General features: G+C 70.1%; 65 protein-coding genes (1 of these 65 only partly in view). 11 read left to right on the plus strand and 54 right to left on the minus strand.

The features are described from left to right. Positions 1 to 215: 215 nt before the first annotated feature. The 11 genes from guaA to JUB10_RS03185 all read right to left on the minus strand — a co-directional run bounded on the left by guaA (position 216) and on the right by JUB10_RS03185 (position 12,006). Entirely contained in the window at positions 216 to 1,808 is a 1,593-nt protein-coding gene (gene guaA, locus JUB10_RS03135) for a glutamine-hydrolyzing GMP synthase (RefSeq protein WP_207454399.1), read from the minus strand. Beyond that, entirely contained in the window at positions 1,804 to 2,238 is a 435-nt protein-coding gene (locus JUB10_RS03140) for a DUF3817 domain-containing protein (RefSeq protein ID WP_207454174.1), read from the minus strand. Before JUB10_RS03140 ends, guaA begins: the two co-directional genes overlap by 5 nt. A gap of 4 nt (positions 2,239 to 2,242) precedes the next feature. Then, the gene (locus JUB10_RS03145; protein ID WP_207454175.1) at positions 2,243 to 3,016 is read right to left on the minus strand and encodes an SURF1 family protein; all 774 of its coding nucleotides are present in this window, start codon (positions 3,014 to 3,016) and stop codon (positions 2,243 to 2,245) included. Further along, entirely contained in the window at positions 3,000 to 4,409 is a 1,410-nt protein-coding gene (locus JUB10_RS03150) for a cation:proton antiporter (protein WP_207454177.1), read from the minus strand. Before JUB10_RS03150 ends, JUB10_RS03145 begins: the two co-directional genes overlap by 17 nt. Before the next feature lie 2 nt (positions 4,410 to 4,411). After that, positions 4,412 to 4,942, minus strand: a complete 531-nt coding sequence (locus tag JUB10_RS03155; protein ID WP_207454186.1) for a cation:proton antiporter regulatory subunit — start codon at positions 4,940 to 4,942, stop codon at positions 4,412 to 4,414. 2 nt (positions 4,943 to 4,944) lie between these two features. After that, complete coding sequence (locus tag JUB10_RS03160; protein ID WP_207454188.1) at positions 4,945 to 6,681, minus strand: glycerol-3-phosphate dehydrogenase/oxidase; 1,737 nt, start codon at positions 6,679 to 6,681, stop codon at positions 4,945 to 4,947. Between the two features lie 26 nt (positions 6,682 to 6,707). Then, the gene (locus JUB10_RS03165; protein ID WP_207454190.1) at positions 6,708 to 7,829 is read right to left on the minus strand and encodes a GuaB3 family IMP dehydrogenase-related protein; all 1,122 of its coding nucleotides are present in this window, start codon (positions 7,827 to 7,829) and stop codon (positions 6,708 to 6,710) included. 114 nt (positions 7,830 to 7,943) lie between these two features. Further along, a complete protein-coding gene (locus JUB10_RS03170) occupies positions 7,944 to 8,735 on the minus strand; it encodes an ABC transporter ATP-binding protein (protein ID WP_207454192.1) in 792 nt (263 codons plus the stop codon). Beyond that, complete coding sequence (locus JUB10_RS03175; RefSeq protein WP_207454194.1) at positions 8,735 to 9,664, minus strand: ABC transporter ATP-binding protein; 930 nt, start codon at positions 9,662 to 9,664, stop codon at positions 8,735 to 8,737. Before JUB10_RS03175 ends, JUB10_RS03170 begins: the two co-directional genes overlap by 1 nt. After that, positions 9,657 to 10,637: a branched-chain amino acid ABC transporter permease gene (locus tag JUB10_RS03180; protein ID WP_207454196.1), complete on the minus strand. Its 981-nt coding sequence runs from the start codon at positions 10,635 to 10,637 to the stop codon at positions 9,657 to 9,659. Before JUB10_RS03180 ends, JUB10_RS03175 begins: the two co-directional genes overlap by 8 nt. A gap of 10 nt (positions 10,638 to 10,647) precedes the next feature. Beyond that, complete coding sequence (locus JUB10_RS03185) at positions 10,648 to 12,006, minus strand: branched-chain amino acid ABC transporter permease (RefSeq protein WP_307859064.1); 1,359 nt, start codon at positions 12,004 to 12,006, stop codon at positions 10,648 to 10,650. A gap of 199 nt (positions 12,007 to 12,205) precedes the next feature. Between JUB10_RS03185 and guaB the strand changes: the two genes are divergently transcribed. Further along, on the plus strand, positions 12,206 to 13,708 hold the full coding sequence (gene guaB, locus JUB10_RS03190; RefSeq protein ID WP_207454197.1) for an IMP dehydrogenase: 1,503 nt from the start codon (positions 12,206 to 12,208) through the stop codon (positions 13,706 to 13,708). Positions 13,709 to 13,963: 255 nt separating this feature from the next. Further along, a complete protein-coding gene (locus JUB10_RS03195; RefSeq protein ID WP_207454198.1) occupies positions 13,964 to 14,953 on the plus strand; it encodes a hypothetical protein in 990 nt (329 codons plus the stop codon). Positions 14,954 to 15,044: 91 nt separating this feature from the next. On the opposite strand, the gene JUB10_RS03200 is transcribed toward JUB10_RS03195, so the two are convergent. The 3 genes from JUB10_RS03200 to groES all read right to left on the minus strand — a co-directional run bounded on the left by JUB10_RS03200 (position 15,045) and on the right by groES (position 18,397). Further along, positions 15,045 to 16,352 (minus strand): ABC transporter substrate-binding protein, encoded by a 1,308-nt coding sequence (locus tag JUB10_RS03200; RefSeq protein ID WP_207454199.1) that lies wholly within the window; start codon positions 16,350 to 16,352, stop codon positions 15,045 to 15,047. A 464-nt stretch (positions 16,353 to 16,816) separates the two neighbouring features. Continuing rightward, a complete protein-coding gene (rarD, locus tag JUB10_RS03205; RefSeq protein WP_207454200.1) occupies positions 16,817 to 17,758 on the minus strand; it encodes an EamA family transporter RarD in 942 nt (313 codons plus the stop codon). Positions 17,759 to 18,100: 342 nt separating this feature from the next. Further along, positions 18,101 to 18,397 (minus strand): co-chaperone GroES, encoded by a 297-nt coding sequence (groES, locus tag JUB10_RS03210; protein ID WP_207454201.1) that lies wholly within the window; start codon positions 18,395 to 18,397, stop codon positions 18,101 to 18,103. A gap of 125 nt (positions 18,398 to 18,522) precedes the next feature. On the opposite strand from groES, the gene JUB10_RS03215 reads away from it, so the two are divergent. Continuing rightward, positions 18,523 to 19,722 carry a class I SAM-dependent methyltransferase gene (locus tag JUB10_RS03215; protein ID WP_207454202.1) on the plus strand — a complete coding sequence of 400 codons (1,200 nt, stop codon included), beginning with the start codon at positions 18,523 to 18,525 and terminating at the stop codon, positions 19,720 to 19,722. On the opposite strand, the gene JUB10_RS03220 is transcribed toward JUB10_RS03215, so the two are convergent. The 10 genes from JUB10_RS03220 to glmS form a co-directional block, all read right to left on the minus strand. Continuing rightward, positions 19,715 to 20,170: a DUF4190 domain-containing protein gene (locus JUB10_RS03220; protein WP_207454203.1), complete on the minus strand. Its 456-nt coding sequence runs from the start codon at positions 20,168 to 20,170 to the stop codon at positions 19,715 to 19,717. The two genes, JUB10_RS03215 and JUB10_RS03220, sit on opposite strands and share 8 nt — an antisense overlap. Before the next feature lie 97 nt (positions 20,171 to 20,267). After that, complete coding sequence (locus tag JUB10_RS03225) at positions 20,268 to 20,597, minus strand: hypothetical protein (protein WP_207454204.1); 330 nt, start codon at positions 20,595 to 20,597, stop codon at positions 20,268 to 20,270. A 76-nt stretch (positions 20,598 to 20,673) separates the two neighbouring features. Next, entirely contained in the window at positions 20,674 to 21,717 is a 1,044-nt protein-coding gene (gene tsaD, locus JUB10_RS03230) for a tRNA (adenosine(37)-N6)-threonylcarbamoyltransferase complex transferase subunit TsaD (protein WP_207454205.1), read from the minus strand. Then, a complete protein-coding gene (gene rimI, locus JUB10_RS03235; RefSeq protein WP_307859065.1) occupies positions 21,714 to 22,187 on the minus strand; it encodes a ribosomal protein S18-alanine N-acetyltransferase in 474 nt (157 codons plus the stop codon). The genes tsaD and rimI overlap by 4 nt, the downstream gene beginning before the upstream one ends. Continuing rightward, positions 22,184 to 22,795: a tRNA (adenosine(37)-N6)-threonylcarbamoyltransferase complex dimerization subunit type 1 TsaB gene (tsaB, locus tag JUB10_RS03240; protein WP_207454206.1), complete on the minus strand. Its 612-nt coding sequence runs from the start codon at positions 22,793 to 22,795 to the stop codon at positions 22,184 to 22,186. The genes rimI and tsaB overlap by 4 nt, the downstream gene beginning before the upstream one ends. 76 nt (positions 22,796 to 22,871) lie before the next feature. Next, positions 22,872 to 23,312 carry a tRNA (adenosine(37)-N6)-threonylcarbamoyltransferase complex ATPase subunit type 1 TsaE gene (gene tsaE, locus JUB10_RS03245; protein WP_207454402.1) on the minus strand — a complete coding sequence of 147 codons (441 nt, stop codon included), beginning with the start codon at positions 23,310 to 23,312 and terminating at the stop codon, positions 22,872 to 22,874. A 32-nt stretch (positions 23,313 to 23,344) separates the two neighbouring features. Beyond that, positions 23,345 to 24,475 carry an alanine racemase gene (gene alr, locus JUB10_RS03250; RefSeq protein WP_207454207.1) on the minus strand — a complete coding sequence of 377 codons (1,131 nt, stop codon included), beginning with the start codon at positions 24,473 to 24,475 and terminating at the stop codon, positions 23,345 to 23,347. Continuing rightward, a complete protein-coding gene (gene alr, locus JUB10_RS03255) occupies positions 24,472 to 25,563 on the minus strand; it encodes an alanine racemase (RefSeq protein ID WP_207454208.1) in 1,092 nt (363 codons plus the stop codon). The genes alr (JUB10_RS03250) and alr (JUB10_RS03255) overlap by 4 nt, the downstream gene beginning before the upstream one ends. Continuing rightward, entirely contained in the window at positions 25,560 to 25,919 is a 360-nt protein-coding gene (locus tag JUB10_RS03260; protein ID WP_207454209.1) for a holo-ACP synthase, read from the minus strand. The genes alr (JUB10_RS03255) and JUB10_RS03260 overlap by 4 nt, the downstream gene beginning before the upstream one ends. Beyond that, positions 25,916 to 27,766 carry a glutamine--fructose-6-phosphate transaminase (isomerizing) gene (glmS, locus tag JUB10_RS03265; RefSeq protein WP_207454210.1) on the minus strand — a complete coding sequence of 617 codons (1,851 nt, stop codon included), beginning with the start codon at positions 27,764 to 27,766 and terminating at the stop codon, positions 25,916 to 25,918. The genes JUB10_RS03260 and glmS overlap by 4 nt, the downstream gene beginning before the upstream one ends. 28 nt (positions 27,767 to 27,794) lie before the next feature. Here glmS and coaA point away from each other — a divergent pair, with 28 nt between their 5' ends. Further along, complete coding sequence (gene coaA, locus JUB10_RS03270; RefSeq protein ID WP_207454211.1) at positions 27,795 to 28,754, plus strand: type I pantothenate kinase; 960 nt, start codon at positions 27,795 to 27,797, stop codon at positions 28,752 to 28,754. 95 nt (positions 28,755 to 28,849) lie between these two features. Continuing rightward, positions 28,850 to 29,656 carry a hypothetical protein gene (locus tag JUB10_RS03275; RefSeq protein WP_207454212.1) on the plus strand — a complete coding sequence of 269 codons (807 nt, stop codon included), beginning with the start codon at positions 28,850 to 28,852 and terminating at the stop codon, positions 29,654 to 29,656. A gap of 54 nt (positions 29,657 to 29,710) precedes the next feature. On the opposite strand, the gene JUB10_RS03280 is transcribed toward JUB10_RS03275, so the two are convergent. The 7 genes from JUB10_RS03280 to JUB10_RS03310 form a co-directional block, all read right to left on the minus strand. Continuing rightward, complete coding sequence (locus JUB10_RS03280) at positions 29,711 to 30,169, minus strand: hypothetical protein (RefSeq protein WP_207454213.1); 459 nt, start codon at positions 30,167 to 30,169, stop codon at positions 29,711 to 29,713. A gap of 183 nt (positions 30,170 to 30,352) precedes the next feature. Then, entirely contained in the window at positions 30,353 to 30,814 is a 462-nt protein-coding gene (locus JUB10_RS03285; protein ID WP_207454214.1) for a hypothetical protein, read from the minus strand. 126 nt (positions 30,815 to 30,940) lie between these two features. Then, positions 30,941 to 32,302 (minus strand): phosphoglucosamine mutase, encoded by a 1,362-nt coding sequence (glmM, locus tag JUB10_RS03290; RefSeq protein WP_207454215.1) that lies wholly within the window; start codon positions 32,300 to 32,302, stop codon positions 30,941 to 30,943. A gap of 23 nt (positions 32,303 to 32,325) precedes the next feature. Continuing rightward, positions 32,326 to 32,808, minus strand: coding sequence for a 30S ribosomal protein S9 (rpsI, locus tag JUB10_RS03295; protein ID WP_207454216.1), 483 nt, complete (start codon positions 32,806 to 32,808; stop codon positions 32,326 to 32,328). 29 nt (positions 32,809 to 32,837) lie between these two features. After that, on the minus strand, positions 32,838 to 33,284 hold the full coding sequence (gene rplM, locus JUB10_RS03300) for a 50S ribosomal protein L13 (protein WP_207454217.1): 447 nt from the start codon (positions 33,282 to 33,284) through the stop codon (positions 32,838 to 32,840). Between the two features lie 117 nt (positions 33,285 to 33,401). Beyond that, the gene (gene truA, locus JUB10_RS03305; protein ID WP_207454218.1) at positions 33,402 to 34,310 is read right to left on the minus strand and encodes a tRNA pseudouridine(38-40) synthase TruA; all 909 of its coding nucleotides are present in this window, start codon (positions 34,308 to 34,310) and stop codon (positions 33,402 to 33,404) included. 2 nt (positions 34,311 to 34,312) lie between these two features. Continuing rightward, on the minus strand, positions 34,313 to 35,329 hold the full coding sequence (locus JUB10_RS03310; RefSeq protein WP_207454219.1) for a GNAT family N-acetyltransferase: 1,017 nt from the start codon (positions 35,327 to 35,329) through the stop codon (positions 34,313 to 34,315). Between the two features lie 72 nt (positions 35,330 to 35,401). On the opposite strand from JUB10_RS03310, the gene JUB10_RS03315 reads away from it, so the two are divergent. From JUB10_RS03315 to JUB10_RS03325, 3 genes are all read left to right on the plus strand, one after another. Next, positions 35,402 to 36,439 carry an ATP-dependent DNA ligase gene (locus JUB10_RS03315; protein ID WP_207454220.1) on the plus strand — a complete coding sequence of 346 codons (1,038 nt, stop codon included), beginning with the start codon at positions 35,402 to 35,404 and terminating at the stop codon, positions 36,437 to 36,439. Beyond that, positions 36,439 to 37,146, plus strand: coding sequence for a Mut7-C RNAse domain-containing protein (locus tag JUB10_RS03320; protein WP_207454221.1), 708 nt, complete (start codon positions 36,439 to 36,441; stop codon positions 37,144 to 37,146). The genes JUB10_RS03315 and JUB10_RS03320 overlap by 1 nt, the downstream gene beginning before the upstream one ends. Positions 37,147 to 37,241: 95 nt before the next feature. After that, positions 37,242 to 37,568: a hypothetical protein gene (locus tag JUB10_RS03325; protein ID WP_207454222.1), complete on the plus strand. Its 327-nt coding sequence runs from the start codon at positions 37,242 to 37,244 to the stop codon at positions 37,566 to 37,568. A 1-nt stretch (position 37,569) separates the two neighbouring features. Here JUB10_RS03325 and JUB10_RS03330 read toward each other — a convergent pair whose 3' ends face one another. Continuing rightward, entirely contained in the window at positions 37,570 to 37,995 is a 426-nt protein-coding gene (locus tag JUB10_RS03330; RefSeq protein ID WP_207454223.1) for a hypothetical protein, read from the minus strand. Positions 37,996 to 38,137: 142 nt separating this feature from the next. Beyond that, entirely contained in the window at positions 38,138 to 39,157 is a 1,020-nt protein-coding gene (gene ligD / locus JUB10_RS03335; protein ID WP_207454224.1) for a non-homologous end-joining DNA ligase, read from the minus strand. A gap of 169 nt (positions 39,158 to 39,326) precedes the next feature. Between ligD and JUB10_RS03340 the strand changes: the two genes are divergently transcribed. Beyond that, positions 39,327 to 39,686, plus strand: a complete 360-nt coding sequence (locus JUB10_RS03340; protein ID WP_207454225.1) for a DUF485 domain-containing protein — start codon at positions 39,327 to 39,329, stop codon at positions 39,684 to 39,686. Further along, on the plus strand, positions 39,683 to 41,293 hold the full coding sequence (locus JUB10_RS03345) for a solute symporter family protein (RefSeq protein WP_207454226.1): 1,611 nt from the start codon (positions 39,683 to 39,685) through the stop codon (positions 41,291 to 41,293). The genes JUB10_RS03340 and JUB10_RS03345 overlap by 4 nt, the downstream gene beginning before the upstream one ends. A gap of 491 nt (positions 41,294 to 41,784) precedes the next feature. On the opposite strand, the gene rplQ is transcribed toward JUB10_RS03345, so the two are convergent. The 6 genes from rplQ to infA form a co-directional block, all read right to left on the minus strand. Then, complete coding sequence (gene rplQ, locus JUB10_RS03350) at positions 41,785 to 42,381, minus strand: 50S ribosomal protein L17 (protein WP_207454227.1); 597 nt, start codon at positions 42,379 to 42,381, stop codon at positions 41,785 to 41,787. A 51-nt stretch (positions 42,382 to 42,432) separates the two neighbouring features. Continuing rightward, entirely contained in the window at positions 42,433 to 43,425 is a 993-nt protein-coding gene (locus JUB10_RS03355; protein WP_207454228.1) for a DNA-directed RNA polymerase subunit alpha, read from the minus strand. Between the two features lie 149 nt (positions 43,426 to 43,574). Next, entirely contained in the window at positions 43,575 to 43,976 is a 402-nt protein-coding gene (rpsK, locus tag JUB10_RS03360; RefSeq protein ID WP_207454229.1) for a 30S ribosomal protein S11, read from the minus strand. Between the two features lie 45 nt (positions 43,977 to 44,021). Beyond that, the gene (rpsM, locus tag JUB10_RS03365; protein ID WP_207454230.1) at positions 44,022 to 44,402 is read right to left on the minus strand and encodes a 30S ribosomal protein S13; all 381 of its coding nucleotides are present in this window, start codon (positions 44,400 to 44,402) and stop codon (positions 44,022 to 44,024) included. Positions 44,403 to 44,560: 158 nt separating this feature from the next. After that, the gene (gene rpmJ / locus JUB10_RS03370) at positions 44,561 to 44,677 is read right to left on the minus strand and encodes a 50S ribosomal protein L36 (protein ID WP_207454231.1); all 117 of its coding nucleotides are present in this window, start codon (positions 44,675 to 44,677) and stop codon (positions 44,561 to 44,563) included. Positions 44,678 to 44,745: 68 nt separating this feature from the next. After that, positions 44,746 to 44,967: a translation initiation factor IF-1 gene (gene infA, locus JUB10_RS03375; RefSeq protein WP_017885509.1), complete on the minus strand. Its 222-nt coding sequence runs from the start codon at positions 44,965 to 44,967 to the stop codon at positions 44,746 to 44,748. A 217-nt stretch (positions 44,968 to 45,184) separates the two neighbouring features. Between infA and yccX the strand changes: the two genes are divergently transcribed. Continuing rightward, on the plus strand, positions 45,185 to 45,460 hold the full coding sequence (gene yccX / locus JUB10_RS03380) for an acylphosphatase (protein ID WP_307859066.1): 276 nt from the start codon (positions 45,185 to 45,187) through the stop codon (positions 45,458 to 45,460). Between the two features lie 5 nt (positions 45,461 to 45,465). Here the strand turns inward: yccX and map are convergent, their stop codons facing one another. The 15 genes from map to rplP form a co-directional block, all read right to left on the minus strand. Beyond that, positions 45,466 to 46,293, minus strand: a complete 828-nt coding sequence (map, locus tag JUB10_RS03385) for a type I methionyl aminopeptidase (protein ID WP_207454232.1) — start codon at positions 46,291 to 46,293, stop codon at positions 45,466 to 45,468. A gap of 10 nt (positions 46,294 to 46,303) precedes the next feature. Next, entirely contained in the window at positions 46,304 to 46,921 is a 618-nt protein-coding gene (locus tag JUB10_RS03390) for an adenylate kinase (protein ID WP_207454233.1), read from the minus strand. Continuing rightward, positions 46,918 to 48,246: a preprotein translocase subunit SecY gene (gene secY / locus JUB10_RS03395; RefSeq protein ID WP_207454234.1), complete on the minus strand. Its 1,329-nt coding sequence runs from the start codon at positions 48,244 to 48,246 to the stop codon at positions 46,918 to 46,920. The genes JUB10_RS03390 and secY overlap by 4 nt, the downstream gene beginning before the upstream one ends. Positions 48,247 to 48,353: 107 nt before the next feature. Next, the gene (gene rplO / locus JUB10_RS03400; RefSeq protein WP_207454235.1) at positions 48,354 to 48,926 is read right to left on the minus strand and encodes a 50S ribosomal protein L15; all 573 of its coding nucleotides are present in this window, start codon (positions 48,924 to 48,926) and stop codon (positions 48,354 to 48,356) included. Further along, entirely contained in the window at positions 48,926 to 49,111 is a 186-nt protein-coding gene (gene rpmD, locus JUB10_RS03405; protein ID WP_207454236.1) for a 50S ribosomal protein L30, read from the minus strand. Before rpmD ends, rplO begins: the two co-directional genes overlap by 1 nt. Further along, positions 49,111 to 49,803, minus strand: a complete 693-nt coding sequence (gene rpsE, locus JUB10_RS03410; protein ID WP_207454237.1) for a 30S ribosomal protein S5 — start codon at positions 49,801 to 49,803, stop codon at positions 49,111 to 49,113. Before rpsE ends, rpmD begins: the two co-directional genes overlap by 1 nt. Then, the gene (rplR, locus tag JUB10_RS03415) at positions 49,800 to 50,171 is read right to left on the minus strand and encodes a 50S ribosomal protein L18 (RefSeq protein WP_207454238.1); all 372 of its coding nucleotides are present in this window, start codon (positions 50,169 to 50,171) and stop codon (positions 49,800 to 49,802) included. The genes rpsE and rplR overlap by 4 nt, the downstream gene beginning before the upstream one ends. 2 nt (positions 50,172 to 50,173) lie before the next feature. After that, positions 50,174 to 50,710, minus strand: a complete 537-nt coding sequence (rplF, locus tag JUB10_RS03420; protein ID WP_207454239.1) for a 50S ribosomal protein L6 — start codon at positions 50,708 to 50,710, stop codon at positions 50,174 to 50,176. A 6-nt stretch (positions 50,711 to 50,716) separates the two neighbouring features. Beyond that, positions 50,717 to 51,115, minus strand: coding sequence for a 30S ribosomal protein S8 (rpsH, locus tag JUB10_RS03425; RefSeq protein ID WP_207454240.1), 399 nt, complete (start codon positions 51,113 to 51,115; stop codon positions 50,717 to 50,719). A gap of 76 nt (positions 51,116 to 51,191) precedes the next feature. Beyond that, the gene (gene rplE / locus JUB10_RS03430; protein WP_207454241.1) at positions 51,192 to 51,776 is read right to left on the minus strand and encodes a 50S ribosomal protein L5; all 585 of its coding nucleotides are present in this window, start codon (positions 51,774 to 51,776) and stop codon (positions 51,192 to 51,194) included. After that, positions 51,776 to 52,183 (minus strand): 50S ribosomal protein L24, encoded by a 408-nt coding sequence (gene rplX, locus JUB10_RS03435; RefSeq protein WP_207454242.1) that lies wholly within the window; start codon positions 52,181 to 52,183, stop codon positions 51,776 to 51,778. The genes rplE and rplX overlap by 1 nt, the downstream gene beginning before the upstream one ends. A 2-nt stretch (positions 52,184 to 52,185) precedes the next feature. Next, positions 52,186 to 52,554, minus strand: coding sequence for a 50S ribosomal protein L14 (rplN, locus tag JUB10_RS03440; RefSeq protein WP_207454243.1), 369 nt, complete (start codon positions 52,552 to 52,554; stop codon positions 52,186 to 52,188). 3 nt (positions 52,555 to 52,557) lie between these two features. Continuing rightward, a complete protein-coding gene (gene rpsQ, locus JUB10_RS03445) occupies positions 52,558 to 52,848 on the minus strand; it encodes a 30S ribosomal protein S17 (RefSeq protein WP_207454244.1) in 291 nt (96 codons plus the stop codon). After that, positions 52,848 to 53,177 (minus strand): 50S ribosomal protein L29, encoded by a 330-nt coding sequence (gene rpmC, locus JUB10_RS14825; RefSeq protein WP_207454245.1) that lies wholly within the window; start codon positions 53,175 to 53,177, stop codon positions 52,848 to 52,850. Before rpmC ends, rpsQ begins: the two co-directional genes overlap by 1 nt. Then, positions 53,177 to 53,250: the final stretch of a 50S ribosomal protein L16 gene (rplP, locus tag JUB10_RS03455; protein WP_207454246.1), read on the minus strand. 346 nt of this gene lie beyond the right edge of the window; the window shows 74 of its 420 coding nt (coding positions 347-420); its start codon lies off the right edge, out of view; the stop codon is at positions 53,177 to 53,179. The genes rpmC and rplP overlap by 1 nt, the downstream gene beginning before the upstream one ends.

Below are 53,250 nucleotides of genomic sequence, written 5' to 3' on the forward strand. Positions count from 1 at the left end.
CGCGCGGCGAGCTCGGAGTCCGGCGGGTAGCCGACCGCGACGAGGGTGAGGCCCTTGGCCGCGGCGACGGGGTAGGCGCGCGCGGGGGGGGGGGGGGGGGGGCGTGGCGACCGACTGGCGAGTTCAAAGAGGAGGGGCCGGATGCCATCGGCATCCGGCCCCTCGTCTTGATGTCTGAGCTGGAGGGCGCTACGCCCCGAACCAGCGGCAGACACTCACTCCCACTCGATCGTCCCCGGCGGCTTCGAGGTCACGTCGAGCACGACGCGGTTGACGTCGGCGACCTCGTTGGTGATCCGGTTGGAGATGCGCGCGAGCAGGTCGTAGGGCAGGCGCGTCCAGTCGGCGGTCATCGCGTCCTCGGAGCTGACGGGGCGCAGCACGATCGGGTGACCGTAGGTGCGGCCGTCGCCCTGCACGCCGACGCTGCGGACGTCGGCGAGGAGCACGACCGGGCACTGCCAGATCTCCTCGTCGAGGCCGGCGGCGGTGAGCTCGGTGCGCACGATCTTGTCGGCGGCGCGGAGCGTCTCGAGCCGGTCGGCCGTGACCTCGCCGACGATGCGGATGCCGAGACCCGGCCCGGGGAAGGGCTGGCGCCCGACGATGACCTCGGGCAGACCGAGCTCGCGGCCGATGGCGCGCACCTCGTCCTTGAACAGGGTGCGCAGCGGCTCGACGAGCTCGAACGTGAGGTCCTCGGGGAGCCCGCCGACGTTGTGGTGGCTCTTGATGTTGGCCGTGCCGGTGCCGCCGCCGGACTCGACGACGTCGGGGTAGAGCGTGCCCTGCACGAGGAACTTGACGGGCTCGCCGCCCTCGGCCTTGGCCTCGAGCACGAGCGCCTCGGCGGCGGCCTCGAAGGTGCGGATAAACTCGCGGCCGATGATCTTGCGCTTCTGCTCCGGGTCGGTCACGCCGGCGAGCGCGTCGAGGAACTGCTCGCGCGCGTCGACGGTGATGAGCCGCACGCCGGTGGAGGCGACGTAGTCCTCCTCCACCTGCTTGCGCTCGTCGGCACGCAGGAGACCGTGGTCGACGAAGACGCAGGTGAGCTGGTCGCCGACGGCCTTGTGCACGAGCGCCGCCGCGACGGCGGAGTCGACGCCGCCGGAGAGGCCGCAGATGACGCGGGCGTCGCCGATCTGCTGGCGGATGCGCTCCACCTGCTCCGCGATGACGTTGCCGCTGTTCCACTCCGCGGGGATGCCGGCGGCGCGGTGCAGGAAGTTCTCGAGCACGGCCTGGCCGTACGCGGAGTGCTTGACCTCGGGGTGCCACTGCACGCCGTAGAGCTTGCGCTCGTCGCTCGCGAACGCGGCGACCGGGGTCGAGCCGGAGGAGGCGAGCACCTCGAAGCCCTGGGGGGCGGATGCCACGGAGTCGCCGTGGCTCATCCACACCGTCTGCTCGGCGGGCTGCTCGCCGAGCAGCGAGCCGCCGTCGCCGGCGAGGGTGACGGCGGTCGAGCCGTACTCGCGGAGGCCGGTGTTGGCGACCTCGCCGCCGAGGGCCTTCGCCATCGCCTGGAAGCCGTAGCAGATCCCGAGCACGGGCACGCCGAGCTCGAAGATGCGGGGGTCGACCGCGGGGGCGCCGGGTTCGTACACCGACGAGGGTCCGCCGCTCAGCACGATGCCGGCGGGCTTACGGGCGGCGATCTCGTCGACGCTGATCGTGTGGGGCACGATCTCGCTGTAGACGTTGGCCTCGCGCACGCGCCGGGCGATCAGCTGGGCGTACTGGGCACCGAAGTCGACGACGAGTACCGAGCTCTGGTCGGGGGCGTCGGCCGGGGTTGCGCTAATGGGTGACCTCCGCGGTCTCGGGGGTGGTGAGCGCGGCGAGTTCCGCGCGGACGCGGTTCGCGGTGGGGCGCTCGAGGAGGAAGGAGAGCAGCGGGATGACACCGCCGAGCGCGATCACCAGGAATCGCGTGAAGGGCCAGCGCAGCAGCGACCAGAGCCGGAAATCGGCGAAGAGGTACGCGACGTAGAGCCAGCCGTGCACGATGAGGATGATCGTCGACAGGTTGACGCCGGTGATCATCTCCTTCGGCGTCAGCGCGAGCAGTCCCTCGGGACCGCCGAGCTCGATGTCGGCGCCCATGCCGTAGCGGAAGACCATCATCAGGCAGAGCAGCAGCAGGAACGTGCCGGTGACGACGGACGTGACCTGGTACAGCCGCAGCGCCGTGCGGATCTTCGGGGCGTCGGACGGGGATGGGCCGAGAGGCATGCGGTCAGTTTAGTTGCGCACGCGCCGCGGCATCGGCCTCGGCCTTCTCGTACTCCTCGCGCTCCCAGGCGTCCTTGACGAGGCGGTACCAGAGGTAGATCGCGAAGCCCGCGAAGAGCACCCACTCGACCGCGTAGAAGATGTTGAGCCAGTTGAGCGACGTGTCCTGCACCGGCGGCGAGGACTCGATCGGGTCGAGCCCGCCGACGGGGTCGTCGGCGATGAGGTAGCCGGCGTAGATCGCCTCGACGCCCCACGCGTTGATGAAGTCCGCGGGCGCCATCGCCCGCCTGCCCGCCTGGAAGTCGGCCTCCTGCGGCGACTCGGCCGGCTGGTAGCGCCCGACGAGGGTGACGGATGACTCGGGCACGGCGCCCCGCGCGGCATCCGCCTCGTCGTACGTCTCCGCCCAGCCGAGCGCCACGGGCAGCGACGCGCCGGTCTCGTCGACGACGAGGTGACCGACGAGCCAGTCGCCCTCGGCGCCGGCGTTGATCCGTCCCTCAAGCACCGTGGTGTCGGCGGGGACGAAGGTCCCCGTCACCTCGACGCGCTGGCCCGCGGCCACGCTGCGGAGCGGTGATTGCGGCTCCGCGACCTCGGTGAGGGGCGTGACGACCTCGGTGGGGCGTTCGTCGGGCGCGGCCGCGATCACGGCGCGTTCGAGCTGCCAGCGGCCGAGCGCGGCGAAGACCCCCGAGACGACGATCGCGAGCAGCAGCAGGGCGATCCAGCGGGGACGTCTGGCGACGGACCACATGTCAGTACTCCGGGTCACGGCGAGGGGTGTGCTCGTCGGACTGGTTCATGGCCTGCTCGACGAGCCTGTCGAGCTCGGCGCGGTCGGGTCCGTGGTGCTCGTCGTCGCCGTAGTCGTCGTCGGCACGCTCCTCCTCGTCCTCGCCGGTGTCATCATCGCCCGCGCCGGCTGGGCGCTGCCCGGATGTCGCGGCCTCGACGAGGGCGAACGCCTGCTCGTCCTGCACGGGCGCCGCGGCGGGCGTGCGCGTGCGCCGGAACACGCGCCTGCCGATGCGCTCGGAGTTCGTGGCGAGCACGGGACCGAGGATCGCGAGCACGAGCACGTAGAGCCCGGCGAACGGGGTGATCCGCTCGTCGAGTCCGGCGGCGGCGGCGAGCGTGGCGAGGATCAGGGCGAACTCGCCGCGGTTGTGGAGGATGAACGCGGTGTTGAGCCCCGCCTGCCAGTCGAAGCCGTTGAGCCGCGCGACCACCTGCCCGGCGAGGAGGTTGAGCACGATCGTCATGACGACGGCCCCGAGCACGGGCAGCGCGACGCCCGGGAACTGAGCGGGATCGAGGGTCAGCCCGAAGTTCACGAAGAACACGGCGCCGAAGACGTCGCGCATGGGCAGGGCGAGCTGTTCGACGCGATCGCGGAACGTCGTGGCGCCGAGCACGAGTCCGATGAGGAACGCGCCGATGGCATCCGTCACGCCGAGCAGGTCTCCGACGCCGCCGAAGAAGATCGCGAGCCCGAAGAACATCACGGTGAAGAGCTCGCTGTCGCGGGTGCGGAAGATGCGTCCGACGAGGCGTCCGCCCCAGCGCGCGATCGAGAACATCGCGAGGAGGAACAGGAACGCGATCGCGAGCTTGCCGACGACGGGCCAGACCTCGGTCTCGCCGCTCAGCACGACGGACACGATGGCGAGGTAGACCGCGATGAAGACGTCCTCGACGACGGTGACGCCGAGGATCATCGGCGTCTCGGGGTTCGCGAGCCGCCGCAGCTCGATGAGCAGCTTCGTGACGATCGCGCTCGACGACGTCGCCGTCATGCCGGCGACGATGAGCGCCTCGCGGGTGCCCCAGCCGAGCAGGAAGCCGAACCCGAAGCCGACGCCCATGTTGATGAGCACGTAGGTGCCGCCGCTCAGCAGCAGCTTGCCGGCGTTGTTGACGAACTCGTCCTGGTCGAACTCGAGCCCGAGATTGAACAGCAGCAGGATGAGGCCGAACACGGCGACGAGCTCGACGGTGTGGGAGTCGAGGCTCAGCGGGAACAGCCCGAAGTGCGGGCTCGCGAGCAGCCCGACGACCATGTAGATCGGGATCGCGGGTAGACCGATGCGGCGGCCCAACCTGCCCAGCGCGTAGGCGATCAGGAGGAGCGCGCCGATGATGACGAGCTCTTCCCCCAGATGCACCCCTAGCCTCCCGGTGCCGCGTCGGCCGCGGCCTTCTGGCGGATCTCGCCGGTGCGCCAGAACGCGAACGCCTTCGCGACCTTCTCCGGGGTGCCCGCGACGACGAGCGTGTCGCCAGGGAACACCTTGAAGTCGGGCGACGGCGCGGGGTTCGCGGCGTCGCCGCGCACGACCGCGACGACCGTCAGGCCGACGACCCCGCGTGCGCCGAGGTCGCCGAGCGGCTGACCGGCGATGTGATCGTCGTAGTCGACGGTGAACCAGTCGATCGAGAGGCCCGGGATCTGCTCGAGGCTCGACAGCGACTCGGTGATGCGGGTGCCGCCGAGCAGCTCGGCGAGCGTGTGCGCCTCGTCCTCGTCGAGGCGCAGGCTCACCTTGGTGGCATCCGCCCCGTCGCCCGCCTCCGAGAAGGTGATGAGGTCGCTCTGGCCGGAGCGGTGCGTGATGACACCGCACTTGCCGCCGTCGTGCGTGACGAAGGTGTGCAGCACCCCGACGCCGGGGAGCTTGACGCGTTTGACGTCGACCACGGCTACTTCACCGCCACGTCGGGTGCGGCGAGGCGCACCCGGTCGGCGGACTCGTCGTCGGGCTGCTGCTGGCTCGCCCGTTCTGCCTCGACGCGGAGCAGGTAGAAGTCGACCTCCTGCTGCTCGCGGGCGGCGTCCCAGCCGAGCGCCTCGGCCATGAGCCGGGCGACCACGGGGGCAGCGCTGACGCCCCGGTCCCACGCCTCGATCGAGATGCGGGTGCGGCGGGCGAGCACGTCGTCGACGTGCAGGGCCCCCTCGTGGCTCGCGGCGTAGACGACCTCGGCCTGGATGTAGTCATCGGCTCCGGGCAGCGACTCCCCGAGCTCCGGCCGCTCGCGCAGCAGGTCGAGGATCTCGTCGGTCAGCACGCCGTAGCGGTTGAGCAGGTGCTCGATGCGCACCTTGTGCACGCCGAACGCCCGGGCGAGCTTCGCGCGCTTGTTCCACGCGGCCTGGTAGCCCTCGGCGCCGAGCAAAGCGATGTCCTGCGTGACGCTCTCGGAGATCTTGCCGTCGAGTGCGGCGACGGCCTCGTCGATCGCGTCCTTCGCCATCACGCGGTAGGTGGTCCACTTGCCGCCGGCGACGACGACGAGACCCGGCACCGTGTGCGCGACGATGTGCTCGCGCGACAGCTTCGAGGTCTGGTCGCTCTCGCCCGCGAGCAGGGGCCGCAGTCCCGCGTAGACGCCCTCGACGTCCTCGCGGGTGAGCGGCACGGTCAGCACCTGGTTGACGTGCTCGAGGATGTAGTCGATGTCCGCCGCGGTCGCCGCGGGGTGAGCCTTGTCGAGGTTCCAGTCGGTGTCGGTCGTGCCGACGAGCCAGTGCCGGCCCCACGGGATGACGAATAGCACGCTCTTCTCGGTGCGCAGCAGCAGGCCGACCTTCGACTGGAAGCGGTCGCGCGGCACGACGAGGTGCACGCCCTTCGACGCGCGCACCTTGAACTGCCCGCGCTCGCCGACCATGGCCTGCGTGTCATCCGTCCAGACGCCGGTCGCGTTGACGACCTGACGGGCGCGGATGTCGAAGTGCTCGCCGGTCTCGAGGTCGTGCGCCTTCACGCCGACGACGCGCTCGCCGACCTTGAGGAAGCCCTCGACCCGCACTCGGCTCGCGACGTGCGCGCCGTAGGCGGATGCCGTGCGCGCGAGCATCGCGACGTAGCGGGCGTCGTCGACCTGGCCGTCGTAGTAGGTGATGCCGCCGATGAGGGCGTCGTTGGCGATGCTGGGGGCCAGCCGCTGCACCTGGCGCTTGGTCAGGTGGCGGTGGTGCGGCACTCCGGGGGAACGGCCGCCGGTGTAGCTGAAGAGGTCGTAGAGCAGCATGCCCGCGCCGATGTAGGCGCGCTCCCACACCCGCCTGGTGAGCGGGTAGAGGAACCGCACGGGCTTCACGAGGTGCGGCGCGATGCGCTGCAGCAGCAGGCCGCGCTCGATGAGCGCTTCGCGCACGAGCCGGAAGTCGAGCTGCTCGAGGTAGCGGATGCCGCCGTGCACGAGCTTCGACGAGCGGCTCGACGTGCCGGAGCCCCAGTCGCGGGCCTCGACCATGCCGACGCGGAGGCCGCGGGTGACGGCGTCGAGCGCGCTGCCCGTGCCGACGATGCCGCCGCCGACCACCAGGATGTCGAGCTCTTTCGTCTTCAGCGCCTGGATCGCGGCGCTGCGTTCCTCGGGCCCCAGCTTCGTTGAGCGGGCGACCGAATTCGGCTTCGACGTGGTGGCCATTGCTGCCTCCTAGTTATCCATGTGCCTCAACGCGCTGTGTACGGGGCGACGACGACCTCGACGCGCTGGAACTCCTTGATGTCCGAGTACCCCGTTGTGGCCATCGAGCGACGCAGTGCACCGACGAGATTCGCGGTGCCGTCGGCGACGGTGGCCGGTCCGTAGAGCAGCTGCTCGAGCGGGGCGATCGAGCCGACGCGCACGCGGTTGCCGCGGGGCAACTCGGAGTGGTGGGCCTCGAGGCCCCAGTGCCAGCCGCCGCCCGGGGCATCCGTCGCCCTGGCGAGCGTCGTGCCGAGCATGACGGCGTCGGCGCCCACCGAGATCGCCTTGACGATGTCGCCGGAGCTGCCGAGGCCGCCGTCGGCGATGACGTGCACGTAGCGTCCGCCCGACTCGTCCATGTAGTCGCGGCGTGCGCCCGCGACGTCGGCGAGGGCGGTGGCCATCGGCGCGTGGATGCCGAGGGTCGCGCGCGTCGTCGACGCCGCTCCCCCGCCGAAGCCCACGAGCACGCCCGCGGCGCCGGTGCGCATGAGGTGCAGCGCCGCGGTGTAGGTCGCGGCGCCGCCGACGATGACGGGCACGTCGAGCTCGTAGATGAACTTCTTCAGGTTCAGCGGCTGCTGGTTCTTCGACACGTGCTCGGCGCTGACGGTCGTGCCGCGGATGACGAAGACGTCGACCCCCGCCTCGACGACGGTCTTGTAGTGCTCCTGCGTGCGCTGCGGGCTGAGCGCCCCGGCGACCGTGACGCCGGCCTCGCGGATCTCGGCGAGGCGCTGCGTGATGAGCTCGGGCTTGATCGGTTCCGAGTACAGCTCCTGCATCCGGCGCGTCGCGTCCGCGGCGTCGAGGGAGCGGATCTCGCCGAGCACGGGCTCCGGGTCCTCGTAGCGGGTCCACAGGCCCTCGAGGTTCAGCACACCGAGGCCGCCGAGCTGACCCATGCGGATCGCGGTCGCGGGCGACATGACGGAGTCCATCGGCGCGGCGACGAAGGGGATGTCGAAGGAGTAGGCGTCGATCGTCCACGACGTCGAGACGTCCTGCGGGTCGCGGGTGCGCCGGGAGGGCACGACCGCGATGTCGTCGAAGGCGTACACGCGGCGGGCTCGCTTGGCCCGGCCGATCTCAACGTCACTCACGGGGAGATTCTAGTTGCCGGGGACCGACGGGCGCTTTTCACTGTTCGCAGACTGCCATCGAACGCGGAAAGGGGCGGCCCCGGCATCCGGAACCGCCCCTCCTCGCTCGTGCGACTAGTGCTTGTCGCGCGCCGCGTCGACGTCCTTCGCGAGGGTGCCGAGGTAGAGCTCGGTCACCTTCGGGTCGTTGAGCAGCTCGCGGCCGGTGCCCGTGTAGGCGTCGCGGCCCTGGTCGAGCACGTACGCGCGGTCGCAGATCTGCAGGCAGCGGCGGGCGTTCTGCTCGACCATGATCACCGAGACGCCGGCCTTGTTGATCTGGCGCACCCGGATGAAGGTCTCGTCCTGGCGCACAGGCGAGAGACCCGCGCTCGGCTCGTCGAGCAGCAGCACCGACGGGTCGATCATGAGCGCGCGGCCCATGGCGACCATCTGGCGCTCACCGCCGGAGAGCGAGCCGGCGCGCTGCTTGCGGCGCTTGCCGAGCTCCGGGAACAGGGTTGCGATGAACTCGAACCGCTCCTCGAACATCTTCGGCTTCTGGAAGAGGCCCATCTCGAGGTTCTCCTCGATCGACAGGCTCGGGAAGACGTTGTTGTTCTGCGGCACCATGCCGACGCCCTTGGCGACGAGCTTGTCGGCCTTGAGTCCGGTGATGTCCTCGCCCTTGAGCGTGATCGATCCGCCGCGGATCTTCACCTGGCCGAAGATCGCCTTGAGCAGGGTCGACTTGCCGGCGCCGTTCGGGCCGATGATGCCGATGAGCTCGCCCGGGAACGCCTCGACGGTGCATCCGTTGAGGATGTTCACGCCGGGCAGGTAACCGGCGACGAGCGCGTCGGTCTTGAGCACCGGGTCGGCAATGCCCACGGGGGTGGATGCCTCGCTGCTGACGCTCTGGGCCATCAGTGGTTCCCCTCCTGCTGTTCGTGCTTCTTCTCGGCGGCCGCCTCGGCCTCCTCGACGGTCGGCAGGTCGAGCTCGACCTCCATCTCGCCGAGGTCCTCGTCGTGGTGGGCGCCGAGGTAGGCGTCGATCACGGCCTGGTCGGTCATGACCGTCTCGGGCGGGCCCTCGGCGACGATGCGCCCCTCGGCCATGACGATGACCCAGTCGGAGATGTGGCGCACCATGTGCATGTCGTGCTCGACGAAGAGCACGCTCATGCCCTCCTCCTTGAGCCCGCGGATGTGGCCGAGCAGCGACTGGGTGAGGGCCGGGTTCACGCCCGCCATCGGCTCGTCGAGCATGACGAGGGTCGGCTCGCTCATGAGGGCGCGGGCCATCTCGAGCAGCTTGCGCTGACCGCCGGAGAGCGAGGCCGCGTAGTCGTCCTTCTTCGCGTCGAGCTTGAAGCGGGTGAGGAGGTCCTCGGCGCGCTTCGTGATCTCGTCCTCGCGCTTGGCCCACAGGGGCTTCACGATCGCGGTGAAGAAGTTCTCGCCGCCCTGCTTGGTCGCGCCGAGAAGCATGTTCTGCAGCACGGTGAGGCGACCGAGCGACTTCGTCAGCTGGAAGGTGCGCACCATGCCTGCGCGCGCCACCTTGAACGCGGGCACGCGGGCGAGGCTCCTGCCCTCGAAGCTCCACGAGCCGGTGTTCGGCTTGTCGAAGCCCGTGAGCAGGTTGAAGAACGTCGTCTTGCCGGCGCCGTTCGGGCCGATGAGGGCCGTGATCTGGCCGCGCGGGATCTCGACGTGCTCGACGTCGACGGCCTTGAGTCCGCCGAACTGCCGGGTGACGCCGTCCGCGACGACGATGGGGTCGACCTTCTTGCAGCCTGGGCCGACGGCTCCGTCGACCAGGGGGTGCGAGGCCACTGCTGTGTCAGACACTGAACGACAGCTCCTTCTTGTTACCGAAGATTCCTTGCGGTCTGAAGATCACGAGGAGCATCAGCGCCACACCGACGATGATGAACCGGATCTGGCCCGCCTGGTCGGGAGTGAGGAACGAGACGATCCCCGACTCGACGAGCCCGACGATGATGCCGTTCGACAGCGACAGGACGACCCAGAAGATCATCGCGCCCACGATCGGGCCGAAGACCGTCGCGGCGCCGCCGAGCAGCAGCAGTGTGTAGATGAAGAACGTGAGCGCGGTGCCGTAGTTACCGGGCTGCACGGCGCGGGGCAGGATGAACACGAACCCGGCGAGACCACCGAGCACACCACCCAGCACGAGCGACTGCATCTTGTAGGAGTACACGTTCTTGCCGAGGCTGCGCACGGCGTCCTCGTCCTCGCGGATGCCCTTGACGACACGGCCCCACGGGCTGCGCATGAGCAGCCACACGAGCACGGTCGCGATCGCCACGAGCGTCCAGCCCACGATGCGCACCCACCAGCCGTCGGCCGTGTAGGTGAAGGGGCCGAACCCGTAGGTGCCCTCGGGGATTGGGTTCAGGGCGTAGAACCCGCCGGAGAACCCGCTGAGGCCCGAGGCGCCACCCGTCACCGGGGTGAGGCCCGTGGTGCTGACGACGTAGCGCACGATCTCGGCCGCGGCGATCGTCACGATCGCGAGGTAGTCGGCGCGCAGTCGCAGGGTCGGCAGACCCAGGATGAACGCGAACACGACGGACGCGAGGATCACCATGAGCAGCGCGGCCCACACCGGCCAGCCGAATCCGAGCGTCGCGATGGCGAAGGCGTACGCGCCGATCGCCATGAAGCCGGCCTGACCGAAGTTGAGCAGACCCGTGTAGCCGAAGTGCACGCTGATGCCGATGGCGGCGAGCGCGTACGCGGCGGTCGTGGGGCTCGCGATCTGAGAGATCGCGTTCCCGAGGATGGTTCCCCAATCCATGGCGGCCCTCCTAGCCGATCCGTTCCTTGCGCCCGAGGAAGCCCTGCGGGCGGACAAGGAGCACGAGGATGAGAATGACGAGCGCGATCGCGTAGCGCAGGTCGTTGGGCAGCCACACCGCGGAGACCTCCGTGGCGAGACCGATGAACAGGGCGCCGACGAGAGCGCCGAAGGCGCTGCCGAGGCCGCCGAGAGTCACCGCGGCGAAGAGCAGCAGCAGGATCTGGAAGCCCATGTCCCAGCTGACCCCGCGGTAGAGGCCGTAGAGCACACCCGAGAGACCCGTGAGGGTTCCCGCGAGCACCCAGACGATCCGGATGATGCGGTCGACGTTGATGCCCGACGCCGCGGCGAGCGAGGCGTTGTCGCTGACGGCGCGGGTGGCCTTGCCGATGCGGGTGCGGGTGAGGAAGAGCCCGACGAGCACCAGGATCACGGCGCTGATGATGGCGCTCGCCACCGACGTCCAGCTGACGCGGGCGGCTCCGATGTCGACGGCGCCGCTGAAGCCGACGTTGAGCGTCTGGTCGCCGGTGCCGAAGATGATGACGAAGACGTAGCGGACGGCCAGAGAGAGACCGATCGTCACGATCATCGCCTGCACGAGCTTGACGCCCCGGCTGCGCAGCGGCTTGTGGATGCCCGCGTCCTGCGCCCAGCCGAACGCGCCGCTCGCGACGAGCGTGATGACGCCCGCAAGGATCACGTTGAGCGGGAACGCCATCTCGCGGAAGGCTGCGCTGAGGAACCAGAAGACGATCGCGCCGAAGGTCACCATCTCGCCGTGGGCGAAGTTGTTGAGACCGGTCGTGCCGAAGATCAGCGAGATGCCGATCGCGGCGAGCGCGAGGAACAGGCCGAAGATGATGCCGTTGACCACCTGGGTCCAGATGCGGTCGGCGAGCAGAGCGCCCTCGTCGCGGACGACGGGGGCGGCGCCCTCCTCCCCCACCGGGAACAGCAGGTTGATGGTGCTCGTCGTCGAGGCGTTCACCTGCCGCGTGAGGTTGTCGGGCTGGGTCGGCTCGATGCCCTCGGGCAGCGAGTCGGGGTCGAGGGTGGCGGTGTACTCGCCGGGTCCGGGCAGGGCGACCGACCAGCGGCCGTCGGCGCCGGTCACGCCGGTCTCCTCGATGCCGTTGCCCTCGACGAGCACCTCGGCACCCTCGATGGGGTTGCCGGGTCCGGCTTGGATGATGCCGCCGACGGTGAACTGGGCACCTTCCGCGGGCGGGGCGGGGGTCGCGCTGGTCGCGGACGCGCCGGCGACGCCGAGCCCGAGCACCATCGCGACCGCGGCGACGAACGTCGCGACGATCAGGGTTAGCCCCCGCGGCATCCGCAGGGCAGGGGGGACGGCCAGTCTCACAGAACCTCCAGTGGCAGCCTCGACCGGAGGTGGCTCCTGGTCATGGTCGCCTGACCTTACAGCGGATTTGTATCGCGGATGTTTCATCGCTACACGATCGAGCCTGCCCCGCCCCACGTGCAGGCTCTACTATCGGAGCACCGAATCTCAGCGTGGAGTGCGGCATCCTGCTCATCCTCGGCACGACAAGGGGCACCCAGTGACGCAGAACGACCCGTTCGGATTCGTCGGACTCACGTATGACGACGTGATGCTGCTTCCGGGCCACACCGACGTGATCCCATCGGAAGTGGACACCTCGACCAGGCTGACCCGTCGCATCCGCCTCAACACCCCGCTGCTCTCCAGCGCCATGGACACGGTGACCGAGGCCCGCATGGCCATCGCCATGGCCCGGCACGGCGGCATCGGCATCATCCACCGCAACCTCTCCATCGCCGATCAGGCCGCGCAGGTCGACAAGGTCAAGCGCAGCGAGAGCGGCATGATCACGAACCCCGTGACGACGACCCCGGATGCCACGGTGGCCGAGGTCGACGCGATCTGCGGGCAGTTCCGGGTCAGCGGCCTCCCCGTGGTCGAGGGCGACGGCAAGCTCGTCGGCATCATCACCAACCGCGACATGCGCTTCGTCTCCCCCTTCGAGAAGGAGACGACCCTGGTGCGGGACGTCATGACGAAGGCGCCGCTCATCACGGCGCCCGAAGGCGTCGACCCCGACTCCGCGATCGCGATCTTCGCGCAGCACAAGATCGAGAAGCTGCCCCTTGTCGACGGCGAGGGCCGCCTCCGCGGCCTCATCACGGTCAAGGACTTCGAGAAGACCGAGAAGTACCCGCTCGCGACGAAGGACGCCGACGGCCGCCTCCGCGTGGGCGCGGCGATCGGCTTCTTCGGCGACGCGTGGGACCGGGCGATCGCGCTGCGCGACGCGGGCGTCGACGTGCTCGTCGTGGACACGGCGAACGGTGACAGTGCGGGAGTGCTCGACATCATCCGCCGCCTCAAGTCCGACGAGTCGTTCGCGCACATCGACATCATCGGCGGCAACGTCGCGACCCGCGAGGGCGCCGCGTCGCTCATCGCCGCGGGTGCGGACGCCATCAAGGTCGGCGTCGGCCCGGGCTCCATCTGCACCACCCGCGTCGTCGCCGGTGTCGGCGTGCCCCAGGTGACCGCGGTCTACGAGGCGTACCTCGCGGCGCGCGAGGCCGACGTGCCCGTCATCGCGGACGGCGGCCTGCAGTACTCGGGCGACATCGCGAAGGCGCTCGTCGCGGGAGCCGAGACCGTGATGCTCGGCTCGCTGCTCGCCGGCACCGACGAGAGCCCCGGCGAGGTCGTCTTCGCCAACGGCAAGCAGTACAAGGGCTACCGCGGCATGGGCTCGCTCGGCGCGCTGCAGACCCGCGGCAAGAAGACCTCGTACTCACGCGACCGCTACTTCCAGGCGGATGTCCCGAGCGACGCGCAGCTGATCCCCGAGGGCATCGAGGGGCGGGTCCCCTACCGCGGTCACGTCGCCGCCGTCGCGTACCAGCTCGTGGGCGGCCTGCGTCAGTCGATGTTCTACGTGGGAGCGCGGTCGATCGACGAGCTGCGCGCCAAGGGCCGCTTCGTCCGCATCACGGCGGCGGGCCTCAAGGAGTCGCACCCGCACGACGTGCAGATGGTCGTGGAGGCGCCCAACTACACGCGCTGACACTGCGTTCTCGGAGGGGGCTGATGCCGGGTGGCATCCGCCCCCTCCGCTGTTCCCGGCGGCAGCCGTCTTGGCGCCGGGCGCTCGCGCAACCATGCATCGGATCGCCGAAGACGCTTGCGATCGCATGCCGGATACGCGATGGACTGCATCCTTGGGATAGCACCCGTCCTTCACACCCGCTCCGCGCAGGCGGCGTGCACAGAAGGGCGGCATAGGGCGGCACGACGAAGCACGTGACGGCAGCCTCGTGGTGTGACCGTGGCATTCGAGGAGCCGATCCTGCTCACCCGCACGCTGCGGCTTCGCGGAGTCGGAGATCACGCGTTGCGCCGCGCGTTGCACCGGGGTGAACTCGTGCGGCTGACGGCTGGCGCTTACACCAGCGGCGCCCGACGGTCGCTCCTCACGGCAGCCGAGCGGTACCGTCTCCGCTGCGTCGCTCACAGCTGCGCCTCCCGCAGCCCGGTCGTGCTCAGCCACCAGTCCGCTGCCGCGGTGCTCGGACTTCCGCTCGTCGCCGCGGACCTCTCGCAAGTGCATTACACGGTGCCACTAGCGGGCGGCACGAGAACGAGTGGTGGCGTGCGTCGGCATGCGAACTTGCTGCCACGAGATCACCTCGCCGAGATCGACGGCGTGTGTGTCACCTCCGTAGCCCGCACCCTTGCCGACCTGGCGGGCACTTCCTCCTTCCTCGTCGGCGTCGCCGCCGTCGACCAGGCGCTGAGGCTGAATCAGTGCTCGGTAGAGGACATCCGCCAGGCGGCACTCGAGCTCGGACGAACGCGGGGACGGCGAGCCAGGGAGAAGGTCCTCGCGTTCGCGACGCCCCTCGCCGAGTCGCCAGGCGAGAGCCTCAGCCGGGTTCGGATGGAGGAGCTCGGCTTCCCCCGTCCTGTGCTGCAACAGCGGTGGACGCTGGCTGATGGAACGGTCGCCTACACCGACTTCTGGTGGCCGGAGCACGGACTGATCGGAGAGTTCGATGGCGTCGCCAAGTACGTGCGCCATGATTACGCCGGACACCGCACCGCGGCCGATCTGGTCATGGCGGAGAAGCGCCGTGAGGACGCACTCCGCGCTCTGGGACCGCGGGTGGTGCGCTGGGACTGGGCCACGGCACTCGATCGACCCGCCTTCTTCAGGCTTCTCTCCTCCGTCGGCCTGCCCTCGCCGGTCCCTCGCGCGACGCTGTTCGAGGCGGCACTCGAACGCGGAACACGCAGCCGATCGAGTGCATGATCAGCATTCGGCTGCATGGTCGCGCTGTGCGCCCTCAAAACGCGACGAGGGGCCCGGCCGTCAGGCCGAGCCCCTCGCGTAGGAGTGCTGCTTACTCGTTGAGCGAGCCGAACTCCGCGTTCAGCGGCGTGTACTTGTTGTCCGCGCCGTACTGGTAGATACCGATGTAGGCCTCGGTCGGGTCACCGTTCTCGTCGAAGGTGATCGGGCCGGAGGGGCCGTCGTAGTCGATGTCCTCACCATTGGCGAGCAGGTCGAGGCAGGCCTGGAAGGTCTCGCACTTGGTGCCGTCCTTCGAGACCGACTCGAGGTTGTCGCGGATCGCCTTGGGCGAGTCGTCGTCGGCCTGAACCGCGGCGAGCGCCGAGAGGATGACGGCGTCGTAGGACTCGGCCGAGTAGCTGAAGTCCGTGAGCGACGGGTCGATCTCGAGCAGGCGGCTCTGGAACTCCGCCGAAGCGAAGTTACCGGGCAGCGTGCCCTTGGCGCCCTCGAGGGTGCCGGGCTCGAACTCGTACGAGTTCGACAGGTTGCCGTCGACGAAGTAGACGGCGTTGCCCGGGAAGCCCTGAGTGTTGACGAGCTCGGGGATGATCGACGCAGTCTGGTCGAACGCGATGACCGCGATCGCCTCGGCGCCCGACGCCAGCACCTCGTCGACGATGCCCGCGAACTGGGTCTCGTTCTCGTTGAACGTGACGGCCGCGGTGACGGCGCCACCGGCGGCCTCGATGGCCTCCGTGGCGTTCTCAGTGAGACCGATGCCGTACGGGTCGTTGAGGTAGATGATGCCGACGTTGGCGAAGCCGTCACCGGTGATCAGGTTGCCGAGCACGCGGCCCTGCAGCACGTCCGACGGAGCGGTGCGCCAGTAGTAGCCGTCGTCGTCGTACTCGCTGAAGTCCGGCGAGGTGTTCGCCGGCGAGATCTGGACGATGCCGGCGCCGGTCACGGCGTCGATGAAGGTGAAGGACACACCCGACGAGGCGGCACCGACGATGACGTCGGTGTTGAGCCCGATGAGCTCCTCCGCCGAGAGGGTCGCGGTGTCGGTGGTGGTGTCACCGGAGTCGCGGTCGTTGTTCTCGACCGAGAACGGGAACGCGTCGCCCGCGGCCTCGATGTCGGCGATGGCCAGGTCGACACCGGCGAACTCGGGCGGTCCGAGGAACTCGAGGGATCCGGTCTGCGGCAGGATCGTGCCGACCGAGAAGACCCCGTCGGCAGGACGGTCGGCGGCGGGCGACGACGTCTCCTCGTTGCCACTACCGGTCTCGCTGCCACCGTTGCCGCTGGCACACGAGGCCAGCAGCAGCACACCGGCGCCGAAAGCGAGCGCCTTGAGTCCGGTGGAGACAGCCTTCGAGCGTGAGGCCGAAGCCCTCACGAATGCGCTCATGTTGCTCCTCATGATGAATGTGAAAGGACAGCGGTGCTAGGCACTGCCGTCCCGTCAAGATACGGACGCATCCGAACTCGCACAATACAAACCTGTTACAGGCATGTAACACGGCTTAATCGTTACTTTCCGTGATCTGAACGGTCGCGCCGTAACGGAATACGCACCAGAAGACGCGCTGACCTGCGGAAAGCGTCGTTCTCAGGCACTGCGAAGGGGCCGAACGGATGCCTCAGCAGTGGGAGCGCGCCCATAGGCGCCGATTGCGGCTGATTGCGGCCCGCTCGAACTGACGCTTTGCGGCGCAGCGGACAGGCGGGCGCACGCCGTGCCTTGAGGTGACCGATCAGCCGCGCACACGCCCCCGGTAAGCACGCAAGAGCAGGAGGCGAGGAGACGCGCGATCAAGCGCGAAGACGCCCCCCGGTAAGCACACAAGCGCGACCCGCGAGGGGGCGCACCGCTCAGGCGGGCTCGAGCGCCTCCCGGCGGGGTGCGCGGTTCGCCGCGAACATGTCCACGGTCAGCACGACGAGGGCGACCCACACGATGGAGAAGCCGATCCACCGCGACACGGGCATCGCCTCATGCAGGATCAGCACCCCGAACAGGAACTGCAGGAGCGGCGCGATGTACTGCGTCAGGCCCATCACGGTGAGCGGCAGCCGACGGGCGCCGGCGGCGAACAACAGCAGCGGGACCGCCGTGATGACCCCGGATGCCGCGAGCAGCAGCGCGTGACCCGTACCCTCCGACGCGAACGTCACCGCCCCCATCGTGCCGAGCACCGCGAGTTGGGCCGCCGCAACCGGAGTGAGCCACGCGGTCTCGAGCGCGAGGCCGGTGACGGCGTCGACCCGCCCGCCGACGAGCTTCTTGACGAGGCCGTAGGTCGCGAACGAGACGGCGAGGGTTAGCGCCATCCACGGGAAGACGCCGTAGCCGACCGCGATCACGAGCACCGCGACGACGCTGAGGCCGACCGCGGCCCACTGCGCGGGGCGCAGGCGCTCGCGAAGCACGACGACGCCGAGCAGCACGGTGAGGATCGGGTTGATGAAGTAGCCGAGCGCGCCCTCGACGACGTGGCCGGTCGTCGTCGCGTAGACGTAGACGGTCCAGTTGGCGTAGATGCACGCGGCGGCGAGGCCCATCAGCAGCACGGTGCGCGGCGAGCGCAGCAGCTGGCCCATGCGGCGCCACGTTCGCGTGACGGTCAACAGCAGCGCGCAGAAGACGAGCGAGAAGAGGATGCGCCAGCCGACGATCTCGAACGGACCCGCCGGCGCGAGCAGGAAGAAGTAGACGGGCAGCACGCCCCAGAGCCCGTAGGCGCCGAGCGAGTAGCCGAGCCCGGCGCGGAACGTGCCGGCCTCCTCCCGGACGGATGATTCAGTGGGAGGCACCGGAGCAGTTTAGTTCCGCACGGATGTCTCGGCGTGGGGCCAGTGCGGAAGAGGTGGCCTCGGCGACCTGACGCGCGCCTCGAAAATGACGCTGCTGCGCCGCGGCCCCCAGGGTCACGGATCGGGGCAGCAGAGGTCGGGGGAACGACGAAGGACGGGAAGCGGTCAACAGGTCGCGGCAGCAGGCGCCCGGAGACGACGGGGCGGCGGCGCGGCCGACAGGTCGCGGCAGCAGGCGTCGCGAAAACGACGAGGGCCACGGCACGGCCGACAAGGCGCGGCAACACGCGCCGCGGAAACGACGAAGGCCCGGGCGAACCCGGGCCTTCGTGGGAAGAATCGTCAGCGGACGACGACCGCGAGCACGTCGCGGGCCGAGAGGACGAGGAAGTCCTCGCCGCCGTACTTGACCTCGGTTCCGCCGTACTTCGAGTAGATGACCTTGTCGCCCACGGCGACGTCGAGCGGAACGCGGTTGCCGTTGTCGTCGATGCGGCCGGGGCCCACGGCGACGACCTCACCCTCCTGGGGCTTCTCCTTGGCGGTGTCGGGGATGACCAGGCCCGAGGCGGTGGTCTGCTCTGCCTCGACCTGCTTGATGACGATGCGATCCTCGAGCGGCTTGATGGAGACCGACACGGTTGACCTCTTCTTTCTAGGGAACGTAGAAGTTTCGCTGGCAGGCTCGCCTTACGAGTGCCAGAACAACTGTATTGAATGCCTGGCACTCGTGCAACGCGAGTGCCAGTCGCTAGGGTGGCGAAGTGCAGCCGGACGAACTTCGTGAGCTCCTCACTCCCGAGGGGCTGAGGCTGCTCGACTCGCTGCCGCCCTACGAGTCGAAGACCGACGTCGTGCGGATGGTCTCCTCGCTCCGCGCCGCCGGGCACTCCCCCGCCCTCGTCGCCGCCGTGCTCGCGCAGTCGAAGCTCCGAGGCCGCGCCCGGGCCAAGTTCGGAGAGTTCGCGAGCCGGATGCTGTTCACCGAGGCCGGCCTCGAGCAGGCGACGCGCCTGCCGGTCGCCGCGCAGCACGCCGGCCGCTTCCGGAGCGCGGGAGCGGTGCGGGTCGCCGACCTCGGCTGCGGCATCGGCGGCGACGCGCTCGCGTTCGCGTCGCTCGACCTCGCGGTCACGGCGGTCGAGCGCGACGAGGTGACCGCCGCCATCGCCGCCTACAACCTCGCCCCCTTCGACACCGTCGAGGTACTCCAGGCCGACGTCACCCAGGTCGACCTCGCCGGCACGGATGCCGCGTGGCTCGACCCTGCCCGGCGCACGACCGACCGCGGAGCGACGACCGCCCGCTCCTGGGACCCCGCCGACTGGAGCCCCTCCCTCGACTTCGTCTTCGGCCTGGCCGAACGGATGCCGGTGGGCGTCAAGCTCGGCCCCGGCGTCGACCGCGACGTCGTGCCGCCGAATGCCGAGGCGCAGTGGATCTCGGCCGGACGAGAGGTCGTGGAGCTCGTGCTCTGGTTCGGCGAGCTCGCACGCCCTGGCATCCGTCGCTCCGCCCTGCTCGTGGGCAACGACGGCACCCACGAGCTGACCGCGGCGGGCGACAGCGACGATGCTCCCGTGCGGGAGCTCGGCGCGTACCTGTACGAGCCCGACGGGTCCGTGATCCGCGCGCGACTCATCGGCGACCTCGCCCGCGCGCTCGACGCCGGCATGGTCAGCGAGCAGATCGCCTATCTGACCGCGGATGCCGCGGTCGAGACACCGTTCGCGTCGTGCTTCGCGATCGACGCGGTGCTGCCGCTCGACGAGCGGGCGATCCGGCGCGAGCTGGCGGCCCGGGGCATCGGCACGCTCGAGATCAAGAAGCGCGGCGTCGACGTCGACCCGGCGCAGTTCCGCAAGCGGCTGTCGCTGCGCGGGCGCGGTGAGGCCACGCTCGCGCTGACCCGGCTGGGTGAGCGCCGCGTCGCGCTGCTCACCCAGCGGGTGCGCTTCAGCTGAAGCCCTCGCCGCTGAGGAAGATGAACGGCAGGAACGCCGCCGTGCCCGCGATCGCGAAGATCGCGATGAAGAAGACGATGAACAGCACGGTGAGCCCGACACCGACCCAGCCAGCGATGATGCCCGTGAGCCAGTAGCCGCGGGCGTGCGGCTCCCGCGTGCGTGCCATGTAGCCCGTGATGAGACCGGCGATCGAGGCGAAGATGCCGATGCCGACGCTCATGAGCAGGAAGCCCGCGATCGAGAGCACCATCGACGTGATCGACAGCGTCGACGGCGGCGTCACGACGACGGGCCGGCCGTAGGCGTCGTAGAGCTGCGACGGCGGAACGGGCGGACCGTGCACGGCACCGGGCGGCGGAGGCACGGCGCCCGGACGCTCGTAGCCGGGGCCGGGCTGCTGCCCACCGAACTGGCCGGGCGCGCCCTGGGGCGGCTGATCTGACATCCGTTGCCTTTCCTCACGGTCGCGGTCAGCGTACAGGGGCCGGGAGACACAGCGAAGGGCGGCCCGGGGACCCGGACCGCCCTTCGGTGAACGTGGATCAGAATCCGCCGGTCGACGCTCCGCCGACGCTGATCGCGGCGACGATCGCCAGGATCAGCAGGATGAGCACGATCACGTTGATCGCGATGCCGACGTAGCCCGTGATGAGGGCGGTGAGCCAGAACGGCTTGGCGGCGGTCTCGCGGCGCTGACCCATGTGGCCGAGCACGACGGCGCCGATCGAGAACAGGAGGCCCCAGCCGAAGAAGCCGGTGAGCACACCGAGGATGCCGAGCGACATTCCGATGATGCTCAGGGTCTTGCTCTGCTGCGGGGCGGGGCTGCCGTAGTTGCCGGCAGGGTAGGAGGCGGGCGGCTGCTCGCTCATGTGGGTTCCTCTCGTGGTGGTGGTTCTTCCCACGATTGCAGGCCGTGACACGCCGCGCAACGCGACGGGCCGCGGGTCAGACCTGGACTGTCGTGACCGGGAGGGTCGAGTCCGCCGCGAAGTCGAGTCCGCTCGGTGCCCGTCCGGCGGCGGCGAGTTGTGCGCCGAGCGCGGCGATCATCGCGCCGTTGTCGGTGCAGAGGTCGAGCGGCGGGATGCGGAGCGCGACGCCCGCGGCATCCGCCCGCTCCTGCGCGACCTCCCGGAGGCGGCGGTTGGCGACAACTCCCCCGCCGAGCAACAGCCGCGGCACGCCGAGGTCGGTGCATGCGGCGATCGCCTTCTGGGTGAGCACGTCGACGACGGCCTCGCGGAAGCCGGCGGCGACGTCGGCGACGGGCACGTCCTCGCCGGCGTCCTGCCGCTTCTCGACCCAGCGCGCGACGGCGGTCTTGAGCCCGGAGAAGGAGAAGTCGTAGCGGTGCCGCTCGAGGTCCTTCGGCTGAGTGAGCCCGCGCGGGAAGCGGATCGCCGTCGGGTCGCCGTCCGCGGCCGCGCGGTCGATGGCCGGTCCGCCCGGGTAGCCGAGCCCGAGCAGGCGGGCGACCTTGTCGAACGCCTCGCCCGCCGCGTCGTCGATCGTCTCGCCGAGCAGTTCGACGTCGTCGATGAGGTCGCGCACGAGCAGCAGCGAGGTGTGTCCGCCGCTGACGAGGAGCGCCACGGTGGGCAGCTCGAGCTCCTCCTCGCTCAGCACGTCGGCGCCGACGTGCCCGACGAGGTGGTTGACCGCGTAGAGCGGCTTGCCGAGCGAGAGGGCGAGCGCCTTCGCGGCACCGACGCCGACCATGAGCGCACCCGCGAGCCCCGGGCCGCTCGTGACGGCCACGGCGTCGATGTCGGCGAGCGTGACATCCGCCCGCTCGAGCGCCTCGGTGAGGGTCGGGGTGAGCGCCTCGAGGTGGGCGCGGGCGGCGACCTCGGGCACGACGCCGCCGTAGCGGGCGTGCTCGTCCATCGACGAGGCGATGACGTTGGCGAGCAGCTCGGTGCCGCGGACGATGCCGACCCCGGTCTCGTCGCAGCTCGTCTCGATGCCGAGCACGATGGGCGCGCTCATGCGACCTCCTCCTTGGGCAGCTGCAGCCGCATGACGAGCGCGTCGACGTCGTCGGGCTGGTAGTAGCGCTTGCGCACGCCGATCTCCTCGAAGCCGAGGCTGCGGTAGAGCGCCTGCGCGTTCGGGTTGTCGACGCGCACGTCGAGGAAGACCTCGCGCACCCGGCGGCGGCGCGCCTCGTCGAGCAGCGCGGTCATGAGCCGGCGGCCGAGGCCCGTGCGGCGGGCGGTCGGGGCGACGGCGATGGTCTGGATGTCGCCCTCCCCCGTGCCCGCGGCGGCGAGCAGTCCGGCGTAGCCGACGACGGCATCCGACTCGTCGACGGCGACGAGGTAGTGACAGGACGGGTTCGCGAGGTCGCGGCGCATCGCCGCGGGCGACCAGGCGTCGTTGACGAAGACGGCGGTCTCGATCGCCATGATCGCGTCGAGGTCGTCGGATGCCGCGGGGCGCAGCGCGTACTCGCTCACTGCGTGACCCGGCGCCCGCCGGTGGTCGCGGCGGAGATCGTCACGTCGGGCGAGCGCAGGTAGAGGGGCTCGGACGAGGCGAAGTCGCGCCCGGCGGCCCAGGTCGCCTCGGCGAGGAGCCCGAGGGCGGCGGCGGACACGGTGGCGGCGTCGTGGCGCTCGCGGCCCGTCGGGAGCTCGTCGGGCTTCGCGAGGCCCGGGCCGTCGACGCGGATCGGCAAGCCGTCGGCGTCGAGGCCGTCGTACGCGGTCCAGTACAGCTCGCGCCGGCGGGCGTCGGTGACGACGAGGGCGGGCGCGGTGAGCGTCGCCGCGATCGCGTCGTGGCTGACGACGTGCACGACGGGCTTGCCCGCCCCGAACGCGAAGGCGCGGGCGGCGGCGAGGCCGACGCGCAGGCCGGTGAAGGGACCGGGCCCGGTGCCGACGGCGACGGCGCTGAGGCGCTGCGCGGTGACATCCGCCTGCTCCAGCGCTTGGGCGATGAAGGGACCGATCACCTCGGCGTGGCGGCGGGTGTCGTCGGTGGAGAGTTCGGCGAGCACTCCGGCGTCGCGGTCCACGACGGCGACGCTCGTGCCGGCCGAGGTGTCGATCGCGAGAAGCACCCGTCAATCGTAGTTCTCGCAGGGGTGCCGGGTCCCCATAGGGCGCCTCGGCCCTACTCGACTGACGGCAGGCGGGCTACGCCAGGTCGAGGTCCGCCCAGCGGTCGCCCTGCGCCGTGATCGACACGATGCGGGGACCGTCGGCGTCGGGGTCGTCGTCGGCGGATGCCGCGGGGCGCTCGATCTCGATCGAGAGCCAGTCGCGGGCGAGGCCCTCGATCATGCCCGCCGCCCACTCGACCACGACGACGCTCGCCTCGAAGTCGATGTCGAGGTCGTCCAGCTCGAGCGGGTCGGAGAGCCGGTACGCGTCGACGTGCACGAGCGGCGGCCCCTCGGTGAGCGACGGATGCGTGCGGGCGAGCACGAACGTGGGGCTGGTGACCGGCCCGCGGATGCCGAGGGCGACTCCGATCCCGCGGGTCAGCGTGGTCTTGCCAGCGCCGAGCGGTCCGTCCAGCGCGACGAGGTCGCCCGCGCGAAGCTGAGCGCCGAGCCGTTCGCCGAGGCGCTCCATCGCCGCGGCATCCGCGATCGGCAGCACGGTGCTCACGGCACGTACCGCCTCGTCACGCGGTGCCCGATGCGGGCGATGATCTCGTCGCCGATCGTGTCGGCCCAGCCTGCCCACTCCTCGGCGGTCGGTTCGCCCTGGTCGCCGGGGCCGAACACGATGACGCGGTCGCCGAGCTCGACAGGGTCGTCGCCGACGTCGAGCACGAACTGGTCCATGGCGATGCGGCCGCGCACGGGATACCGGCGCCCGTTGAGCCAGACGCTGGCGCGCCCGCCGGCGATGCGCGGGATGCCGTCGGCGTAGCCGAGCGGCACGAGCACGAGGGTCGTCTCGTCGGTCGTGCGGTAGGTGAGGCCGTAGCTGACGCCCTGCCCGGCGGGCACCCGCTTGACGGAGGCAACGGGCGCGGAGAGCGTCATCGTCGGGCGCAGCCCGAGGTCGGCGCCGGAGGCGTTGTCGAAGGGCGAGATGCCGTACACGGCGATGCCGAAGCGCACGAAGTCGAAGCGCGCCTCGGGCTCGCAGATGCCGGCGGAGCTGGCGGCGAGGTGGAGCTTCGCGAACGTCGCGCCGAGGTCCACCGCGACGTCGACGGCGGCGTGGAAGCGCCGCAGCGCCTCGGCGTCGTCCTCGGGTGACGCGTCGGCGAGGTGCGACCAGGCGGCGTGAACGGTGACCGCGCCGGCGGCCTCCGCCCGGAGCGCGGCGCGCACGAGGTCGGGCCACTGCTCCTCGGTGGCGCCGTTGCGGCTGAGGCCGGTGTCGATCTTGAGGTGCACGCGCACCGGGCGGTCGCCCTGGGCGCCGACGATGCGGTCGAGCTGCCACTCGGCGCTGATCCCGAGGTCGAGGTCGGCGGCGATCGCCGCCGCGAAGTCGGCCTCGTCGTCGAGCAGCCACGCGAAGATCGGCGCGTCGATGCCCGCGGCGCGGAGCTCGAGCGCGGCCGGGATGTCGAGCACCGCGAGTCCCATCGCGCCGGCCTCGAGCGCCGCGGTCGCCACCTCGACCATGCCGTGGCCGTAGGCGTTCGCCTTCACCGCCACCATGGTCTCGGCGGGGGCCGCGAGCGCGGCGAGCGTGCGCACGTTGTGCCGGATCGCGTCGAGGTCGACGAGCGCCTCCCGCGTGGGGGCGAGCACGAGTTCCGACGGATGCGTCATCGGTACGTCCTCCTGATGCGCGAGCCGAGGCGCGTCACGATCTCGTAGTTGATCGTGCCCGCGGCATCCGCCCACTCGTCGGCCGACGGGACGCCGGTCGCGGGGTCGCCGAAGAGCACGACGCGGTCGCCCACCTCGGCGAAGTCGTCGCCGAGGTCGACGACGAACTGGTCCATGGCGATGCGGCCGGCGACGGCGTAGCGGGTGCCGTTGATCGACACGGGTGCGCCGTTCGAGCCGTGGCGCGGGATGCCGTCGGCGTAGCCCAGCCCGACGAGGGCGAGGGTCGACGGCTTCGCCGTGCGGTAGGTGTAGCCGTACGAGACGCCGGTTGAGGCGGCGACGCGCTTGACGGCGACGACGCGGCCGGCGAGCTCCATTGCGGGGCGGAGCCCGAACTCGGCGGAGGGCCGACCGTCGCAGAACGGGTTGAGGCCGTACATGCCGATGCCCAGGCGCACGAGGTCGAAGCGGGCGTCGGGGATGCCGATCGTGCCGGCGCTCGCGGCGAGGTGCCGCAGCTCCGGGCGCAGTCCGACCTCCTCGGCCACGACGAGCGCGTCGCGGAACCGCTGCACCTGCAGACCGTCGTCGGGCGACCCGGCGAGGTGGCTGAAGATGCCGCGCACGACGAGGGCGCCGGCGCGCTCGAGCTCGGCGGCGCGGCGCACGAGGAGCTGCCACTGCTCGGCATCCGCCCCGTTCCGGCCGAGCCCGGTGTCGATCTTGAGGTGCACGAACGCGCGCCCCTCGGCCGCCGCGACGCGCTCGAGCTGCGGCAGCGAGCTGACGCCGAGGTCGATGCCGGCGGCGATGCCGGGCGAGAAGTCGGTGGCCGGGTCGTGCAGCCAGGTGAGGATCGGCGCGGTGATGCCGGCCTCGCGCAGCGCGAGCGCCTCGACGAGGTCGACGACGCCGAGCCAGGTGGCTCCCGCATCGAGGGCGGCCTGCGCGACCGGAACGGCGCCGTGTCCGTAGCCGTCCGCCTTGACGACGGCCATGCCGGGCACCCCCGCCGTGGCGAGCAGGGTCTGCACGTTCGAGGCGATCGCGCCGAGGTCGACGCGCGCCTCCCGCAGGAGCTTCATCGGGCCTCCGCGATGACGTAGGCGATCGCGACCCCGCCGTCGTGGCTGAGCGACAGGTGCAGATCGGTGATGCCGCGCGCGTCGGCGCGCTCCTGAGCGGCGCCGGACAGGGCGAGGGAGGGCGCGCCCTCGTCATCCGACGACACGATCATGTCGTGCCACCGGATGCCGGTGCCGTCGCCGAGCGCCTTCATGACCGCCTCCTTCGCGGCGAACCGCGCCGCGAGCGAGTGCAGCGACCTCGGCCGCGCGAGTTCGGCGGGCGCGAACAGCCGCTCACGCAGCGCGGGCGTACGCGTCATGGCCCGGTCGAACCGGGCGAGATCCACGACGTCGACGCCGATGCCGACGATCACTCGACGGTGACGCTCTTGGCGAGGTTGCGCGGCTGGTCGACGTCGAGTCCCTTCGCCTTGGCGAGCTCCATCGCGAAGATGTGCAGCGGCGCGACCGCGAGGATCGGCTCGAACAGCGGCCCGGCGAGCGGGATGCGCACGACCTCGTCGGCGTTCGCCGCGACCTCGGCGTCGCCCATCTCGGCGATCGCGAGCACGACGGCGCCGCGCGCGCGGATCTCCTGGATGTTGGAGACGACCTTCTTGTGCAGCGAGTTCTCCCCGCGCGGGCTCGGCACGACGACGAAGACGTGCTGGCCGGGCTCGATGAGCGCGATGGGTCCGTGCTTGAGCTCGCCGGCGGCGAAGCCCTCCGCGTGGATGTACGCGATCTCCTTGAGCTTGAGCGCGCCCTCCATCGCGACGGGGAAGCCCGCGTTGCGGCCGAGGAAGATGACGGAGTCGGTGTCGGTCATCCAGCGCGCGAGCGCGGCGATGTCGGCGGACGACTCGAGCACCTGCTCGAGCTTGTCGGGCAGCGCCTTCAGCTCGGCGACGTTGTGCTGCACCTGCTCCTGGCCGAGGGTGCCGCGCACCTGCGCGAAGTGCAGCGCGAGGAGGTAGATCGCGACGGCCTGGGCGACGAACGCCTTGGTCGACGCGACGGCGACCTCGGGGCCGGCGTGCGTGTAGATGACCGCGTCGGACTCGCGCGGGATGGTGGCGCCCTGGGTGTTGCAGATGCTGAGGGTCTTCGCGCCGTTCTCGCGGGCGTACTTGACCGCCATGAGCGTGTCCATCGTCTCGCCCGACTGGCTGATCGAGACCACGAGCGTGCGCTCGTCGAGCACGGGGTCGCGGTAGCGGAACTCGTGGCTCAGCTCGACCGTGACGGGGAGGCGCGACCACTTCTCGAGCGCGTACTTGCCGAGATCGGCGGCGTAGGCGGCGGTGCCGCACGCGACGATCGTGATGCGGTCGATGGCCTTGAGGTAGTCCTCGCCGAGGTCGTCGAGCTCGGAGATGTGCACGCCGTCCTCGGTGAGCCGGCCGAGCAGGGTGTTCGTCACCGCGGCGGGCTCCTCGGTGATCTCCTTGGCCATGAAGCTCGGCCAGCCGCCCTTGTCGGCGGCGTCGGCGTTCCACGACACCTCGAACTCGTCGGTGGTGACCTCGTTGCCCGCGAAGTCGGTGACGAGCACCGAGTCGGGGCGGATCGTGACGATCTCGTCCTGCCCGATCGCGACCGCGCGCCGGGTGTAGGCGACGAACGCGGCGACATCCGAGCCGAGGAAGTTCTCGCCCTCGCCGAGCCCGATCACGAGCGGCGAGTTGCGGCGGGCCGCGACGACCACGCCCGGCTCGTCCTGGTGGATCGCGAGCAGCGTGAACGCGCCCTCGAGACGCGAGACGACGGATCGGAACGCGCTCGTCAGGTCGCCCGTCTCGCGGTACGCCTTGCCGATGAGCAGGGCGGCGACCTCGGTGTCGGTCTCGCTCTCGAACTCGGCGCCGTCGTTCAGCAGCTCCTGCTTGAGCTCGGCGTAGTTCTCGATGATGCCGTTGTGGATGAGCGCGAGCTTGCCGTCGTCACCCAGGTGCGGGTGCGCGTTGCGGTCGCTCGGCCCGCCGTGGGTCGCCCAGCGGGTGTGGCCGATACCGGTCGCCCCGTTCGCGATGGGCGCCTGCTCGAGGTCGTCGGACAGCACCGAGAGTTTGCCCGCGCGCTTGCGGGTGTTCATCGCCCCGTCGCCGTCGATCACCGCGATCCCGGCGGAGTCGTACCCGCGGTATTCGAGCCGCTTGAGGCCGCCCAGCAGCACTTCGAGGCTCTTGTCATTACCGACATATCCGACGATCCCGCACATGGCGGCGATTTTAGTACGCTGGTCCTCTATGCCTGACGCTCCCGCCACCAGGGAGGCGCACAACGGCTACACCACGCCCTTCGTCGAGATCGCTCGGGCGGATTGGGCCGCGCTCGCCCCGTCGACCACCCAACCGCTCCGAGAGACCGAGATCGTGCAGCTGCGCGGCCTCGGTGATGTGCTCGACGTGCGCGAGGTGCAGGAGGTCTACCACCCCCTGTCGAAGCTGCTGAGCCTCTACGCCGCCGGCGCGAAGCATCTGCACCAGGCGACGAGCGCGTTCCTCGGCGAGCGCGCCGGCTCGACGCCGTTCGTGATCGGCGTGGCCGGGAGTGTCGCGGTCGGCAAGTCGACCATCGCGCGCCTGCTCCGGGAGCTGCTGGCGCGGTGGGACGACACCCCGCGGGTGGAGCTCGTCACCACCGACGGCTTCCTCTATCCGAACGCGGAGCTCGAGCGCCGCGGCATCATGGGCCGCAAGGGCTTCCCGGAGTCGTACGACCGGCGCGCGCTGCTGCGCTTCGTGAGCAAGGTCAAGAGCGGGGCGCCCGAGGTGCGCGCTCCCTTCTATTCGCACCTCAGCTACGACATCGTGCCCGGCGCCGAGATCGTCGTGCGCCGCCCCGACGTGCTGATCGTCGAGGGGCTGAACGTGCTGCAGCCGCCCTCCCCCGGCATCCGGCTCGCGGTGAGCGACCTGTTCGACTTCACGATCTACGTCGACGCCCGCACCTCCGACATCGAGCAGTGGTACGTCGACCGCTTCCTCAAGCTGCAGAAGGGCGCGTTCAGCAACCCGAACTCGTACTTCCACCGCTTCGCCTCGCTGACCGAGGAGGAGGCCGTGGCCCGCGCGAAGCACATCTGGACGACGATCAACGAGCCGAACCTGCTGCAGAACGTTCTGCCCACCCGGTCCCGCGCGACGGCCGTGCTGCGCAAGGACTCGACGCACGCCGTGACGAACGTGCTGCTGCGCAAGATCTGACCCCCCTTCTGGGAGTCGTCGGGCCGGATGCCGCGCCGCTAGCGTCCGCTCAGCCGCTCCCCTGCGGCGACCCGAGCCCTAGCAGCAGGAGTCCCGTGAGCCACCCGCCCCAGTACCCGGGCAACGACAGCCCGTCGCAGTTCGACGCGCAGCAGCAGTACTCCGCGCAAGCGCAGTACGCGCCGCCGGTCCCCCAGCCGCAGTACGCGCAGCCGGCGCCTCCCGTCGCCGGGAGCAGCACCACCCCTCGACTGAACCGGCTGTTCAGCAACGTCGAACTCCTCACCGCCGTGCTGCTGGGTCTCGTGTCGGTCAGCACCGCGTACGTCTCCTTCCAGGCGGCGCTGTACGACGGCGAGACGACGAAGCGGTTCTCGGAGGGCCAGAACCTGCAGACCGAGGCCGAGTCGCTCTACCTCGAGGCGAACCAGACGTACATCCGAGACGTGCAGCTCTGGGACCGGATGACCGAGCTGTCGATCGAGATGGAGGGCCCGGATGCCGCGACGGCGCAGCTGAAGTACGACACGCTCCTGTTCACCTCGGTGTCCGACAGGCTGAACCAGGCGATCGTTTGGTCGGCCGAGCAGAACGCGGACGACCCGTCGACGTTCCACAGCCCCTTCGACTCGGAGGACTACCAGAGCGCCCTGTACGGCGCGTGGGCGGAGACCGACAAGGCGTCGACCGAGGCCTTCGCCGCCGGTGATGCGGCCGACGCCTCCGGCGACAAGCTCACCCTGACGACCGTGCTCATGGCGATCTCGCTGTTCCTGCTGGGTGTGGGCGCCGTGGCCCGGCGACTGTCGGTGCAGCTCGTGCTCATCGGCGTGAGCACGGCGATCTGGCTGGTGTCCCTGGTGATGGCGGGCAGCGTGCCGTTCGTGCCGTTCACGTTCTAAGACGGCGAGGGCCCGGGTGCGCAGACGCGCCCGGGCCCTCGTCTTCGTCGGAGGTCAGAGCAGCTTCTTGAACTCGTTCTCGGAGGCGACGACGCCCACCTCGAGGTCGACGAGGCAGAACTGCGTCCAGGCCTGGCCGCGCTCGAGTCGTCCGAAGCCCTGCTCGGACTGATCCACCACGAACCTGTCGACGTGCACCCGGCCGTCGCAGTCGAGGTCGGCTGCGTGCGTCTGGCTCCAGGCCGCGGCGATCTGCGACGAGCCCTCCTGCGTCAGACGCGGGTCGGCCGTGCGGTCGGCGACCTGCTTGACGGAGACCCAGACGTGGAGGTCGCCGGTGCAGCGGTACCGCGCCTGCACTTCGGCGGTGGACGCGTCGAGCTTGCGGACGACGCCGATGAGCTCGACGAACGTCGGCTTCGGCGCGGTGGCTGCGAGGGCCGGCGCGGCCGGCGCGACGGCGGCGGTCAGCGCGAGACAGGCGGCGACGAGGGTCTTGCGGACGGGGGACATGGCGGCTCCTTGAGGTGAGTTCGGTGCGATTCGTTCGCTCTTCCGCGAGCGTAGGAATCGGACGAGTCCCGCCCCCAGGGACGGCCGTCCCGGCGCTGACCCGTGCTCCTCTGGGACCCGACCGGGCCCTGAACGCGAAGAGGGCCCGAGCCGTTGTCGGCTCGGGCCCTCTCGGGGAAGCAATCAGAGCATCTTCTTGAACTCCATGTCGGAGGCGACGACACCTGTCCCGTTCACGATGCAGAACTGCGTCCACGCCTGCCCGCGCTTGAACTCCCCGTAGCCGTATTCGGCGCGGTCGACGACGAACTTGTCGACGTGCACCCGGCCGTCGCAGTCGAGCGCGTGGGCGTGCGTCTGGCTCCACGCCGCGGCGACCTTGCCGTAGCCCGTGCCCTCCTGCGTGAGCTTCGGGTCGGCGGTGCGGTCCTCGCTCTGCTTGACCGAGATCCATACCCCGAGCTCGCCGGTGCAGCGGTATCGGGCGTGCACCTCGGCACTGGTGCCGTCGAGTTGCCGCACGATGCCGATCAGCTCGACGTACGTAGGTTTGGGCGCCTTGTGCGCGAACGCGGGAGCGGCGGGAGCGACCGCCGCGGCCAGCGCGAGGCCGGCGGCGATCAACGAGGTGCGGAAGCGGGACATGCTGACTCCTTCGTCTGGCGGTGGTGGAACGGCGCCAGCGTAGGAGTGCTGAAGAATCCTCGGACAGGGGTGAGAACCCCTAATCGCCCCCGCGGCGAGCGAAGGCTGGATTCCCTAGGGGTCGGGTCAGACGGATGCCGGCAGCGCGAGGTGCTCGCGCACGCAGTCGGCCAGCTCGTCGGCGACCCGCTGGGCCGTCTCCTGATCCGCGGCCTCGACCATGACGCGCACGACGGGCTCGGTGCCGGAGGGACGGAGCAGCACGCGGCCGGTGTCGCCGAGCTCGGCGGACTTCTCCTCGACGGCGCGGGCGACGGCGTCGTTCGACGACAGAGCGGCGCGGTCGACGCCCTTGACGTTGATGAGCACCTGCGGGAGCACGGTGACGACGGATGCCAGTTCCGCGAGCGTCTTGCCCGTGGCGGCCATCTCGGCGACCAGCTGCAGCCCGGTGAGGATGCCGTCGCCGGTCGTGGCGAACTCGCTGAAGATGATGTGGCCCGACTGCTCGCCGCCGATCGAGAGACCGTGCTCGTTGAGGGCCTCGAGCACGTAGCGGTCGCCGACCTTGGTCTCGAGCATGCGGATCCCGCGTTCGGCCATGGCGATCTTGAGGCCGAGGTTGCTCATGACGGTCGCGACGAGCGTGCGGTCGGTGAGCGCGCCGCGGCGGTCGAGGGCGAGCGCGAGCACGGCCATGATCTGGTCGCCGTCGACGACGTTGCCCTCGTGGTCGACCGCGAGGCAGCGGTCGGCGTCGCCGTCGTGGGCGATCCCCACGTCGGCGCCGACCTCGAGCACCTTGCGGGCGAGGTGATCGAGGTGGGTCGAGCCCACCCCGTCGTTGATGTTCACGCCGTCGGGGTCGGCCCCGATGACGGTCACGCGCGCGCCGGCATCCGCGAAGACGTCAGGAGAGACGCCGGCGGCGGCGCCGTGCGCGCAGTCGAGCACGACGTGCAGACCGTCGAGCCGCGCGGGCAGGGTCTGCAGGAGGTGCACGACGTAGCGGTCCTCGGCGTCGGCGAACCGGGTGACCCGGCCCACGTCGCCGCCGAGCGGGCGCAGCATGTCGCCCTTGCGGTAGACGCGCTCGATCTCGTCCTCGACGTCGTCGGGCAGCTTGCGGCCGCCGGAGGCGAAGAACTTGATGCCGTTGTCGGGCGCCGGGTTGTGCGACGCGGAGACCATGACGCCGAAGTCGGCGCCGATATCGGCGATCAGGAACGCCGCCGCCGGGGTCGGGATGACCCCGGCGTCGTAGACGTCGATCCCGCTCGAGGAGAGCCCGGCCGCGACGGCGGCCGAAATGAACTCGCCGCTGATCCGAGGATCGCGTGCGAGCACCGCGACGGGACGCCGGCCGGCGGCGCGGGCGGCCTCACCGAGAACGATCGCCGCCGCCTGAGCCAACCCGAGGGAGAGCTCGACGGTGACGTCGCTGTTGGCGAGGCCGCGCACGCCGTCCGTGCCGAAGAGACGAGGCATGGAGAGCCCGCGGTCCGCGCCGGTCAGCGCTTGGAGAACTGCGAGGCCTTACGGGCCTTCTTCAGACCGGCCTTCTTGCGCTCGATGACGCGGGCGTCACGCGTGAGGAAGCCGGCCTTCTTGAGGGTCGGGCGGTTGTTCTCGCGGTCGACCTCGTTGAGCGCACGGGCGATCGCGAGGCGGAGGGCACCGGCCTGACCCGAGGGGCCACCACCGGTGATGCGCGCGATCACGTCGTACGAGCCGAGCAGGTCGAGCACCTTGAACGGGTCGTTGATCAGCTGCTGGTGCAGCTTGTTCGGGAAGTAGTCCTCGAGGGCACGGCCGTTCACCTGGAAGGTGCCGCTGCCCGGGACGATGCGCACGCGGGCGATGGCCTCCTTGCGGCGGCCGACAGCGGCACCGGGCACGTTGAGGACGGGACGCGGGGTGCTGGGGGCAGCAGCCGCGGGGGTCTCGGTCGAGTAGTTCTCGAGACCGTCGATGGAGTCTGCGATCTTCGCCATGGGATCAGTTCCTAAGAAGTCTTCGGCGCTTACTGCGCGACCTGGGTGAGGGTGTACGGCGTGGGCTGCTGGGCGGCGTGCGGGTGCTCGGCACCGACGTACACCTTCAGCTTCTTGAGCTGCGCGCGGCCGATGGAGTTCTTCGGCAGCATGCCGCGCACGGCCTTCTCGATCGCGCGCGTGGGGTTCTTCTCGAGCAGCTCCGTGTAGGAGGTGGCGGTGAGGCCGCCCGGGTAGCCCGAGTGACGGTAGGCCATCTTCTTCTCGGCCTTGCTGCCGGTGAGGGCGACCTTGTCGGCGTTGACGATGATGACGAAGTCACCGGTGTCGACGTGGGGGGCGAAGGTGGCCTTGTGCTTGCCGCGGAGGAGGGCGGCGGCGTGGCTGGCGAGACGGCCGAGGACGACGTCGGTCGCGTCGATGACGACCCAGTCGCGCTGGATGTTCTCAGCCTTCGGGGTGAACGTACGAGTCACAGAAGTACTGCTTTCGTGTCGAGGTGGTCGTGTATCCCGCTCCGTGGCGGTTCCGCTCGTGGAACGCTGCCGGTGGAGGGCTCAACGTGGGGCGCCAGGACGGCGCACACCAACGGACTACTTTAGTGCCTCGCTCGACGGCCGGTCAACAGCGGAAGAGGACACCTCGTGTTCCTGCCGCCGGTTGCGGGTCTGCTCCGCCCGCGCGGCGAGCTCGGAGTCCGGCGGGTAGCCGACCGCGACGAGGGTGAGGCCCTTGGCCGCGGCGACGGGGTAGGCGCCCGAGCGGTCGCGCGAGTCGAGCACCTCGCGCATCCGCTCGGCGGGCACCCGCCCGTCGCCGACGGCGAGGCTCGTGCCGACGAGCGCCCGCACCATGCTGTGGCAGAACGCGTCGGCCTGCAGCTCCGCCAGCAGCACGCCGGAGTCGAGCCGCCGCCAGCGGAAGTCCTGCAGCGTGCGGATCGTCGTCGCCTCCTCCCGCGGCTTGCAGTAGGCGGCGAAGTCGTGCAGCCCGACGACGGATGCCGCGGCGCTGTTCAGCTCGCGCTCGTCGAGCTCGCCCGGGTACCAGAGCGTGTTCACCCGCTCGACCGGGTTGCGGGGTGCCCGGGTGTCGGCGATCCGGTATTCGTAGCGACGCCAGATCGCACCGAACCGTGCGTCGAAGCCGTCGGGGGCGACATCCGCCCTCGCGACCCACACGTCGGCGTCGAGCCCGGCGATGCCGTTGAGCCGTCGGGCGAGCGCCTCCCCCGGCGGCAGCGGCGAGCGCCCGCCGCGTCCCGGGCGGCGGAGGCTCGCGAACTGCGCGTCGTCGAGGTCGAGGTGGGCGACCTGCCCGGTGGCGTGCACGCCGGCGTCCGTGCGTCCGGCGACGGTCAGCGTCGGCGGCTCCCCGAAGCGGCGGAACACCGTCGCGAGCGCCGTCTCGAGCTCGCCCTGCACCGTGCGCAGGCCGGGCTGCCGGGTCCAGCCGTGGAAGCCGGAGCCGTCGTAGGCGATGTCGAGACGCAGCCGCACCATTCTCAGAACGTCTTCCGGTAGGCGAGCTCCCGCCCGGTGAGCTCGAAACCCATCCGCGTGTAGAGCGAGAGGGCGCCGGTGGGGTTCTCGGAGTCGACGCCGAGCGAGGTCTTCTCGAGCCCCTCCTCGCGGTACGCGGCGAGCGCGGCCGCGAGAAGGGCGGGGGCGATGCCGCGCCGCCGCCAGTCGCGCACGACGCCGACGAGTCCGATGTAGGAGGTCCTCGCGCCCTGCAGCTCCCACTCCTCGGGGTTGACCTCGCTGATGAGCAGACCGACGACCCGCTCGCCGTCGAGGGCGACGAAGGAGAGGTCCTGCCTGGTCGTCGACGACCCCAGGTAGGTCTCCCACTGCTCCTCCGGCGTGGGCTGGCTGCCCCAGTGGTCGCGGAACGCCTCGTTCTTCGCCTGCCGCACGGCCTCCACGCGGTCCGCCGTCAGCCGTTCGAACCGGATGCCGGCGGGCGGCGCCAGCTCGGGGATCGGGGCCGCGAGGTCGCGCTGCAGCTCGTTGAAGTACCGCACCACGTCGAAGCCCGCGCGGTGCAGCAGCCGCTGCGACGCGGTCGCCCGCTCGTCGGCGTCGACCGCGAGCCAGCCGGGCAGCTGCTCGGTGCAGCCGCCGAGCAGCTGCAGGCCGCGGGCCTCCTGCCATGCGAGCAGCCGGCGGCCGATGCCGCGCCCGCGCCACTCGGGGTGCACGCCGCCCTCGAGGCGCACCCGCACCCCGGTCTCCCGCACCGGGGCGAGCACGGCCGAGCCGTACGCGACCGGCGTCGCGCCGTCGAGCACGACGAGGGTGTCGCGCTCACGGTCGACCCAGGAGTGGCCGAGGTCGTCGCGCAGCTCCTCCTCCGTCCACGCCCAGTTCGGGTGGTCGGCGGCGGCGATGGCCCGCTCGAGGGCGTGCAGCGCGGGAGCGTCGTCCTCCTCGATCGGCCGGGCGGCGAGGCCCGGGAAGTCCACCTCGACGACGGCCGGCGCGGTCACTCGGTCACGAAGCGGCGGGAGGGAGGTCACGAGGAACGAGCGTAGAGGCCGCCTGCGTCCTCTCCCACTGGCGTCGGAGCATCCGCTCGGCAGAATGGCCCTATGGCCTGGCCGATCCCGTTCCCCCTCGAGCCGATGCTCGCCAAGGCCGTCGGCGACGTGCCCGAGAAGCCCGGGCTGCTGTACGAGCCGAAGTGGGACGGCTTCCGCTCGATCGCCTACATCGGCGACGGCGAGGTCGAGCTCGCGAGCCGCGGGGCGAAGACGCTCACCCGGTACTTCCCCGAGCTCGTCGCGGAACTGTCGTCGCAGCTGCGGAACGTCGTGCTCGACGGCGAGATCGTCGTCCGGCGTGGATCGGCCGGTGGCGAGCGCCTCGACTGGGAGGCGCTGTCGCAGCGGATCCACCCCGCCGCGAGCCGCATCCAGAAGCTGTCGGCCGAGACGCCCGCGTCGTTCGTCGCGTTCGATCTGCTCGCCGTCGACGGCGAGAGCCTGCTCGACCGGCCGTTCGCCGACCGGCGCGCCCTGCTCGAGCAGCGGCTCGGGGGCATCCACGCCCCCCTCCATCTGACGCGGACGACGTCGGCGGCGGATGACGCGCGGCGCTGGCTCGAGGAGTTCGAGGGCGCGGGCCTCGACGGGGTCGTCGCGAAGCCCGTCGACGCGCGCTACGAGCCGGGCAAGCGCACGATGCTGAAGATCAAGCACGTGCGCACCGCCGACGCCGTCGTGCACGGCTATCGCGTCCACAAGAGCGGCAGCGGCGTCGGTTCGCTGCTGCTCGGGCTCTATCGCGACGGGCACCTGCAGGGCGTCGGCGGCGCGAGCGCGTTCACCGACCGGCGGCGGCAGGAGCTCATCGAGGAGCTCGACCCGTACGTCGTGCGCGACGAGAACGGCGAGCCCGTGCGGGGCGCGGGCGAGCGCAACCGCTTCTCCTCGGAGAAGGACGGCTCGTTCATCCGACTCGAGCCGAAGCTCGTCGTCGAGGTCAAGTACGACCAGATGGAGGGCGACAGGTTCCGCCACGCGGTGCAGTTCCTGCGCTGGCGGCCGGACCGCGACCCCGAGTCGTGCACGTACGAGCAGCTCGAGGTGCCCGCGAAGTACGACCTCAGCGACGTCCTGTCGAGCTGATGCCCCGCGTCGCCGTCGAGGTCGCGGAGGAGCTGCGGTTCTTGCTGCCCCGACGGCATCGCACGGGGGCGATCGAGCTCGACGTGCCGTCGACCGAGACGGTCGGGCACGTGGTGCAGAGCGACCTCGGCATTCCGCTCTGCGAGGCGGAGCCCCTGCTCGACGGCGGCCCGGTCGATCCCCGCGCCCGGCTGGACCGCGACGCGCGCCTGACGGTGCGCGAGCGGCCGCGGCCGCAGCCGCTGCGCGCCGGCTTCCTGCTCGACGTGCATCTCGGCGCCCTCGCCCGGCGGCTCCGCCTGCTCGGGCTCGACGCGGCCTACTCCCCCGACGCGGACGACCCGGAGCTCGCCGCCCGGTCCGGTGCGGAGCAGCGCGTGCTGCTCACCCGCGACCGCGCGCTGCTGTTCCGCGGCGCCCTCGCCGATGGCGCGCTCGTGCGCGCCGACGGCGTGGACGACCAGCTCGCCGAGGTGCTCGACCGCTTCGCGCCGCCGCTCGCCCCGTGGACCCGCTGCCTGCGCTGCGGCGGCCCGCTCGCCGGAGCATCCGCCGCCGAGGTCGCGCCGTTGCTCGAGCCCGGCACCCGGCGCACGTACACCGAGTTCTCGCGCTGCGAGCGCTGCTGGCGCGTGTACTGGCGCGGCGCGCACGGGCGCCGCCTCGAAGCGATCGTCGACCGGGCGGAACGACGCATGACGCGGTAGCCCGGCGTGTGTGACGGCGTGTGACGGCGACCCTGTGCGCGCCGGAAGGCCCGACCTACTGTGGAGGCTCACCCCCGGAACAGGAAGGAATGGGTATGGACCAGCACCTGCTGAACCTCACGCACTCGACCTCCTGCGAGCACGGCGAGATGTGCCTCGACGACCGCCCGGGACACGCCATGAGCCTCATCCGCCTGCGCCTCGCCGCGACCGACCAGCAGGGCTGGGTCGACGCGACGGTGGACGCGGCGGACGAGGACGGCTGGGTGACGCTGCGCCCGTGGACCGGCGGAGCGCCCGTGCGCGTGTGGCAGCACCGGAGCCTCACGGGGCTCGTCGCCCCGGGTCATCCGGTCGCGCTGCACACGGCCTACTCGGTGCTCGCCGTCGGCGGGCAGCGCTTCAACGTGCGGCAGGCGTAACTCAGCTCATCGCGCCCGGCATGCTCGCCATCATGGCCTCGCACGCCTTCATGCAGCGCTCGCACGCCTGAGCGCAGAGGCGGCAGGTCTCGCTCATCTCGGCGTGCGACATGCACTCCTCCATGCACGCGCGACACATCGCGACGCAGGCCTGCATCATCGCCATCATGACGGTCATGTCCATGCCGGAGGGGCGGAGCATCATGCGCATCATGGCGTCGCAGACGTCGGCGCAGTTGGCGCAGGTCGAGGAGCACTTCGCCGAGCCCTCCATGTCGGAGGCGGCCATCGAGTCCGCCGAGATCGTGCACGCCTGAACGCACGCGCTCAGGGCGTCGAGGCACTCCTGCATCGCCATGGGGTCCATGCTCTGCATCGCGCCCGAACCCTGCGGCATCGCCTTCATCATGTCCATCGTCATGCTCATCGCGGTGGTCCTTCCGATCGTCGGGGCGGGCCCTCCGCCCCACTGCCGAGGGTAGGAAGGGCCGCGCGCACCACGCCAGGGGCTGGCGCCGACTCCTACGGATCTCTCGGGCGGCGACCACGCGCCCGCGGGCTCCGCGTCGCTACTCGGCGGGCTTCTTCGCGCGGCTGGGCTGCACCCGCATCGGCTCGCCCGGCATCTTCGGGTACTCCGGCGGGTACGGCATCTCGCCCTGGCCGCTGGCGACGTCGCGCTCCCACCACTCCAGCAGCGCGTCCAGGCGCCCGGGCCGCTCGTGGAAGCGCGCCCACGGGTCGCCGCGGCGCTCGAGCAGGGCGGGAACGGTGCGGACCGTGAGGTCGCGCGGAGAGGCATCCGTCAGCTCGTCCCACTCGAGCGGCGTCGAGACGGGGGCGTGCGGCAGGGCGCGGGTGCTGTAGGCGCCCGCGATCGTGCGGTCGCGCGCCGTCTGGTTGAAGTCGACGAAGATGCGCTCTCCGCGCTCCTCCTTCCACCAGGCGGTCGTCACCTGCTGCGGCATCCGGCGTTCGAGCTCGCGCGCGGCCGCGATAGCGGCGTGCCGCACGTCGATGAAGTCCCACTCGGGCGCGATGGGCGCGAAGACGTGGATGCCGCGGTTGCCCGACGTCTTGACGAACGCGGCCAGCCCCGCCTCCTCGAGCACCGACCGCAGCTCGTGGGCGGCGGGCACGGCCTCGGCGAAGCCCGTGCCCGGTTGCGGGTCGAGGTCGAGTCGCAGCTGGTCGGGGTGGTCGGTGTCGGCGGCGCGCGACGGCCACGGATGGAACACGACGGTGCCCATCTGCACCGCCCACGCGAGCTCCGCCGGCTCGTCGAACACGAGCATCGGATGCACGCGGCGCGAGGGGAACGTGACGTCGACCGTGCGGAAGAAGTCGGGGGTGCCCTTCGGCGGGTTCTTCGAGAAGAACTCCTCCCCCTCGAGCCCGCCGCGGAACCGCTGCAGCGCGACGGGACGGTCGCCGTTGATGCGCAGGAACGGCTCCGACACGGCGAGCAGGTAGTCGACGAGGTCGCGCTTCGTGACGCCGGGGAACACGTCGCGGTCGCCGCTCGTGAGGCGGATGCTGCGGGCGCCGTCCGGCCCCGGGATCGTCAGGGTCTCCGCGTCGGCCGCCATGGCCCCACCCTAGCCAGCCGCCCCGGTGAGCAGTGGGCGAGCCGGTTTCGCCGGGGCATGCGACAGCTTCGGCCCGTCGCTCGACAGGCGCGCGCCGTGCTCCATAGGCTGACGAACGAGGACCGGGGGACATCCTGCTGCGCCGCGACGATGCGGCTGCGGGCCCCGGATGTCAGTGACGAGGAGGTCACAGGTGGTTTCTTCCCTGCCAGATCGGCCGGCGACGGACTTCACGCCCGTCGCCCAGTCCGAGGAATTCCGTTCGCTGAAGAGGAGCCATCGGAGCTTCGTGCTCCCCCTCTCGGTCGCGTTCCTCGTCTGGTACTTCGCCTACGTGCTGCTGGCGGCGTACGCGCACGACTTCATGGCGACGCCCGTGTTCGGCTCGGTGAACGTCGGGCTGCTGCTCGGGCTCGCGCAGTTCGTGACGACGTTCGCCATCACGATGGGCTACGTCGCCTTCGCGAACCGCAGGCTCGATCCCGCGGCGACCCGGATCCGTGAGCGTCTCGAGGGGGAGGGCAAGTGAGCGCGACCCTCGCTGCCGCCGCGACCACGGTGGAGACCAACCCGATCCTGAACATCTCGATCTTCGGGGCGTTCGTGCTCGTGACGATGATCATCGTCATCCGGGCCTCGCGGAACAACCGCTCCGCCGCCGACTACTACGCCGCCGGGCGCTCCTTCACGGGGCCGCAGAACGGCTTCGCCATCGCGGGCGACTACCTCTCCGCGGCGTCGTTCCTCGGCATCTGCGGCGCGATCGCGGTCAACGGGTACGACGGCTTCCTGTACTCCATCGGCTTCCTCGTGGCGTGGCTCGTGGCCCTGCTGCTCGTCGCCGAGCTCATGCGCAACACCGGCCGCTTCACGATGGCCGACGTGCTGTCGTTCCGGCTCAAGCAGCGCCCGGTGCGCATGGCCGCCGCGATCACCACCCTCGCGGTGTGCTTCTTCTACCTGCTCGCCCAGATGGCGGGTGCCGGCGGGCTCGTCTCGCTGCTGCTCGGCATCGAGGAGCGCATCGGCCAGTCCGTCGTCATCGCCGTCGTCGGCATCCTGATGATCGTCTACGTGCTCATCGGCGGCATGAAGGGCACGACCTGGGTGCAGATCGTGAAGGCGTTCCTGCTGATCGGCGGCGCCGCGATCATGACCGTGTGGGTGCTCGTGATCCACGGGTTCGACTTCTCGCAGCTGCTGGATGCCGCGGTCGCCAACTCCCCCGCCGGCGAGCAGGTGCTCGAGCCGGGGCTGCAGTACGGCGCGAACCCGGCCGACTTCGTCTCGCTGGCCCTCGCACTCGTGCTCGGCACGGCGGGCCTGCCGCACGTGCTCATGCGCTTCTACACGGTGCCGACGGCGCGCGAGGCGCGGCGGAGCGTCGTGTGGGCGATCTGGCTGATAGGCATCTTCTACCTGTTCACGCTCGTGCTCGGCTACGGCGCCGGCGCGCTCGTCGGCGCGGAGACCATCACCGCGGCGCCCGGCGGCGTCAACTCCGCCGCCCCGCTGCTCGCGCTCGTGCTCGGTGGGCCCGTGCTGCTCGGCATCATCTCGGCGGTCGCGTTCGCGACGATCCTCGCCGTCGTCGCCGGCCTCACGATCACCGCGGCGGCGTCGTTCTCGCACGACATCTACGCGAGCGTGATCAAGCGCGGCAAGACCACCGAGGGCGCGGAGGTGAAGGTCGCGCGCCGCACGGTCGTCATCATCGGCGTCGTCGCGATCCTCGGCGGCATCGGCGCCCAGGGGCAGAACGTCGCGTTCCTCGTGGCGCTCGCGTTCGCGGTCGCCGCGAGCGCGAACCTGCCGACGATCCTGTTCTCGCTGTTCTGGTCGCGCTTCACCACCCGCGGCGCCGTGTGGAGCATGTACGGCGGACTGGGCACGACGATCGTCCTGATCGTCTTCTCGCCGGTGTTCTCGGGCACTCCGACGTCGATCTTCGGCGAGAGCGTCGACTTCTCGTGGTTCCCGCTGAGCAACCCGGGGCTCGTCTCGATCCCGGTGGGCTTCGCGCTCGCGATCATCGGGTCGCTGACCTCGCGTGAGAAGGAGGACCCGAAGCTCGCCGCCGAGATGGAGGTGCGCTCGCTCACCGGCCACGGAGCCGAGAAGGCGACGGCCCACTAGCGGCACGCACGAAGAGGGGCGGATGCCTCGGGGCCTGCGCCCTGGGGCATCCGCCCCTCTTCCGTTCGTACTGGGCGCCTCGGTGCGGGGCACTCCACGCGCCCGGGCGCCGGGGCTTCGGCGCTCACGCAGCCGCTGCATCACAAGGAGCGCACTCGCTCCTGAGGTGCGCACTCCTTACTGAGCACCTCGGCAGCAGGTGCGCAACTCGCGCCCGGCTGTGAGTGGTCAAGCCGCCGGTGAATGGCGCCTCTCGCGTCGCCCCACTCACCGCTGCGTTAGCCACTCACCCGCGGATGACCCCGCTGCGGCGGCCACTCACGCGCGAATGCCACCGCTGCGTTGGCCACTCAAACGAGGATGACCCCACTGCGGCGGCCACTTAGCCGCGCATGACCCCCCCTGCCTTGGCGGCCACTTACACGCAGGTGACCCCGGAAACGACGAAGACCCCGCCCTGACGGACGGGGTCTTCGCACGAAGGGAACGAGTTACTTCTCGTCGGCGGCCTTCTCGGCGTCGGTCGCGCCCTCACCGATGGCGTCGTCGACGGCGGCCTCGTCCTCGGTCACGACCTCCTCGGCCGGAGCCTCGGTCGTGTCAGCGGCGGCGCCCTCGTCGACGGCGGTCTCCTCGGCGGGAGCCTCCTCGACCGGAGCCTCGGCCACCGGGGCGGCAGCGGCCGGAGCGGCGGCAGCGGCCGAGCCCGACTTCTTCGCCTTCGGGGTCACGGGCTCGAGCACGAGCTCGATGACGGCCATGGGGGCGTTGTCGCCCTTGCGGAAGCCCGTCTTCGTGATGCGGGTGTAGCCACCCTCGCGGTTCTCGACCAGCGGCGCGATCTCGGTGAAGAGCTCGTGCACGACGGTCTTGTCGCTGATGATGCTCAGCACCCGGCGGCGGGCGTGCAGGTCGCCGCGCTTGGCGAAGGTGATGAGGCGCTCGGCCAGCGGACGGAGGCGCTTCGCCTTCGTCTCGGTGGTCTGGATGCTGCGGTGCGTGAACAGCGCCGCGGCGAGGTTGGCGAGCAGGAGGCGCTCGTGCGCCGGTCCGCCTCCGAGGCGGGGGCCCTTGGTCGGCTTAGGCATGGGTCAGTTCTCCAGGTTCAGAATTCGGCGAGCTGTCGATGACGACGAGGCTCAGTTGCTGTTGTCGTCGTCGTAGGCGCTGTAGAAGTGGGCGCCGTCGAAGCCAGGAACGGTGTCCTTGAGCGACAGGCCCATCTCGACGAGCTTGTCCTTGACCTCGTCGACGGACTTCTGGCCGAAGTTGCGGATGTTCATGAGCTGCGTCTCCGAGAGGGCGACGAGCTCGGACACCGTGTTGATGCCCTCGCGCTTGAGGCAGTTGTAGCTGCGCACCGAGAGGTCGAGGTCCTCGATGGGCATGCTCAGCTCGCTCGAGAGCACGGCGTCGACCGGCGCGGGGCCGATCTCGATGCCCTCGGCGGCGCTGTTGAGCTCACGGGCGAGACCGAACAGCTCGACGAGCGTCTTACCGGCCGACGCGATGGCGTCGCGCGGGGTGATGGCCGGCTTGGTCTCGACGTCGACGACGAGGCGGTCGAAGTCGGTGCGCTCACCGGCACGGGTGGCCTCGACGCGGTAGGTGACCTTGAGCACGGGCGAGTAGATCGAGTCGACCGGGATCTGGCCGGCCTCGCTGAACTCGCTGCGGTTCTGGGTCGCCGAGACGTAGCCGCGGCCGCGCTCGATGGTGAGCTCGAGCTCGAACTTGGCCTTGTCGTTGAGCGTCGCGATGACGAGATCCGGGTTGTGGATCTCCACACCGGCGGGCGCCGAGATATCGGCGGCCGTGACCTCGCCAGCACCCGTCTTGCGCAGGTAGGCGGTGATCGGCTCGTCGTGCTCGCTCGAGACGACCAGGTTCTTGATGTTGAGGATGATCTCGGTGACGTCCTCCTTGACCCCGGGGATCGTCGAGAACTCGTGCAGCACGCCGTCGATGCGAATGCTCGTCACGGCGGCGCCGGGGATGGAGGAGAGGAGGGTGCGGCGGAGGGAGTTGCCGAGGGTGTACCCGAATCCGGGCTCGAGCGGCTCGATGACGAACCGCGAGCGGAACTCGGAGATGTTCTCCTCGGTCAGAGTGGGGCGCTGTGCGATGAGCACGTTTATTCCTTTCGGCGGAGCGTCCGCTATATGACGCTCGGGCGAGGTAGGCGGGTGGAGGGTCCGCCGTGTTGAGTTGCGAAGGATCGAGAGCGAGCGGATGCCCCGGGGCGCCTCAGCGGCGCTCCCGGGGCCTCCTCACACGTGCGTCAGACGCGGCGGCGCTTCGGCGGGCGGCACCCGTTGTGCGCCTGCGGGGTCACGTCGTTGATCGAGCCGACCTCGAGGCCGGCGGCCTGCAGCGAGCGGATCGCGGTCTCTCGTCCCGAGCCCGGGCCCTTGACGAAGACGTCGACCTTCTTCATGCCGTGCTCCTGCGCCTGGCGGGCGGCGGACTCGGCGGCGAGCTGAGCGGCGAACGGGGTCGACTTGCGCGAGCCCTTGAAGCCGACTCCACCCGACGAGGCCCAGCTGACGACGGCGCCGCTGGGGTCGGTGATCGAGACGATCGTGTTGTTGAACGTCGACTTGATGTGGGCCTGGCCCACTGCGATGTTCTTCTTCTCCTTGCGACGGGGCTTGCGCCCGGCAGCCGCCTTAGGGGTAGCCATATGTGTTCTCCTGAATCGATGGCGCCGGTTCCCCGGCGACGGCTGCTACTTGCGGCCGGCCTTCTTCTTGCCGGCGACGGTGCGCTTCGGGCCCTTGCGGGTACGAGCGTTGGTCTTCGTGCGCTGACCGCGCACCGGGAGGCCGCGACGGTGGCGCAGGCCCTCGTAGCTGCCGATCTCGACCTTGCGGCGGATGTCGGCGGCGACCTCGCGGCGGAGGTCACCCTCCACCTTGTAGTTGCCCTCGATGTGGTCGCGGAGGGCGACGAGCTGGTCGTCGGTGAGGTCCCGCACGCGGGTGTCTCCGCTGATGCCGGTCTCGGCGAGGGTCTGGAGGGCGCGGGTGCGGCCGACTCCGTAGATGTACGTCAGTGCGATCTCGACGCGCTTCTCGCGCGGGATGTCGACTCCTGCTAGACGAGCCATTCTGGCTACTCCTGTCGGAATGCGAAGGTGTGGAGCAGCACCGGTGCCCGGGCCTTCGTCCCGAGGTGTCCGCCACTCGCGTGGGTTCTGGTGCTGCCTGTTCTATTGAGTTGTCGGCCGGAGCCGCAGACGGATGCGCCCCGCGAGGGGCGCGGCCGTCAACCCTGGCGCTGCTTGTGGCGCGGGTTGCTGCTGCAGATGACCATGACCCGGCCGTTGCGGCGGATCACCTTGCAGTGCTCGCAGATGCGCTTGACGCTGGGGTTGACCTTCATGTTCGTTCCTTTTGTTCGCTGGCCTCGTGCCGACGGGGTGCCGCCGGCCGTTCCTTATCCAGCGGTCGTCACTTGTAGCGGTAGACGATCCGGCCGCGGGTCAGGTCGTAGGGGCTCAGTTCCACGATCACGCGGTCTTCGGGGAGGATGCGGATGTAGTGCTGCCGCATCTTGCCGGAGATGTGAGCGAGAACCTTGTGTCCGTTGGTCAGCTCAACGCGGAACATCGCGTTGGGGAGAGCCTCGAGCACAGACCCTTCGATCTCGATGACGCCGTCTTTCTTGGCCATAGCCTCACTGTCGCTAGAAATGCTCGACCGACTGGTCGTGCGGATGGATTTTCGGTGCAGATGGCAGGCGGATGCCGCGCCGGGAACACCAACGAGCAATCCTAGGTCATTGCCGGGCGTTTCGCCACCGCTCGCCTATACTCCCTTCACCCGCCGGACGTCGAGCCTCGCGGAGACACGGGTTCCCGCGGCCGGAGCACTCCGCTAGCGTCGCAGCGTGCCCGTCATCCGTTCCCGCTTCCTCGTGCACGGCCGCGTGCAGGGCGTCGGCTTCCGGTTCTCGACCGAGGCGGAGGCCGCCCGGCTCGGCCTGGCGGGCCACGCCCGCAACCTGCCCGACGGCACCGTCGAGGTCGAGGCCGAGGGCGACGAGGCGGCGGTCGGACGGCTCGCGGAGTTCCTCGCCGAGGGTCCGCGGGGCGCGCGGGTGGACTCGGTCGACCGCGAGGCGATGACGCCGACCGGCGGAACGGCCTTCCGGATCCGGCGCTGAACCGGTCAGGGGATCGGGACGGGGACGACGCCGAAGGCGGCGAGGCCAGCGGCTCCCCCGTCGGCCGCCGTGGTCACCCAGATGCCGTCGGCGTGCACGGCGACGGAGTGCTCCCAGTGCGCGGCGGCGCTGCCGTCGGTGGTCGAGACGGTCCAGCCGTCGTCGGCGACGACGGTCTCGATGGTGCCGAGCGTGACCATGGGCTCGATCGCGAGCACGAGACCCGGCGCGACGCGGGGTCCCGCGGGACGGGTTGCGTAGTTGAACACGGTCGGCGCCTCGTGCATCGAACGGCCGATGCCGTGCCCGGTGTACTCCTCGAGGATGCCGTAGGCGCCCCGGTCGCGGATCGCGTCCTCGATCGCCTCGCCGACCTCGCCGACGTGCCGGGCGGAGGCGAGCGCAGCGATGCCCGACCAGAGGGCGTGCTCGGTCACGTCGCTGAGGGTGCGGCGCTCGGTCACGACGTCCGGTCGCGAGGGGTCGTCGAGCACGACGGTGAACGCGCTGTCGCCGTTCCAGCCACCGACGTCGGCGCCGCTGTCGACCGAGACGATGTCACCGGGCTGCAGCAGACGCTCCCCCGGCATCCCGTGCACGACCTCGTCGTTCACCGAGACGCAGATCGTGTGCCGGTACCCCGGCACCTTCTGGAAGTTCGACTCGCCGCCGCCCTCGCGGATGGTGCGGTTCGCGATCGCGTCGAGCTCGAGCGTGGAGATCCCGGGCCGGATCGCTTCGCGCACCGCGGCGAGCGAGGCCGCGGTGAGCAGCCCGGGCTCGCGCATCAGGCGCAGCTGCTCGGGCGTCTTGTACAGCGAGCGGCGGAACATGCCGGCCGCGTCAGGCGCGGGCGTCGGTGCGCGGAACGAGCCCGCGCTCCGAGAGCGCCGCGACGATGCGCTCGGTGACCTCGTCGATCTCGCCGAGGCCGTCGATCTTCACGAGGTCGCCGCGGCTCGAGTACAGGTCGATCAGCGGAGCCGTCTGCTGCGCGTACACGTCGAGGCGGTGCCGGACGACCTCTTCGGTGTCGTCCGTGCGGTTCTGCTCGACGGCGCGACGACGCAGGCGGGCCACCGTCTCGTCGGGGTCGGCGACGAGCTCCACGACCGCGTCGAGGGCGTTGCCGTGCTCGGCCAGCACCGAGTCGAGGTACTCGACCTGGGCGGCGGTGCGGGGGTAACCGTCGAGCAGGAAGCCGCCGTCGGTGTCCGCCTCGGAGAGGCGGTCCTTGATCAGCGCGTTCGTCACGTCGTCGGGCACGTTGTCGCCGGCGTCGATGTACCGCTTCGCGAGCAGACCGAGCTCGGTCTCGCCCTTGACGTTCGAGCGGAAGATGTCACCCGTCGAGATCGCGGGCACGCCGTAGGCGGCCGAGAGGCGCACGGCCTGCGTGCCCTTGCCCGCGCCGGGCGGACCGATCAGGAGCAGGCGCACGCCCGCGGTGGTGTCGTTCATCGGAGGAGCCCCTCGTAGTGGCGCTGCTGCAGCTGCGAATCGATCTGCTTCACCGTCTCGAGGCCGACACCCACGATGATGAGGATGCTCGCCCCGCCGAACGGGAAGTTCTGGTTCGCCTGCACCGTCGCGAGGGCGATGAGAGGGATCAGGGCGATGAGGCCCAGGTAGATGGAGCCGGGCAGCGTCACCCGGGTCAGCACGTAGTCGAGGTACTCCGCGGTCGGGCGACCCGCGCGGATGCCGGGGATGAAGCCGCCGTACTTCTTCATGTTGTCGGCGACCTCTTCGGGGTTGAAGGTGATCGCGACGTAGAAGTAGGTGAACCCGACGATCAGCAGGAAGTAGATCGCCATGTACAGCGGGTTGTCGCCCGTGGTCAGGTTGTTGCTGATCCAGGTGACCCACGGCGCCGGCTCGGAGCCGTCGGCGGGCTGGTTGAACTGCGCGATGAGCGCGGGCAGGTACAGCAGCGACGAGGCGAAGATGACGGGCACGACGCCGGCCATGTTCACCTTGATCGGGATGTAGGTGTTGTTGCCGCCATAGGTGCGGCGGCCGACCATGCGCTTGGCGTACTGCACGGGCACGCGTCGCTGCGACTGCTCGACGAACACGACGGCGAGCATGATCAGCAGACCGAGGAGGATGACGAGCAGGAAGACCTGGAAGCCCTGGGCCTCCTGGATCGCCCACAGCGAGGCGGGGAACGTGGCCGCGATCGAGGTGAAGATCAGCAGCGACATGCCGTTGCCGACGCCGCGCTCGGTGATGAGCTCGCCGAGCCACATGATGAGGCCGGTGCCCGCCGTCATGGTGATGACCATGAGCAGGATGCCGTACCACTGCTGACCCTCGTTGGTGATCAGCGCGTTGCATCCGACACCCGACGACTGCGGGAAGAGGGCGCCGCTGCGGGCGACGGTGATGAGGGTGGTGGACTGCAGCACACCGAGCGCGATCGTGAGGTAGCGCGTGTACTGCGTCAGCTTGGCCTGGCCCGACTGGCCCTCCTTGTAGAGGGTCTCGAAGTGGGGGATGACCACGCGCAGCAGCTGCACGATGATCGACGCCGTGATGTAGGGCATGATGCCCAGCGCGAAGACCGACAGCTGCAGCAGTGCACCGCCGGAGAAGAGGTTGACGAGCTCGTAGAGCCCGGAGGTGTTCGCGTTGCCCGCGAGGCAGCTCTGCACGTTGCGGTAGTCGACGAACGGCGCCGGGATGAGGGACCCCAGGCGGAAGATCGCGATGATGCCGAGCGTGAACCCGATCTTCCGACGCAGGTCAGGCGTGCGGAAGATCCGCGCTACGGCACGAAACAACGTGGCCTCCTGAGAGTTTGGGGAAAAGAACGATCGGGCGACTGCCGACACTCTACGGTGCCGGCGGTCGCCCGACCGAATCGCCTACCCCCGTTAGGGGGACGGGCTTACTGCTGGATGGAACCGCCGGCCGCGACGATCTTCTGCTCCGCGGAGCTCGAGACCTTGTCGACAGCGACGTTCAGCTTAACCGCAATGTCCCCGGTGCCGAGGACCTTGACCAGCTCGTTCTTGCGCACAGCACCCTTGGCGACGAGGTCGCTCTTGGTGACGTCGCCACCGTTCGGGTAGAGCTCCGCGAGCTTGTCCAGGTTCACGACCTGGTACTCGACGCGGAACGGGTTCTTGAACCCGCGCAGCTTCGGAGAACGCATGACGAAGTTGAGCTGACCGCCGGCGAAGCCGGGGCGCACGCTGTAACGCGCCTTCGTTCCCTTGGTGCCGCGACCCGCGGTCTTACCCTTCGAGCCCTCACCGCGACCGACGCGGGTCTTGTCCTTCTTGGCACCCGCCGCCGGACGGAGGTGGTGCACCTTGAGGACCTGGACGCGCTCGGCGGCGACCGTCGCCTCGGCCTTGGCGGCCTTGGTGGCGGGAGCCTTCTCGGCAGCGGCGGTGGACGCCGCGGCCTTCTTCGCCGGAGCCTTCTTGGCGACCGGCTTCTCCTGCTCTTCAGCCATTAGTCAATCTCCTCGACCTTCACGAGGTGCGCGACCGCACGGACGTAGCCGCGGGTGGCCGGGCTGTCCTCCTTGACGACGACGTCGCCGATGCGCTTGAGCCCGAGGCTGCGCAGCGTGTCGCGCTGGTTCTGCTTCTCGCTGATAACGGACTTGATCTGGGTCACCTTGAGACGCTCGGCCATCAGGCACCTGCCTTCGCAGTGGCGGCCTCGGCCTCGGCACGCACCAGACGCGCGGGGGCGACCTCGTCGAAGTCGCGCCCACGACGGGCGGCGACCGCGCGCGGCTCCTCGAGCGCCTTGAGGGCCTCGACCGTGGCGTGGACGATGTTGATCGTGTTCGACGAGCCGAGCGACTTGCTCAGGACGTCGTGGATGCCGGCGCACTCGAGCACCGCACGCACCGGACCACCGGCGATAACACCGGTACCCGCGGCGGCGGGACGGAGGAGCACGACACCGGCAGCGGCCTCACCCTGGACGGGGTGCGGGATCGTCGCGGCGACGCGGGGGACGCGGAAGAAGTTCTTCTTCGCCTCCTCGACACCCTTCGAGATCGCCAGCGGCACCTCGCGGGCCTTGCCGTAGCCGACGCCGACGAGGCCGTTGCCGTCGCCCACGACCACGAGGGCCGTGAAGCTGAAGCGGCGTCCACCCTTGACGACCTTCGACACGCGGTTGATCGTGACGACGCGCTCGAGGAACTGGCTCTTGTCAGAGTCACGCGAGCCGCGGTCGCGGTTGGGGTTGCGCTCACGGCTGCCGCGACGCGCCTCACGAGGCTCGTTGCGGGTGTTGTCCGTCGACGCCGCGGTCTCGACCGGGGCCTCAGCAGTCACAGGCTGCTCCTTGTTGTTGTTCGTGACGTCGCTCATACGTTGAGTCCGCCCTCTCGCGCTCCCTCGGCGATCGCGGCGACACGACCGGCGTAGCGGTTGCCGCCGCGGTCGAACACGACGGCGTCGACACCGGCGGCCTTCGCACGCTCGGCGACGAGCTCGCCGACGCGGCGCGCCTTGGCGGTCTTGTCACCCTCGAACGAGCGGAGGTCGGTCTCCATGGTCGACGCCGAGGCCACGGTGTGGCCCTTCGCGTCGTCGACGACCTGCACGAAGACGTGGCGGGCGGAACGCGTCACGACGAGACGCGGACGCACCTCCGTGCCGACGATCTTCTTGCGCAGGCGCGTGTGGCGACGGCTCTTCGCCGCCGACTTGCTCTTACCCCTGGTTCCGAGACCCATGGTTACTTACCAGCCTTTCCGGCCTTGCGGCGAACGACCTCGCCCGCGTAGCGGACACCCTTGCCCTTGTAGGGCTCGGGCTTGCGCAGCTTGCGGATGTTCGCAGCAACCTCGCCGACGGCCTGCTTGTCGATGCCGCTGACGGTGAGCTTGTTGTTGCCCTCCACCGTGAAGCTGATGCCGGCGGGCGGCTCGACCGTGATCGGGTGCGAGTAGCCGAGGGCGAACTCGACGTTCGAGCCCTTGGCCTGCACGCGGTAACCGGTGCCGACGACCTCGAGGCTCTTGGAGTAGCCCTGGGTCACGCCGATGATCTGGTTCGCGATGAGGGTGCGGGTCAGGCCGTGGAGCGAGCGCGACTCGCGCTCGTCGTCGGGACGGGTGACGAGCACCTGGTTCTCCTCGACGCGGGCCTGGATCGGGCTGGCGACGGTGAGCGAGAGCTCACCCTTCGGGCCCTTGACCGTGACGACCTGGCCGTCAGCGGTAACGGTGACCCCGGAAGGGATCTCGATGGGAAGGCGTCCGATTCGTGACATTGTCGATCACCACACGTAGGCGAGGACTTCCCCACCCACGCCCTTCTTCACGGCCTCGCGGTCGGTCAGCAGACCCGAGGAAGTCGAGAGGATCGCGACACCGAGGCCGCCGAGAACCGTGGGGATCTCGGTCGACTTCGCGTAGACGCGGAGACCGGGCTTCGAGACCCGCTTGATGCCGGCGATGGAACGCTCACGGTTCGGCCCGTACTTGAGGCTGATCGTGAGGGTCTTGCCGACGCGCGCGTCCTCGACCTTCCAGTCGGCGATGTAACCCGCCGACTTGAGGATGTCGGCGATGTGCGACTTCAGCTTGCTGCTGGGCAGCGACACCGTGTCGTGGTACGCCGAGTTGGCGTTGCGCAGTCTGGTCAGCATGTCTGCGACCGGATCTGTCATGGTCATGTGTTTGTTTTCCTATCTCGCCCGGTTTCGACACCCGGTCCACGGGTGCCGACCTTCGCGATCGGTGGGGTGGTGCTTACGCGTCGTTCCGGAAGGGGAAGCCGAGAGCGCGCAGCAGGGCGCGGCCCTCGTCGTCCGTCTTCGCGGTCGTGACGACGGTGATGTCGAAGCCGCGGACGCGGTCGATCTTGTCCTGGTCGATCTCGTGGAACACGCTCTGCTCCTGGAGACCGAAGGTGTAGTTGCCGTTGCCGTCGAACTGCTTCGCCGAGAGACCGCGGAAGTCGCGGATGCGGGGAAGCGCGAGCGAGAGCAGGCGGTCGAGGAACTCCCAGGCGCGGTCGCCACGCAGGGTGACGTGCGCGCCGATGGGCTGGCCCTCGCGGAGCTTGAACTGCGCGATCGACTTGCGGGCGAGGGTGACCTGCGGCTTCTGGCCCGTGATCTGCGTGAGGTCGCGGATGGCGCCGTCGATGATCTTGCCGTCGCGGGCGGCCTCGCCGACACCGGTGTTGACGACGATCTTCACGAGACCGGGCACCTGGTGCGGGTTGGTGAAACCGAAGTCCTTCGTCAGCTGGGCGACGATCTCGTTGCGGTACTTCTGCTTCAGGCGCGGCTGGATTTTGCCAGCCGGCGCGGCAGTCGTCGTGTCAGTCATTACTCTGCGTCCTTCTTGGTCGACTTCGCGGTCGACTTCTTCTCCGCCTTGGCGGGCTTCACGGCACGACGCGACGGCTTCGAGAAGCGCACGCGCTTCGTCTTGCCGTTCTCGTCGGTCTCGAGACGGAACCCGACGCGAGCCGGCTTCTTGGTCTCGGGGTCGACGAGCGCGACGTTCGAGATGTGGATGGGGGCCTCGTGGGTCTCGATGCCACCGGTCTTCGACCCGCGCTGGGTCTGGCCGACGCGGACGTGCTTCGTGACGAAGTTCACGCCCTCGACGATGACCCGGTTCTTCTCGACCAGGACCTCGATGACGCGACCCTGCTTGCCCTTGTCACCACCGCGCGACTGCTTCGCGCCGCTGATGACCTCGACGAGGTCGCCCTTCTTGATGTTCGCCATGACTAAATGACCTCCGGGGCGAGCGAGATGATCTTCATGAACTTCTTGTCGCGGAGCTCGCGGCCGACCGGTCCGAAGATGCGCGTACCGCGCGGGTCGCCGTCGTTCTTGAGGATGACGGCGGCGTTCTCGTCGAACTTGATGTACGAGCCATCCGGGCGGCGGGTCTGCTTGACCGTGCGCACGATGACGGCCTTGACGACGTCGCCCTTCTTGACGTTGCCACCGGGGATCGCGTCCTTGACGGTCGCGACGATGGTGTCACCGAGGCCGGCGTAGCGACGACCCGATCCACCGAGAACGCGGATCGTGAGCAGCTCCTTGGCGCCGGTGTTGTCGGCGACCTTGAGACGGGACTCCTGCTGGATCATGGCTTACTTCGCCTTCTCGAGGATCTCGACCAGACGCCAGCGCTTGGTCGCGGACAGGGGACGGGTCTCGGCGATGACGACCAGGTCGCCGATGCCGGCGGTCTGCTGCTCGTCGTGAGCCTTGACCTTGGACGTGCGGCGGATGACCTTGCCGTACAGCGGGTGCTTCACGCGGTCCTCGACCTCGACGACGATGGTCTTCTCCATCTTGTCGCTGGTCACGTAGCCACGGCGCACCTTGCGGTAGGGGCGGTGCTCCGGCGCGGCGGTCTTCGCCTCTTCAGCCTTGGCCATTACTTCTTCTCCTCAGCCGTGGTGTCGGCCGCCTCGGCGGTCTCAGCCGGCGTCTCGGCCTTCTTGCTCTTGCGGGTCGCCTTCGCCGGCGCCTCGACGGGCGCGGGGGTGGCGCGGATCCCGAGCTCACGCTCACGGATCACGGTGTAGATACGAGCGATGTCGCGCTTCACGGCACGCAGGCGGCCGTGGCTCTCGAGCTGGCCGGTGGCCGACTGGAAGCGCAGGTTGAACAGCTCCTCCTTGGCCTTCTTCAGCTCGTCGACGAGACGCTCGTTCTCGAACGTGTCGAGCTCTGCAGGGCGGAGCTCCTTGGAACCGACGGCCATTACGCGTCGCCCTCCTCGCGCTTGATGATGCGTGCCTTCAGGGGCAGCTTGTGGATGGCACGGGACATGGCCT

The sequence above is a fragment of the Desertivibrio insolitus genome, assembly GCF_017355965.1.
Taxonomy (GTDB): domain Bacteria; phylum Actinomycetota; class Actinomycetes; order Actinomycetales; family Microbacteriaceae; genus JAFIQW01.

What these genes read in the sequence shown, in the direction of transcription:
- JUB10_RS03140 (WP_207454174.1), bottom strand. Translation starts at nt 2,238, where the DNA reads ATGCCTCTCGGCCCATCCCCGTCCGACGCCCCGAAGATCCGCACGGCG.
- JUB10_RS03160 (WP_207454188.1), bottom strand. Translation starts at nt 6,681, where the DNA reads ATGGCCACCACGTCGAAGCCGAATTCGGTCGCCCGCTCAACGAAGCTG.
- JUB10_RS03170 (WP_207454192.1), bottom strand. Translation starts at nt 8,735, where the DNA reads ATGGCCCAGAGCGTCAGCAGCGAGGCATCCACCCCCGTGGGCATTGCC.
- JUB10_RS03180 (WP_207454196.1), bottom strand. Translation starts at nt 10,637, where the DNA reads ATGGATTGGGGAACCATCCTCGGGAACGCGATCTCTCAGATCGCGAGC.
- JUB10_RS03200 (WP_207454199.1), bottom strand. Translation starts at nt 16,352, where the DNA reads ATGAGCGCATTCGTGAGGGCTTCGGCCTCACGCTCGAAGGCTGTCTCC.
- JUB10_RS03220 (WP_207454203.1), bottom strand. Translation starts at nt 20,170, where the DNA reads ATGTCAGATCAGCCGCCCCAGGGCGCGCCCGGCCAGTTCGGTGGGCAG.
- JUB10_RS03225 (WP_207454204.1), bottom strand. Translation starts at nt 20,597, where the DNA reads ATGAGCGAGCAGCCGCCCGCCTCCTACCCTGCCGGCAACTACGGCAGC.
- tsaD (WP_207454205.1), bottom strand. Translation starts at nt 21,717, where the DNA reads ATGAGCGCGCCCATCGTGCTCGGCATCGAGACGAGCTGCGACGAGACC.
- tsaE (WP_207454402.1), bottom strand. Translation starts at nt 23,312, where the DNA reads ATGGAGCGCCTCGGCGAACGGCTCGGCGCTCAGCTTCGCGCGGGCGAC.
- alr (WP_207454207.1), bottom strand. Translation starts at nt 24,475, where the DNA reads ATGACGCATCCGTCGGAACTCGTGCTCGCCCCCACGCGGGAGGCGCTC.
- alr (WP_207454208.1), bottom strand. Translation starts at nt 25,563, where the DNA reads ATGAAGCTCCTGCGGGAGGCGCGCGTCGACCTCGGCGCGATCGCCTCG.
- glmS (WP_207454210.1), bottom strand. Translation starts at nt 27,766, where the DNA reads ATGTGCGGGATCGTCGGATATGTCGGTAATGACAAGAGCCTCGAAGTG.
- coaA (WP_207454211.1), top strand. Translation starts at nt 27,795, where the DNA reads ATGCCTGACGCTCCCGCCACCAGGGAGGCGCACAACGGCTACACCACG.
- JUB10_RS03280 (WP_207454213.1), bottom strand. Translation starts at nt 30,169, where the DNA reads ATGTCCCCCGTCCGCAAGACCCTCGTCGCCGCCTGTCTCGCGCTGACC.
- JUB10_RS03285 (WP_207454214.1), bottom strand. Translation starts at nt 30,814, where the DNA reads ATGTCCCGCTTCCGCACCTCGTTGATCGCCGCCGGCCTCGCGCTGGCC.
- glmM (WP_207454215.1), bottom strand. Translation starts at nt 32,302, where the DNA reads ATGCCTCGTCTCTTCGGCACGGACGGCGTGCGCGGCCTCGCCAACAGC.
- rpsI (WP_207454216.1), bottom strand. Translation starts at nt 32,808, where the DNA reads ATGGCGAAGATCGCAGACTCCATCGACGGTCTCGAGAACTACTCGACC.
- truA (WP_207454218.1), bottom strand. Translation starts at nt 34,310, where the DNA reads ATGGTGCGGCTGCGTCTCGACATCGCCTACGACGGCTCCGGCTTCCAC.
- JUB10_RS03315 (WP_207454220.1), top strand. Translation starts at nt 35,402, where the DNA reads ATGGCCTGGCCGATCCCGTTCCCCCTCGAGCCGATGCTCGCCAAGGCC.
- JUB10_RS03320 (WP_207454221.1), top strand. Translation starts at nt 36,439, where the DNA reads ATGCCCCGCGTCGCCGTCGAGGTCGCGGAGGAGCTGCGGTTCTTGCTG.
- JUB10_RS03325 (WP_207454222.1), top strand. Translation starts at nt 37,242, where the DNA reads ATGGACCAGCACCTGCTGAACCTCACGCACTCGACCTCCTGCGAGCAC.
- JUB10_RS03330 (WP_207454223.1), bottom strand. Translation starts at nt 37,995, where the DNA reads ATGAGCATGACGATGGACATGATGAAGGCGATGCCGCAGGGTTCGGGC.
- ligD (WP_207454224.1), bottom strand. Translation starts at nt 39,157, where the DNA reads ATGGCGGCCGACGCGGAGACCCTGACGATCCCGGGGCCGGACGGCGCC.
- JUB10_RS03340 (WP_207454225.1), top strand. Translation starts at nt 39,327, where the DNA reads ATGTCAGTGACGAGGAGGTCACAGGTGGTTTCTTCCCTGCCAGATCGG.
- rplQ (WP_207454227.1), bottom strand. Translation starts at nt 42,381, where the DNA reads ATGCCTAAGCCGACCAAGGGCCCCCGCCTCGGAGGCGGACCGGCGCAC.
- rpsK (WP_207454229.1), bottom strand. Translation starts at nt 43,976, where the DNA reads ATGGCTACCCCTAAGGCGGCTGCCGGGCGCAAGCCCCGTCGCAAGGAG.
- rpsM (WP_207454230.1), bottom strand. Translation starts at nt 44,402, where the DNA reads ATGGCTCGTCTAGCAGGAGTCGACATCCCGCGCGAGAAGCGCGTCGAG.
- rpmJ (WP_207454231.1), bottom strand. Translation starts at nt 44,677, where the DNA reads ATGAAGGTCAACCCCAGCGTCAAGCGCATCTGCGAGCACTGCAAGGTG.
- infA (WP_017885509.1), bottom strand. Translation starts at nt 44,967, where the DNA reads ATGGCCAAGAAAGACGGCGTCATCGAGATCGAAGGGTCTGTGCTCGAG.
- map (WP_207454232.1), bottom strand. Translation starts at nt 46,293, where the DNA reads ATGTTCCGCCGCTCGCTGTACAAGACGCCCGAGCAGCTGCGCCTGATG.
- JUB10_RS03390 (WP_207454233.1), bottom strand. Translation starts at nt 46,921, where the DNA reads ATGAACGACACCACCGCGGGCGTGCGCCTGCTCCTGATCGGTCCGCCC.
- rplO (WP_207454235.1), bottom strand. Translation starts at nt 48,926, where the DNA reads ATGGCTGAAGAGCAGGAGAAGCCGGTCGCCAAGAAGGCTCCGGCGAAG.
- rpmD (WP_207454236.1), bottom strand. Translation starts at nt 49,111, where the DNA reads ATGGCCGAGCGTCTCAAGGTGACCCAGATCAAGTCCGTTATCAGCGAG.
- rpsE (WP_207454237.1), bottom strand. Translation starts at nt 49,803, where the DNA reads ATGAGCGACGTCACGAACAACAACAAGGAGCAGCCTGTGACTGCTGAG.
- rplR (WP_207454238.1), bottom strand. Translation starts at nt 50,171, where the DNA reads ATGGGTCTCGGAACCAGGGGTAAGAGCAAGTCGGCGGCGAAGAGCCGT.
- rplF (WP_207454239.1), bottom strand. Translation starts at nt 50,710, where the DNA reads ATGTCACGAATCGGACGCCTTCCCATCGAGATCCCTTCCGGGGTCACC.
- rpsH (WP_207454240.1), bottom strand. Translation starts at nt 51,115, where the DNA reads ATGACCATGACAGATCCGGTCGCAGACATGCTGACCAGACTGCGCAAC.
- rplE (WP_207454241.1), bottom strand. Translation starts at nt 51,776, where the DNA reads ATGACTGACACGACGACTGCCGCGCCGGCTGGCAAAATCCAGCCGCGC.
- rplX (WP_207454242.1), bottom strand. Translation starts at nt 52,183, where the DNA reads ATGGCGAACATCAAGAAGGGCGACCTCGTCGAGGTCATCAGCGGCGCG.
- rplN (WP_207454243.1), bottom strand. Translation starts at nt 52,554, where the DNA reads ATGATCCAGCAGGAGTCCCGTCTCAAGGTCGCCGACAACACCGGCGCC.
- rpsQ (WP_207454244.1), bottom strand. Translation starts at nt 52,848, where the DNA reads ATGGCCAAGGCTGAAGAGGCGAAGACCGCCGCGCCGGAGCACCGCCCC.
- rpmC (WP_207454245.1), bottom strand. Translation starts at nt 53,177, where the DNA reads ATGGCCGTCGGTTCCAAGGAGCTCCGCCCTGCAGAGCTCGACACGTTC.